The sequence below is a fragment of the Pseudoalteromonas sp. T1lg76 genome, assembly GCF_002964725.1.
Taxonomy (GTDB): domain Bacteria; phylum Pseudomonadota; class Gammaproteobacteria; order Enterobacterales; family Alteromonadaceae; genus Pseudoalteromonas.
In genome coordinates, this window is sequence record NZ_PQCE01000012.1 from 57370 (window position 1) to 112977 (window position 55608).

The window sequence follows — 55608 nt, forward strand, 5'->3', positions numbered from 1 at the left end:
ATGACCGAGCTCACCCATTGGCGCATGGCCGCTTCACATTTATGCATTAATTTGCTCCTCGATTAGCGCCAGGGTTTTATTAATTGCACCCTGATTGTGCTGTACCACCTTAAGGCCACAGGCACCCATGTCGGCACGCTTTTGTGGCTCGCTAAACAGACTGTTTAGGGTCTCGACCAGGTTGTGCTCATCAACCCAGAGGGCGCCGCCTTGGTCTATCAAGGCCGGATACACATGGTCAAAATTAAAGGTGTGTTGGCCGCTTAACACAGGTATGCCATGGGCGCAGGCCTCGAGCGGATTATGGCCACCGCGCTCAATCAGGCTGCCGCCAATAAAGGCGACATCGGCGGCGCCGTAGAGCATGCCGAGCTCACCTAGGGTGTCGGCCAGCAGTACGGCCTCACCTTGATGTTCATCCTGACTGCGACGGGAAAAGCTTATGCCTTGAGCACTGAGTTGCTCGGCGACCTTGTCGAATTGCTCTGGATGACGCGGGGCGATAATCAGTAAGGCATCGGGGTAACTTTTTCTCACTTGCTCATGGGCAAAAAGTAACAACTCCGGCTCGCCCGGGTGCGTAGAGCCCGCTATCCAGATTGGCGCTTGTCCCAAGCTGGCCTTAAGTTGCTTGGCCTGCTCTGCTTGTTGTTCGCTGACGCCGATATCGAACTTAATTGAACCGGTAGTCTCAAGCTTATTTTTATCCAAACCTAGGCTAATAAAGCGCTCACCATCGGCCTGATGGTGGCAGGCAAGCCTGTCTATATCGCTCAAAATACTGCGCGTGAGCGGGGCAACCCGGGCATAGCCCTTGGCCGATTTGGCCGAGAGTCGGGCGTTGATAATCAGGGTGTTGAGTCCGTTTCGTTTTGCCTGATGCAACATATTTGGCCACAGCTCGGTTTCAATCACTGCCAGCAGGCGCGCCCCGGAGCGGCGAATAAAGCGGCGCTGAGACAGGGGTAAATCAAAGGGCAGGTAACAGACCTGCACTCGGGCGGCGGCAATGTCCTTGGCCAGCAATTGGTTTATTTGCTCGCGTCCCGTGGGGGTGTTGGTGGTCAGCACCAAGCGGTATTGATGTTTGTCGGCCAGCAACGCCTTGATTAATGGCAATGTGGCCAGTACTTCGCCCACCGAGGCGCAATGCAAGATGATGTCGCCGCTGGCCTTGGTAAAGCCAAAGCGTTCGCTAAAGTCTTGCCTGTAGCCCGGGTTTTTACGCCCGCGTAATACATACAGATAAAAGCAGGCCAAGGGCATAAGAATTAGCAGGATAAGGGAATATAAAAAGCGCGCAAACAAAAGAATAACTGGCCTGAAATTGCAAAGCCTTAGTGTAACCCGAGTTCTCCCCAGTGCCAAAACTTTACAATTTAACAGCTGAGTAATGGCCATGAATTTGATAGTATTTTCGCCATTATTTTAAGGCGCTAGGAAATCGCATGAAAGGACATAAGTTCGCCACCTCTGTGGCTGGTGCAGCTCTGCTATTGGCATTCAGTGGTGCGGCCGCGGCCAAACCTACGGCATATTTGCCAATCGGCTACGACGTAAATTTAGAGCAACAATTGGATCGCATGTTTGTGCAAACCACGGGCACGCCCATGAGTAAGCCGTATCGCTTTAGCGATATAGATAAGGCCTTAGCTCAGCTAAAAGAGCAAAACCCGGCTCTATTTAGTTCCATCAATGCCAAGCTTATCCGTTATCGCGGCGAAGACAATATCACCCGTGCCGGTGTGACCTTGCGTTACGAGCACGACCAGACCACGCCTTTGGCCAATCAAAGGGGCTTAACCACGGACGAGTGGGGCCAGGTGATGTTCGAGGGCATTTGGCGCCCGAACGACTTGATGTTGATGCAAGTGGGCCTAGAGTTCCGCGCCGAAGCGGGCGACCTGGTGCCTTATAACACCTTTGTGGCTATTGCCGGTGAAGATCTGCAGCTTAATATTGGTTACAAGGAGCATTGGTTCTCACCATTTAAAACCAGTGCCCAGATGATCTCGACCAATGCCAAGGCCTCGCCTTCGATTTCCTTGGGCATGGTAGCGCCGGCACATAACTGGTGGAATTTTGATTTTGAGCTCTTTTACACCGAGCTGGAAGAGGTTAAAGAGGGTATCCGCTATCAGGGCGAGTGGCACGATGGTAAACCGCGTGTTGCCGGTACCCACATCAGTCTTGAGCCGGTAAGCGGTTGGAAACTGGGTTTTAACCGTATTATGCAATTCGGTGGTGGCCCTCGTGAGGTGGACTTTGGCGATGTGCTTGATGCCTTTTTCGACCCCGCAGGCAGCGATAACAGCTACAGCGAAGAAGAAAGAGAAACTGAGCTGGGCGACCAATTGGCCTCGGTAACCTCGACCTTCTATTTCGATTGGGGCATGCCCACGGAAATCTATTTTGAGTATGGCGGTGAAGACACGCAAGGCGGCAGTAACTTTAGCCTGGGCAATCAGGTCACCTCCTTTGGTGCCTACCTGCCTCAGTTAACCTCGGATGTGGCCCTGCGTTACGAATACAACAAGTGGAAAACATCTTGGTATACCAATGGCTTGTATAAGTTTGGTAACACCAACGATGGCTTCGTGTTCGGTCATTATGCCGGCGACAGACGTATCTTTGGTGATGGTGTTCCTGCCGAAGTGCATGCCCTGGTGCTGGATTATCAGCAGGATATGGACTCTTTGTGGCAGCTTAAGCTGACCCTGCAGGATAATGATTCTGCCCAGTACAGCGGTGCTCAGGAGCTGCAGTTACTCAATAGCAGCATGATTGATGGGTATAGAGTGGAAACTCAGGTGACCTATGGCAACGACGTGTTTGACGAGAGCTACGGTCACGCCTCTGTCTCCCTGTACTGGTAAAAAACAGTACAGGTAAGCAGACCTTAGGCCTTGGCGAGTAGCGCCAGGGCCTTATCGGTTACGGTTTGCGCGCTGATGCTGTCGACGCGCTTACCGCCCACCAAAATTTCTCCCGGCCCTAAGGGGCGCCATTGGTGTGCTTTGGCACGGATCAACGCCAGCGCCGGCACGTTTAAGCTGGCGGCCAGGTGCATGATCGCCGTTTCCACACTGATCACCAGACGAGCGCGGCTGATCATCGCCGGCAATTCATAAAAATGCTGTTTAGCGCTAAAGGTACTGATGTCGATGCCTTTAAGTTGCTCGTTGTCTTGCACTTCTTGCTGCAACTGCGCCAATTGCTCATTGGGGGCGTTGATCACAAAGCGCAATGTAGGCTGTTTTTGGTGCAAGTTGGTTATGCATTCAAACACTTGGGCCAATTGCCAATCGCGCTTTTCAGTGGTCGACAGATGATTGATAAACACGAAATTATTTAGCTCATCGCTTTGTTGCAACGCATCCAGATAAGGCTTGGGCACCTGCAGGTGTTGAAATGCCTGGTTTGGGGCGTCCATGGCAACTAGGGCGTGAAAGTGATGGCGGTAAAAATCGCTAATATGATCGAAACGGGTGCTTTTTCTGACCTTGATACCGGCATCGAGAGCAGCAATGGTCTCTTTGTGTTGCCAGCGTTGCAGGGCGCTCAGGGCGTAGGCGCCAACGGCACAGCGGTCACCGGCAATCAGGCGGGCATAATGGCAGAAACGTTCGCTGCGTGTGGTGGCGATAAAAAATACCAGATCATAATTGCGCTGCTGTGCATCTTGTATTTGCTGTTGACGCTGCTGCTCTGAGTCCGGATTGGGGTAGATATGGCCGATATGGGACTCGCTCTCTAACCATTGGCCGAGAATTTGATTGCGCCCGCCATGCCAGCTTTTTTGTTGCTCGCGGCAGTCATCAAACCAAATATCAATTTTTAAATGCGGATAGGTGGCGGCCAGCTGTTGTAAAAACACCCCTTGATAGACGTAATCACCCAGTGCCAAATGGCTCATATAGAGTATGCGCTTGGCATTTTTTAATTGGGTTGCGCCGATTAAGGGATTACTTCCGTGCTTAGTCACCTAATATTGCCTGATTTAGTTTAATGCCGGCTAATAATAACAAAGCCTAGGTGGCAATGGCAGTGCCCAATTGTGGCATTTAAGTTAACAGTTAAGCTTTATTAACTAAATTCCGCGTGTAGGCTCTGCCGAGTATGCTTGTCTATTACAGGCTGCAGCCGCCAATCTCAGACAAAAACGTGCAATTCTAAATACTCTTTGGAATAATGCCGTTAAAACTCATGAATGAGGATCGAAAATGGTCAATACCGACACCCTAGCGGCTACCTACCTGGATAGCCTTGCCCGCCATCGCGCACTTTTTGATGTTATGGATACCTATCAACAGCAAGCAACCGAATTACTGGCAGCCTGTCATCAGGCATTGCAAGCCGGTGGTAAGGTGGTTTGGTTTGGTAATGGTGGCAGCGCCGCCGATGCCCAGCATCTGGCCGCTGAATTTGTGGTGCGCTATAAAAAAGAGCGCGGCCCCTTGGCGTCGATAGCCCTGACCACGGATACCTCGATCCTCACCGCTCACTCTAACGACTATCATTTCGATACCGTTTTTGAACGTCAGGTGCAGGCTCTGTGTAAGCCAGAAGACTTGGTGATCGGCCTGACGACTTCGGGCACCAGTGCCAATATCAATCTGGCACTCAAAGCCGCCAATGAAATCGGTGCTTATACCGTGGCTTTAACCGGTCGTGACGGTGGTGAGGTAAAAAACATCGCCAAGCTGCCCATCATCATAGCCAACGATGAAACCGCCCGCATTCAAGAGGCGCATATGTTTATCGGCCACTGGCTTTGTGAAGCGCTTGATTTGCTGGTAGCGGAGTAAGCATGGATCTGGGATTACTTAAAAATCTAAATAAAGCCAAGGTGTTGGTGGTTGGCGATGTCATGCTTGACCGCTACTGGCACGGTGACTCCGGACGCATCTCACCTGAGGCGCCGGTACCTGTTGTTAAGATAAACCGCCTTGAAGACAAGGCCGGTGGTGCAGCCAACGTCGCCAAAAACATTGCCCGACTCGATGGCCAGGTGGCCTTACTGGGTCTGATCGGTGATGACGAAAGCGGACAAACCCTGCAGCGCATTTTGGCTCAGGAACATATCGACTCGCAGCTGGTGCAGGTAGTGGAGCTGCCGACCATAGCGAAAATGCGGGTGATCAGCCGTCATCAGCAGGTGGTGCGTCTGGATCAGGAAGAGCAATTTAATAAAGAACATTCACAATTGTTGCTACAGCGTCTTGAGCGCGTAGTGGACGACTACGACTTTGTCCTTTTCTCCGACTACAACAAGGGTTCACTGACCCTGATTGAGGCGATGATCCGCGTTGCTAAGGATGCTGGCAAAACCGTGTTGGTTGACCCTAAATCGCCACAGCTAAGCCTGTATCGTGGTGCCGATTATATCACCCCAAACCTCAATGAATTTAGGCTAGCCGGCGGTGACAGCAGCGATGAGCAGGCATTGACCGCCAGTGCCCGTGCACTTATTCGCGAGGCCGGCATAGGTGCCATGTTGTTGACCCGCTCCGAGCAGGGCATGTCGCTGATCAGCGCCACCGAAAAGCACGACTTTGCCGCCCAGGTGCGTGAGGTCAGTGATGTTACCGGTGCCGGTGATACTGTGATCGCTACCCTGACCGTGATGCTAGGTGCCGGCATGGCCCCAGCGGATGCGGTGGAGCTGGCTAATATTGCCGCCGGTATTGCGGTAAGCAAACTCGGTGCCGCTACCGTTTCGCCGGAAGAGCTCAGCCGTAAGCTGGGACAATATCTGCGCGAAAACGGCGAGCATTATCAGGCGCCTTTTGAGTCCGTGTTGCAGCATATTGAATTTGCCAAGCAAAATGGTGAGAAAATCGTTTTCACTAACGGTTGTTTCGATATTCTTCATGCCGGCCATGTGCGTTATCTGGCTCAGGCCAAGGCCATGGGCGACCGCTTGGTAGTCGGGTTAAATACCGATGACTCCATTGCCCGCTTAAAGGGCCCGGAGCGTCCTATCAATCCGCTTGAAGAGCGTGCCATGGTGCTGAGTGCGTTAGCCTCGGTGGACTGGGTGATCCCCTTCGGAAAAGTGGAAGAAAATGATACCCCGGCCAAGCTGATTGAGCAGGTGAGCCCGGATATTCTCGTTAAAGGCGGGGATTACAAGGTGGAAGAGATAGCAGGTGCCGAGCATGTACTGCGTCACGGCGGTCAGGTTGAGGTGCTGGAGTTTCTAAACGGCTGCTCAACGTCCAACGTGATCAGCAAAATCCGCACTTAATTCGCCGTTTATCCTATCAGCAGGCCCTATCAGTAGGTAAGTGCTTGCTGATAGGCAGCCATTAAACACAGCCAGTCTTTTTCCTGCCAGTGAAAGGTGCTTTGTCGACCGGCTTCTTTGGCAAAACTGCGCGCTAATCTGGCCATATTCTGCTGCTGCCATTGTTCATCTGGCTGGCGTACCTCACCCCTGTCAAAATCAATGACATACACATTATCTTCGCCATCAAAGAGAATATTATTGATATTCAAATCGGCGTGATAGACCCCGGCGTTATGGAAGCGAGCCAAGGTTTGGCCTGTGCGCTCTAAGGTGTGCTCGTTTAAGGAGCCGGCCTGCAGGCGCTCACACAGACTTTGTGCCCCTTCTAAGGCGCGGGTAATGATGTCGCCGCGGTAAATCAGACCGGAGCGCTTAACCAGGGCGGCAATGGGCTCAACCACGGGCAGGCCCTGCTGATACAGGTCGCACATCAGGTCAAATTCGCGGTACACCCGGGTGTTCTTTATGCCGGTATAGAGGTACTGATCCTGCAAAACCTTGCCTATCAGACCACCGCGCCAATAATGACGGAGCACGGCGCGTAAATCGCCCTCGGCAAAAAAGTAGGCGGTGGCACGTCCGGTTTTTTGTGCGTACACCTTATCCTCGGCCAACCAGTGTTCAGGAGAAAACCATAGTTCGGTGATCTCGCCAACATTGGCATTTGCGGTAAACAGGGTTTTGTTCGGGGCTAGGGGAGTCAGTTGCATAATAAACACATTGGCTGCAGGTGCTTGCCAGTGTAGCTTTTTTTGCCGCAACGATAAACTCACTATTGAACTTGCAATGCGCTGGCGTTGCTTTAACATTTGCTCAGACTTTTGCTTTAGGACGCTCGTTTTGCAACTCAATTCCGTGCAATCTATCTGTATTCTTCGTTTATCTGCCATCGGTGATGTTTGTCACGCGGTGGCCGCCGTACAAGCCATTCAACGGGTGCATCCCGAAGCCAAAATCACCTGGGTAATAGGTAAGGTCGAGGCCATGTTGCTCGACGGTTTACCCGGCGTTGAGTTTGTGGTGTTTGATAAAAAGCAGGGGCGCCAGGCGTTTAAAACCTTGCGTGAGCAGCTTAACGGGCGACAATTCGATGTGCTGCTGAATATGCAGGTGGCCTTTCGCGCCGGGCTGGCGAGCCGCTGTATTCGCGCCAAGGTCAAAATCGGCTTCGATAAGGCGCGCTCAAAAGAATTGCATAGCTGGTTTATCAACCGTCGTATTGCCGCCAAAGAGCAGCCCCATGTATTAGAAGGCTTTATGCAGTTTGCCGAGCAACTGGGTGTGACCGACTTTACCCCTCATTGGCAAATGCCGCTCAGCGACACCGACAAGCAAAACGCCATGAAGCTGGTGGGCGACGATGGTGAGCCCCTGCTGGTGATAAGCCCAGCAGCGAGTAAGGCCGAGCGCAACTGGTTGCCGGAGCGTTATGCCGCGGTGGCCGAGCATGCTATGGCACAGGGATTCCGTGTCGCCATTAGCGGCGGGCCCACGGCCATGGAGCAGCAGCTTGCCGAGCAGATCATTGCCCATTGTCAGCAGCCGGTGCTCAACCTGGTGGGTAAAACCAGCCTAAAAGAATTAACCTGTGTGTTGGGCTTGGCGACCCTGGTGTTGGCACCGGATACCGGCCCGGCACACATGGCCGTGACTCAGGGTACGCCGGTGATCGGTCTTTACGCCCATTCCAACCCCAAACGCACCGGACCCTATTTGTATCAGGATTATGTGGTTGAGGTGTACAACCAGGCGGTGCAAGAGCAATACGGTAAGCCGGCCAGTGAGCTGCCCTGGGGCGTACGCGCCAAGGGTGAGCTGATGGACCGCATTGCCGTGGATGATGTGATTGCCATGTTCATAAGTTAGTACGAGAGCACCGACTATGAGTAATAAAGCGGTATTTTTAGATAGGGATGGGGTGATCAATGTCGATCATGCCTATGTCCATAAGGCCGAAGACTTTGAATTTATCGATGGCGTGTTTGGCGCCTGCCTCGCATTTCAGAATATGGGCTATCGTTTAATCGTGGTCACTAATCAGTCGGGCATTGGTCGGGGTTATTACAGCGAGACACAATTTGCCGAGCTGAGCGACTGGATGAAGGCACAATTCGCCGAGCATGGTGTACAGCTGGATGCCATTTATTATTGCCCCCACCACCCAACCAAGGGTCAAGGCGACTACGGCGTTGACTGCGACTGTCGTAAACCCGAGCCCGGCATGTTGCAACAGGGCATAGAAGCCTTTGATTTAGACCCAGGCCAATGCATCATGGTTGGTGACAAACATGGTGATATGTTGGCGGCTAAAAGCTGTGGTATAGGTACTAAAATTCTGGTGCGCAGCGGCCAAGAATTTGCCGAGCAGGCGCTGGCGGATGCCGATCTGGTCTGTGATTCCCTTGCCGAAGTACCCGCTCTGATAAAAGCTTAGATACAGCCTGGGTATTTATTCTCGTTCCATGCATGATTATAGGCGCCGTGATGAACGACAAACGATGCAATTGTGCCGCAAACCTTTTACAATACCCGCAAATATTTATTAACCGCTGAACCGACCTAGCCAAGGGAGTCGGTTCAAGTATTGGAGAAATTTATGAGAGCTTCTGCGTTTTATAGCCAGCTGCAAGCACAAATCGAGCAAGTGAAAGCCGATGGTCTGTACAAAAGTGAGCGTATTATCACCTCACAACAGCAAGCCGAAATTCAAGTAGCCAGTGGCGACAAGGTTATTAACTTCTGTGCTAACAACTACTTAGGTTTAGCTAACCACCCAGAACTAATTAAGGCAGCGCAGCAAGGTTTAAGCGACCACGGTTTTGGTGTGGCTTCTGTGCGCTTTATCTGTGGTACGCAGGACATTCATAAAACTCTTGAAGCGAAAATCAGCGAGTTTTTACAAACCGAAGACACGATTTTGTACTCTTCGTGTTTTGACGCCAATGCCGGCCTATTCGAAACCATTCTTGGTGCCGACGACGCGATTATCTCGGATTCATTAAACCACGCTTCTATCATCGACGGTGTGCGTCTGTGTAAAGCCAAGCGTTTCCGTTATGCCAACAATGACATGGCGGACCTTGAGCAGCAATTGATCGCTGCCGACGAAGCGGGTGCTAAAACCAAGCTGATCGCCACCGATGGCGTGTTCTCAATGGACGGCGTGATCTGTAATCTTAAAGCCGTTTGTGACCTGGCCGACAAGTACGATGCCCTGGTGATGGTGGATGATTCTCACGCCGTTGGTTTTGTGGGTGAAAACGGTCGTGGTACGCCGGAATACTGTGGCGTCATGGACCGTGTCGACATTATTACGGGGACACTAGGTAAAGCTCTGGGTGGCGCCTCGGGCGGCTATACTTCGGGTAAGAAAGAGATTGTTGAGTGGTTGCGTCAGCGTTCGCGTCCGTATTTGTTCTCTAACTCGCTTGCGCCGTCAATCGTGACCGCCTCTATCAAGGTATTAGAGATGCTGGCCGACGGCAAAGAGCTGCGCGATACTCTGTGGTCAAATGCCGCTTACTTCCGCGAGCAAATGGAAGCCGCCGGCTTTACCTGTGCCGGTAAAGACCACGCCATTATTCCTGTGATGCTGGGCGATGCCAAGCTAGCCGGCGCCATGGCGGATAAACTATTGGCCGAAGGCATTTATGTCACAGGCTTCTCTTTCCCTGTGGTACCTAAAGGTCAGGCGCGTATTCGTACGCAGATTTCCGCTGCCCACACCAAAGAGCAGCTTGATAAAGCGATTGCAGCCTTTACCCGTATCGGTAAAGAGTTGGGCGTTATTTAAGGAGCGCATCGATGAAAGCATTATCAAAACTTAAGGCAGAAAAAGGCATCTGGATGACGGATGCCCCAAAACCCGAAGTGGGTCATAACGATCTACTGATCAAAATTCGTAAAACCCGCCATCTGTGGTACTGATGTGCATATCTACAACTGGGATGAATGGGCGCAAAATACCATTCCTGTGCCCATGGTTGTGGGTCATGAATATGTGGGCGAAGTGGTGGATATGGGCCAGGAAGTGCGCGGTTTTAATATTGGCGACCGTGTATCGGGTGAAGGCCATATTACCTGCGGCCACTGCCGTAACTGTCGCGCCGGTCGTGTGCACCTGTGTCGCAACACTATCGGTGTGGGCGTAAACCGCGAGGGCAGCTTCGCGGAATACCTGGTTATCCCGGCATTCAATGCGTTTAAAATTCCAGACAATATCTCAGATGAGCTGGCGTCTATCTTCGACCCGTTCGGTAATGCGGTGCACACGGCGCTGTCATTCGACCTGGTTGGTGAAGACGTGTTGATCACAGGTGCTGGCCCTATCGGTATTATGGCCGCTGCGGTTGCTAAGCACGTGGGTGCCCGCAATGTAGTTATTACCGATATCAATGAATATCGTCTTGATCTGGCTAAAAAAATGGGTGCTACCCGCACAGTTAACGTAAGCCAGGAAAAACTTGAAGACGTGATGAAAGAGCTGGGCATGACCGAAGGCTTCGACGTGGGCCTGGAAATGTCGGGTGTGCCTGTGGCATTCAACTCCATGCTTAATAACATGAACCATGGCGGTAAAATTGCCATGCTGGGTATTCCACCTTCGGATATGGCCGTTGATTGGAACCAGGTTATTTTCAAGGGCTTGATCATCAAGGGTATTTACGGTCGAGAAATGTTCGAAACCTGGTACAAGATGGCCAGCCTGATCCAATCGGGTCTGGATATCTCACCCATTATCACCCATGAGTTTAGTATCGATGACTTCCAGGAAGGCTTTGATACCATGCTTGGCGGCCAGTCTGGTAAAGTCATCCTAGACTGGGCATAATGCACAGAAATAAGGCGGCTTAGGCCGCCTTTTGTTTTAGAAGAGTATTTATAGCACTATGGCGTATAAACATATTTCAGTGGCGCAGACCCAAGCCCTGTTAAATGATGAAAATGTGGTGATTGCGGATATTCGCGATCCTAACTCGTTCGCGGCCGGACATATTCCTAAGGCCGAACACCTAAGCAATAGTAATATTGGGGAGTTTATGCTCCACAAAGAGTATGACCAGCCCATTATTGTTGTTTGCTATCACGGTATTAGCTCACAAGGTGCGGCTGGTTATCTGGCCGAGCAGGGCTTTGATGATGTATACACTATGGACGGCGGTTTCTCGGCCTGGGCTACTCAATTCCCGGAACTGGTTGAAAAATGATTGAACTAGGCAGCACCAATAATGTGCGCGCGGCACAAGGCTTTGTCGATTATATCGGCACTAAGGGCTTTGTGGGTGCACTACGACAAGGCGAGCAGGGCCATGTGATCATTGGCGTTGCCCCAGAGCATTTCCATCAGGTTCAGCCGTTATGGCAAGAATTTCAGGCACAGCCAGAGCATCCCCGTTATGCGGATGCGGCCTGGCAAAGTGGCCGTACCGACTCGGGCCTGGTTTATGGCGGCACTAAGCTGAACCTGCTACAGCGTTTTAACCAGTTAAGCCTGCTGGTTAAAGGCGTGAGTATTCTTAGCATACTCATCTATGCCTTATTTTTGTTGGGTCAGTTTACCGAGATTTTCCCGCTGCTGCAGTTTAACCCGGTGCAGCCCTTGTCCTGGTTGACGCCCTCTATCGTCCACTTTTCCGCGCTTCACATTATTTTCAATGTGTTATGGTGGCTGACTTTGGGGCCCGCTATTGAGCGACAAACCTCAAAACTGACGCTGGTAAGTGTGTTTATTCTTGGCTCCTTGGTGAGCAGCTGGGCGCAGTATTTAATGGTGGGGCCTAATTTTGGCGGCCTCTCCGGTGTGGTGTATGCCCAGGTCGGCTTTTGCTGGATTTACCCCTTGTTGGCGAAGACCAAGCCGATGATGACCAAGGGTATGATAGGCTTTTTATTGCTGTGGCTGGCCTTTGGTTTTACCGATACCTTCTTTATGCCCATGGCCAATTGGGCGCACTTGGGAGGCCTGCTTAGCGGCATGCTGATAGCTGTGTTTATGGCATTCAGTGGTAATAGTAAAAAAGCGACCTAGGTCGCTTTTTTACTTGTTGGAGCAGAACCTTAACGCACTCTAAGCATTTTTTAGGCTCTCTTAGTACCCGCCAATGTGAATAATTAATCCTGCTAAAACACCTTGTTAATTGTAAAATGCATAAGGCGCGCTCGCTATAATTAACTCCTCTAGCGCTACCTTAGGTGCTCGTAGTTTTGCGGACAAGCAAAATGTAACAGCACAGCGGCAAACACATCTCTTTAGCCCTTGCCTCAGCGGTGGTATGATCCTGCGGTGTTTTTTTGATTTATTCGAGTGGTCCTTTGCCTACTTATCCCCTTTCGCTGCAGGCGCAATGGCAAGATGTTGAGCGCGTCTCCTTATCGGCGCAATTGCTTGACTGGTTGGTTGAGCCAAATTCACTTACCCGGCGGCTGAAATCATTTTCCGAGCAGTTTGCCGTTGAGGTGCTGAGCGAGCGTCTTGTGGATGCTGCTGCTTACCAAGGCGATATATTTACCTGCGATACCCAGCAGGTGCGTGTGCGTGAAGTTATCTTGTTTTGTGATAATCGCCCTATGGTGTATGCCCAAAGCTGGATCCCCTGCTATGAGCACGCAGAGCAGGGTGTGGATCTGACTCATCTGGGCGCTACGCCCTTGGGTGAGGTGATTTTTCAGGACCCTCAATTGTCCCGTCAACAATTACAGGTCGCTGACTTTAGCGCTAATGCCGATCTTCTGGCGCTGACCCAATCCTTTAATTTGCCAAACCAGCCGTTATGGGGGCGTCGCAGCCGCTTTAACCTAACCGGGCAGCAGATTATGGTGTGTGAGGTATTTTTACCTGGAGCTTATGCCTACCTATGAAGTTAGCAGCATTGCAGTGGGCGCACTGGCCTTACTATAAGCAGCTTATGCGCACCGACAAACCCATAGGCACCTTGTTGTTGCTATGGCCAACGCTCTGGGCTTTGTGGTTGGCAGCCGGTGATGCGACCTGGCCGGCCATTGAGCTGATAGTGATTTTTTCCGCCGGAGTGTTTGTGATGCGCAGCGCTGGCTGTGTGATCAATGACTTTGCCGATCGCAAGGTAGACGGCGCCGTAGCACGTACGCAGGCTCGACCACTGGCCGCAGGCAAGGTCAGTGCTGGTGAGGCGCTAAGTTTATTCGTCTTGCTTATCCTGCTGGCTTTTGTCTTGGTTTTATTGCTCAATTGGCAGACCCTAGTCCTGTCTTTTGCAGCCTTGGCTCTGGCAGCCTGCTATCCCTTTATGAAGCGCTATACCCATTTGCCTCAGGTGGTGTTGGGCGCGGCCTTTAGCTGGGCGATTCCTATGGCCTATATGGCAACGATGGAAACCGTGCCTATGCAGGCCTGGCTGTTGTTTATTGCCAATCTAGTATGGACAGTTGCCTACGATACCCTGTACGCCATGGTGGATAGGGACGATGATGTAAAAATTGGCATTAAGTCCACGGCGGTTCTTTTTGGCCGCTTTGATTTAGCCATGGTGGCGCTTCTTAATACCCTGTTTATGGCCATACTTGTGTATATAGGTAGCTCGGCCGAGTTGACTTGGCCTTATTGGCTTGGGCTTTTGGTTGCGGCGTTACTGTTAATGCGTCAGCTGTATTTAAGTCGCCAACGTGACCGCGATGCCTGCTTTGCAGCGTTTTTAAATAATCATTATGTGGGCATGGCCATCTTTATCGGCCTGGTGGCGAGTTTGTACTAGCCATGCGCCCTATGATGGGCGCATCTCGTGCTATTTTTGGCTTAGCGCGGCGGGTCGATCACCCCGGCAATGGAGTTATTTTTCCTAAACCAGCCAGCGATGGAAAAGCGTGGTTGTTGCGCTGGCAAAACCTCATGCATAAAGCGTTCGCTTTCAAATACTACCAAGGTGCCGGCCTTAGGCGCCACTCGCTCCGCTATTTCCTTGGAGCGGGGTTTATAAATCACCAGCTCGCCGCCCTGAGCTGGGGTATTCAGATAGAAAACCGTAGTTAACACCCGGTTTGAACGTCCCTTAAAAGCATCATAGTGTTTTTTATAGAAATCCCCAGCTTGGTAATAGGCAAAGTGACATTCATAGTCGAATAAACCTAAATAGAAGTGCCTGTTTACGGTTAAACGCAACGCCTCCATGACAGCCAAATAATCGCGTTCTGCAGCGCAGCTGCCGCTAAACCACAAGGTCTTGTCCTTTCTCACCTCAGAATTTAGTTGCTGCTCGTCCTGGCGGCCTATAGCGGCTGGAGAAAATGCTGACAGCTGGGCTTGTGCGGTTGCGTAAAGTTGTGCGGTGAGATCTGGGCACAGGGCTTGCTCAATAATGGCGTAGCCTTGCTGATGGACATCATCAAGGACACGTTCAAACAACAATTCTGTATTCACATGTGGGACAGGGTAATTAATGGTGGCTAAGTATACCGCTGAAAAAGAAAAGCAGTGAGAACTTTATCAACGGTATTACTTTTAAGCTTCTAACCCCAACGCATTGGCCGTTTGTGTAATGACTGTTAGCAGCTCATCAAGATGGCTATGGGGCTGCGATGCCTGCTGGGTTTTGACCACAAAGCGAGCCGCAGTGGAGTTGCTGTTGGAGCGAAGTTGTATCAGTTCTGGGTGAGCGCTTAGGGTCTTTGCATGCTCAATGGCGGCAATAGCTATGTTGCGGTTGTTGTTTACGCAGCTAATGATTTCGCCCAGGCTACCAAGACGAATATCATCGCCCTTGTTCAGCAGCTGTGCCGCTTCGGCTATCATGCTTTGCACATGCAGGCTCTGTGAAAAACAACCGAACAATGGATAGGGAGCCAGGTCGTCCAGAGTAATACATTCCTGGTTGGCCAGAGGGTGATCCTGACGGGCAAAGAGCAGCAGTTGATCGGGCAGGTGGAGATCTATGGTGTTGTTGTCTTGATCTTCTTCGCTGACATAAATATCTATTTCGCCGCGCTTGAGCATGGAGTAAAGCGCATCGCTTTCTTGCAGCTGCATCTCAATTTTGATCTCTGGATGCCTGGCCATAAATTGACCGCAGGAAACGGGCACTATGGTGCTGGCGGAGTTGGTGTAACCTACCACTAAGAGGTTATCGCGTTTCCCCTGGCTATGATCTAAGCGTTGAATTACTTGACTGTATTCGTCCAAAGTGCGTCTGCAAAAATGCAGGAACACTTCCCCTTGCTCGGTCAATATTACCGAACGGGTAGAACGTTTAACCAGTTGATGGCCCACTTCTTGTTCGAGTGTTTGAATACTGCGGGTTAATGCTGAAGTACTGATGTTGGTTTGTTCTGCGGCCTGACGAAAATGGCGTAACGAGCCGAGTGCTAAAAACTGCTTTAATTGTTCAAATCTCACTTTTAAATCCCTTAAAGTAAGTATATTAGGTCTTTGCTTTGTAGCCGAATCCAATATTAGTACATTGTACCCCAAATAAATAGGGGGGCCGCTAAAAAGTCGTTTTTTCGCTTGTATTAGAAACCTGAATAAGCGCTCCTAAAAATATAATTTTATACTCTGTTTTGGCCTATATTTACCTGATGTTGTACGCCTTTTCTGCTGGCTAAAGTAATGACTGGTTTTAATGATAAAGGATTATTTTTTTTGTCCTATAGATTCGAGCTCAATGGCAATGGCATCACAGGAAATATGTATTTCATACAAGGAAGTTAGCAGGGAAATCATCAAGGCTACTAAACTGATACCAAATAAAATAGTGCCGACCAAATTAACCTGTACAAATAGCGCAAACATTGCCAAAGTACATAATAAAAAAGAAACAACACCCCACACCTGCATGGTACGGATAAGGCGAATTCGCTTCTTTAAATTATCGATTTGCTGAACCACAAAAGGGCGGATGTTTTCACCCTCACGAGCATTAAGTTCACGGATCAATTGAGCCAGCACTAAAAAGCGGTTTGTGTAAGCTAAAAGTAGTAGGGAAATAGCAGGAAAAAGTAGTGCTGGCGTGGTTAATGTCATCTTTTTTCCATTATTGGAGTTTATAATAGTGGAATGTTAACTATAGGCTAGACTTTTTTACAAATAACAGGCTTAATATTAACAATTTTGCTGTCGGTCTTAGAAACTAAGGCATTAGACAAGTTTAATCAAGCATATATATGCGAATAGATGTTCGGTTTAAGTGATAAAAACAATACCTGCATCTAGTTAAGGGGGAAACATGGCTATCAACAATGGTAAGCCTCAACAAAAAGAGGCGCCAGATAAATTGGCACAGGAGTTCACACTGCGCTGTGCAGATTTATTTAACGTTGAGCCGGAGCAATTAAATAACGCCCTGGCTGACTCATCAGACAATCAACCACTGCACCAATTCGCCGCACAACTAAGTCAACAGCTGAGTATAGCTTTGGTTGCCGCGCAATTGGGTAATAACACCGATGCCGGTGATGCCGAGCAACTCGAAGAAGCACGCGGTGAGCTTGCAGCTTTAAAAGAGCGTTATGCAACGCAGAATCGTCAATTACTAGAAGCGCAACAAGAAAACGCTCAGTATGCCGATGAGCATGTGCAGCTAAAACAAAAACAACATGAGCTGGCGGCGCTTAAGCATAAATTAACCGAGCTTGAAAGCGATAACTATAATTCTCAAGGTGAGCGTGAAGAGTTACTTAACGCGGTAGCCACCTTAAGAGAGCAAAAAGCAGCTTTTGAAAAAGATAATCAAACATTAAAACAAGCGTTAGAAAGCCAGCGCCAAAGCAATATCGCTTGGCAAGAAAAGCTCAAGGAAATGGCCGAGCAACAACAGGGCAGTGAGGAAGCGGCACAGCAGCTTATTGAATTGCAAAAAGAAAACGAAGCCATTTCAGAACAGCTTGCTCATTACGAACAACTGGTTAGCCGTCAAAACCAACAGCTTTCGGATCTATCGGAGCAGTTGAATGAATCAACCGAAGAAGGTGAAAACCAGCAGGTGATGGTGCAGCGCTTAAAGAACCTGGGCGAAGAGCTACGCAATGAGCTTAATGCCGAACAGGAGCAATTGGCTGAGCAAAGAGCGGCTAATGAGCAGCTGACTCAGCAGCTGGCCGAGTTCCAAGCGCAGCAGCAAGAATCTGAGCAGCAATATGAGCAAGCACAGCAAGAAATTGCCAGCCTTAGTGAGCAGCTAGCCGCCATCGAAGATTTACAGCAGCAACTGCAAGAGCAAGAGCAGCTGCATGAGCAAGCGCTAAAAGAGCAAGCTAAGCAACAGCACAGCTTACTGAAACAGGAGCAAGAGCAGTGGCAGCAACAGCATGCCGAACTGCAGCAGCGCTTAGCCGAGCTTGAAGAGCAAAATCAGGCACTTGATGAAGAGAAAAACGCCATTAGTGCTGAGCTCGAACAGATGCAAGATCGCAGTGCTCAGGAAAACCAGGAAATTGAGCAGCTAAAAATTCAGGTAGAAAACCTGGGTTCGCGTCATCGCGATGAGCAACAGCGCAATGAAAGTCTGCGCTCGCGTATCGACAATGATTCGAAACAAGCGCGTCAGGCATTTGACAGCCTGCGCTCTGAGCATCTTGAATTAAAAGATGAGCTTGAGCAGGCGCAAGAAAAAATGATGGAATATAAACTTAAGTTCGATTACGCCCAGAAGCAGCTGCAAAGCGATGCCTAAATCGGCTCGCACTAATGAGCTTTAAATGGGTACTGGCCTTTGACGCTGAACACAGCGTCGAGGCCAATATTGTCAAAGGCATGCTAGAGCATGCCGGCATTCAATGCCTGCTTAAAGGTGAAGCCCTGCAAGGGGCGCTCGGCGAGATCCCCTTCGCCGAAACCACCGTCAGTGTCTGGGTATACGATATAAAACTGCCCGCAGCTCAAGAAATCTTGCTAGAATACCGCCAATCAAAAACATCAGCAGCGAAATGGCAGTGCCAGTTCTGTCGGCAGTGGAATCCCGCTAGTTTCGATTTGTGCTGGTCCTGTATGAAAGATAAAAATGAAGAAGCCTAATAACTTTCAGCGTATTCGTGAGTTGAATACGGTGCAAAAGGCGGCCCTAGCGGCGGCCTTGTTAGAACGCATGTTGCCAAATTATACGCTCTTTAGTGAGGCCCTTGAGTTTGGTGAGCCCGAGGTATTGCGCAATGCTCTGGCCTTATGCTGGGAAAAGATCCTGCTGCCTAAGAGTAAGATCAGCATAGAAAAACTGATTGAAAAGGTAGAGCCAAATGTGCCCGAGGTAAATGATTTCGATGTGTTTGGCGTATACCCGGCCATAGATGCCGCCACCGCCTTGCTGACCTTGTTGCAGGGCTTGCAAAGTAAGGACGAGCACGAGTATGTGAGCGTGTGTAAAATAGCGCAGGGAACCGTTGCCCGCCTTATCGAATATCAATTTGAACTCGATGAGCAGCCTTACAGTGCACAGGATGTGAATCAGCATCCGTTGATGGAATATGAAATCGAGGTGCTAGGCGAGTTAATCGACTTTGTTGCCGCCATGGTGCGACTCGATAAAGACAGCGCCAAGGCGCTGCGCCAATTGGCCGTTGCCGATGGCCAGACCAATATTGGCGTAGAGATATAAGGCTATTTTGCAGGCTCGGCCCTTGCTAGGCCTGCGTTACTCTTTGATAAAGCCGGCACCAAACCTGTCCGGCCTGCTTTTCCTTTAGCAACTGCCAGTTGGCAGGAGCGCAAAAGTCCTGATTATCACTTTCCACTTCGACATAAATAAGTGCCTGATCGCTTAGCCAATTTTGTTGTTCCAGGGCAGCGCAACATGGGGTACTTAGATTGCAGTGAAAGGGCGGGTCGACAAATACAAGATCGAACTGGCGGCTGGCTGGGCACTGTAAAAATGCCATGGCATCGCCGCGTATTATCTCGGCATTGGTCAGTTTCAGCAGTTGCGCATTTTCTTCCAGTTGTTTTGCCGCTTTGGCGTCGAGTTCAAGCAAGGTCGCATTGCTGGCAAAGCGTGAAAGGGCTTCAAAGCTCAGGCTTCCGGCCCCGGCAAAGCAGTCCAATACACTAGCATCACGTACATCCATCATTAACCAGTTAAAAATGGTTTCTTTGAGGCGATCCGTTGTTGGTCTTAAGCCGAGAACGTCATGAACCGGTAGCTTTCGCCCTCTATGCTGACCACCAATAATGCGGATTTGTCCGGCACCAGAGTGGTTTTTAGGGCTGTTTTTTACCGTTTTTCGTCGGCCGATCATGCTTTTACTCACTTATGCTTTTTCCATATGCTGGGAAAATGATAATATAACGCGCAATTATAAATAATATTTGTCGCTAGCAACAGCGGCCCGAGTTTGGGCGGTCGATATCAGCGGAGAATACCTGCGTTTTCAGACCCATGGCCCACCTTAATATTGAGTATACGGTTTCAGATTATGGCTAAAAAAAGTAAGTTTCTGTCTTGGTTCGGTTTAGGCAAAAAAGATAAGCAAGAACAACAGGAACAGGAGCTAGAGCAACAGCGTCTAGCCGAAGAGCAAGCCGAACAGCTTGCCGAGGAAGCCCGTGAAAAGGCCGAGCATCTAGCCGAGCAGCTAGCCGAGCAGGAACGTCTGGCTGCTGAGCAAGCGGCTCAAGAGCAAGCAGAGCAAGAACGTCTGGCTGCCGAACAAGCGGCTCAAAAGCAAGCAGAGCAGGAGCGTCTGGCTGCCGAACAAGCGGCTCAAGAGCAAGCAGAGCAAGAACGTCTGGCTGCCGAACAAGCGGCTCAAGAGCAAGCAGAGCAAGAGCGTCTGGCTGCTGAACAAGCGGCTCAAGATAAAGCGGAGCAAGAGCGTCTAGCTGCCGAACAAGCTGCCCGCGAGCAAGCAGAGCAGGAACGCCTGGCTGCCGAACAGGCGGCTCAAGAAAAAGCAGAGCAAGAGCGTCTGGCTGCCGAACAAGCGGCTCAAGAGAAAGCAGAGCAGGAGCGTCTGGCTGCCGAGCAAGCGGCTCAAGAAAAAGCAGAGCAAGAACGTTTGGCTGCTGAACAAGCGGCTCAAGAGCAAGCAGAACAGGAACGTCTCGCTGCGGAAGAAGTTGCCCGCGCACAAGCCGAGCAACTAGCCGAGCAGCTAGCCGAGCAGGAACGATTAGCAGAAGAGGCTCGTTTAGCCCAAGAGCGTGAAGAGGAAGTCCGCTTAGCAGAGGAAGCCCAACTAGCTCAAGAGCAAGAAGAACAAGAACGCCTTGCCAAAGAGCAAACGGAAAAAGAAGCCGCAGAGCAAGAAGCTGAAGAGCCGAAAAAGACGGGCTTTTTCTCTCGTCTGAAAAAAGGCCTATTAAAAACCAAGTCGAATATCGGCTCTGGCTTTGCGTCCTTATTCGCCGGTAAGAAAATCGATGACGAGCTGTTTGAAGAGCTGGAAACCCAGCTGCTTACTGCGGATGTGGGTGTGGATACCACGGTTAAACTGATTGATAACCTGACCGATGCCGCTGACCGTAAACAGCTTAAAGACGGTGACGCCCTGTATGAATTATTGAAGCAGGAAATGGCCGATATGCTGGCCAGCGCCGAACAACCTCTAGATCTAGATAAGAAAGACGGCCCCTTTGTGATCCTTATGGTGGGTGTCAATGGCGTGGGTAAAACTACCACCATAGGCAAGCTGGCAAAACAGTATCAGCAGCAGGGTAAATCCGTGATGCTGGCCGCCGGTGATACCTTCCGTGCCGCCGCCGTTGAGCAGTTGCAGGTGTGGGGTGAGCGCAATGAAATTCCAGTGATTGCCCAGCACACGGGAGCCGACAGTGCCTCTGTGGTCTTCGATGCCTTCCAGGCCGCTAAGGCCCGTAATATTGATGTGCTTATCGCCGATACCGCCGGACGCTTGCAGAATAAAGATAACCTGATGCAAGAGCTGGAAAAAATTGCTCGTGTAATGAAGAAAATCGATGCCGATGCACCTCATGAAGTGATGTTGACCATAGATGCGGGTACGGGCCAAAATGCCATCAGTCAGGTGAAGCTATTTGACCAGGCGGTAGGCCTAACCGGTATTACGCTGACCAAGCTTGACGGCACCGCCAAGGGTGGGGTGATCTTCGCTATTGCCGATCAGTTTAAAACACCGATTCGTTATATAGGTGTGGGCGAGGGCATTGACGACCTTCGTACCTTTAACAGCAATGACTTTATTGAGGCACTCTTTAGCGGTGAGCAATAACAGCTAGCGATCGCTGCTAGTACAAATTGGGACATAATAATAATGATAAAATTCCAAGATGTGAGTAAAACCTATCCCGGCGGCCACTTAGCCCTTGAGAAGGTGAGCTTTCATATAAAGAAGGGAGAGCTTGCCTTTTTAACCGGTCACAGTGGTGCCGGCAAAAGCACCTTGTTAAAGCTGATCAGCCTGATGGAGCGCCCCTCAGTGGGCAGCGTGGCCATTAACGGCGTTGATCTTGGTGCCATTAAGCAAAGCCAAGTCCCTTATGTGCGCCGGGATATCGGCATTATTTTCCAGAATCACCGTTTATTAGACAGATATTCAGTGTTTGATAACGTCGCCTTGCCATTGGTGATTGAAGGTGCACATCGCAAACAAATTGAAAAGCGGGTGTCGGCGGCACTGGAAAAAGTAGGGTTAGGGGATAAGGCCCGTTGTAACCCTCTGACCTTATCAGGTGGTGAGCAGCAGCGAGTGGGTATTGCCCGTGCAATAGTGAATTCACCGCCCATCTTGCTGGCCGATGAGCCGACCGGTAACCTGGATCCGGAACTCTCCATGGAAATCCTTAAACTCTTTGAAGACTTTAATAAGCATGGCACCTCGGTGCTGATAGCCACCCATGATCTCGGTCTTATCGCGCGCATGAAGTACCGCAGCCTAACGTTGAAAAACGGTCGCCTGCTGAACGATCCCTTAGCGCCGGAGGCGGCATTATGAGTTTATTGTTTAAAGGTCGCAAAACCGAGTATCAGCGCAAGGGCCATTCCTTTTTTACCCGTTGGTATTTTGGCCTCTTTAATACCATTCGCCAGGGCGTACAAAGCCTGGGCGAAATGTGGCGGACACCGGCGGCATCCATGATGACCATCTTGGTGCTGGGTCTAAGTCTGACCTTGCCCTCCACCTTATACCTGGTGGTAAAAAATGTGCAAAAAGTTAGCAGTGGCTTTGAGAATGCCGCGGAAATATCCTTGTTTGTGAAGCAGGATATGTCGGCGCAACAGGTGCAAACCCTGGTAAAGCGCCTGGCGTTATTCAGTGAAGTGGAAGAAGTACGCTATATCAGCAAGACCCAGGCTCTGGATGAGTTTAAACAGGTATCGGGTTTTGCCAATGCCCTGGATTATCTCGATGCCAATCCGCTTCCCGATGTGGTCCTGGTTACCCCCACAGAACGACATCGCCAGCCGCAGGCGGCAAAAGCTCTGCTAAATAAGTTGCAACAGGAACGCGAGGTCGACTTTGGTAAGCTGGACATAGAGTGGTTGGAAAGACTCAATTCCATTTTAAATCTGCTCAAGGAAAGCGTGATCACCATAGCCATGTTATTGCTGACCTCGGTGATCTTGATCATAGGCAACACCATTCGCCTGTCTATTATGGATAAACGCAGCGAAATTCAGGTAATGAAGCTGGTCGGTGCAACGAATGGCTTTATCCAGGCACCCTTTTTATGGACCGGTATCTGGTATGGGGTCATAGGTGGTTTTGTGGCGCTGATCTGTAACCTGTTAATGATGTGGTGGTTGGAGTCGGCAGTGGCGCAGGTGACCGGCATCTATCAATCCAGCTTTATATTGCAAGGACTCAGCGCCGATGAGTTTATTACCCTTATTGGCCTAGCCGTGGTCCTTGGCTTTAGCGGCTCTTACCTGTCGGTACGCCGCTATATTAAAGAAATCGAACCGGATAAGGTTTAATCACTCCTGTAGTCGTTAGCCATGGTTGTTAAGCCGGCTAACGACTGCTAAAGTTCACTCAATGTTCACTGCCAGCACGCTAGATTTTTCTCGTTAGAACTTAAGCTGTTATCAAATTGTCATATTTCAAAGTCGCTAAATTATCGGTTTTTATTAATAAAAACAGTGTGTTATCTTGTGATTTCTGATCTTTGAGAACTTCTTGATAAGCGCGCGGTCAAAGGTTACAATGCTTTAGCACTCTCGCTAAAAGAGTGCTAAATTTAGATGAAGATTTATCATCCGAGGTGAATAATGAGCACAAATTTAAATGCACTTGCATTACCGGTAAGCCAACAAAGCGCGAGCATCGAAGGATATTTGCAGGCTGTTAGCACCATTCCCATGCTCGAGGCCGAGGAAGAACGCCGTTTGGCAACCAGGCTTCAGGATGAGGGTGACCTAAGTGCTGCTAAGCAGTTGATCATGTCGCATCTGCGTTTTGTGGCTCATATTGCTAAAAGTTACAGTGGCTACGGTTTGCCGCAGGCGGATCTGATTCAAGAAGGCAATATTGGTCTGATGAAGGCGGTAAAACGTTTCGACCCAACGGTTGGCGTACGCTTGGTATCATTTGCTGTGCATTGGATTAAGGCCGAAATTCACGAATATGTATTAAAGAACTGGCGTATCGTTAAGGTGGCTACCACTAAAGCACAGCGCAAATTGTTCTTTAACCTGCGTAAGAATAAAAAACGCCTTGGTTGGTTCAACCAAGAAGAAGTGACCACAGTGGCTAATGAGCTGGGCGTGAGTGAAAAAGAAGTCCGTGAGATGGAGTCGCGTATGAGCGGCCAGGATATGGGCTTTGACTTGACCAACGATGAAGACGATAACAGCGTTGGCCAAACCTACTCGCCGGTTCAGTACCTGACCGACAACAGCTCAGATTTAGCCGAGTCGGTGGAGCAGGAGCAGTGGCAAGAGCAGTCACATACACGACTCTTCTCGGCGTTGAAAACTCTGGATGAGCGTTCACAAGATATAGTGTCGTCGCGTTGGTTAGCGGATGAAAAGGCGACTTTGCAAGAGCTGGCTGAAAAGTATCAGGTTTCTGCAGAGCGTGTTCGTCAGCTTGAGAAAAGCGCGATGAAGAAGCTACAAAATGCCATGGCATAATGTGCTCAAGACAGTAACGAAAAAGGCCAGCAAATGCTGGCCTTTTTTGTGCGTTCTGTTCACCGCTATTTATATTTAGTGATCCCGTTTAACCGCGATATTAGCGAGTGCCACCAGGGCGTCTTTAAAGGCGCTGGCGGGTAAAAACTCGAGTGCGGCAATGGCCTTATCCGCTTCTTGCTGGGCGCGCTCCATGGTGAATTCCAGGGCCTGAGTTTGTGCCAGGGTGGCAAGAATGTCGTCAAGGTACTCCAGACCGTTGCCTTGCTCTATGGCGGTACGAATTTGCTCAACCTGAGCTGGCTCGGCTTTGGACATGGCATAGATAAGCGGGAGTGTCGGCTTACCTTCGGCAAGGTCGTCACCTATGTTTTTACCTAGAGTTTCGGCATCGGCGCTGTAATCCAGCACATCGTCTACTAATTGGAAAGCCGTGCCCAGGTGCATACCATACAGGCGCATGGCTTCTTCAACCTGAGAGTCTTGCTCTGTGATCACCGCGGCTAACTGAGTCGCAGCCTCGAACAGCTTGGCTGTTTTTGAGTAGATCACCTGCATATAGCTCTTTTCTGTGGTATCCGGATCGTTGCAGTTCATCAACTGCAGTACTTCCCCTTCGGCGATGACATTGGTGGCATCGGCGAGGATATCCATGATCCGCATTTGACCTAGGCCAACCATCAACTGGAATGAGCGGGTATAGATAAAGTCGCCCACTAAGACGCTGGCGGCATTGCCAAACTCGGCATTGGCCGTCGGTTCGCCGCGGCGTAGCGCCGATTCGTCGACCACGTCGTCATGCAATAGGGTTGCGGTGTGAATAAACTCCACTATGGTTGCTAAGGTGATGTGTTTATCACCCTGATAGCCCAGTGCGCGTGCCGCCAACAAAGCCAGCATAGGTCTGACTCGCTTGCCACCGCTGTTGACTATATAGAGGCCAAGTTGATTGACCAGAGCAACATCTGATTGCATCTGCGCATATATTAACTGGTTGACGCTGTTCATATCGTCAGCGATAAGCGTCTGGATAGCCTTTATATCCATTTAACTCCGTGCCACATCGTTTGTCCGGGGAAATGCGCCGAGAATTGTACATTAATTTTAGCTTCAGCTCGACACTTTCCCCATAAAGGGAAGTTTTTCTTGGCCCAGTAGCAAAAAAATCAATAAAGGCAAATTAATTGCTTAAAAAGTGCCTAATACGCTTGGCAAGCGAGTAAAAAAAGATAGAATAGGGAAAATTTTTTTCATGTCCTCATCGGCGCCATTTTTTCAAATAATTTATTGAAAAAGACGCTTGTCAAGAAGGGTGTTTTAGCGTAGACTTCGCGCCCTATTGAAGAATATTTAGTTGCGTCGATTTGAGGGCGCACAGACGGAGTTAATTATGTACGCGGTTTTCCAAAGTGGTGGTAAACAGCACCGTGTGACTGAAGGTCAAACGATTCGTCTAGAGAAGCTAGACGTTGAAACTGGTGCAGCAGTTGAATTTGACACAGTACTTTTAGTTGCTAATGGTGAGAAAATCGAGATCGGTACCCCGTTCGTAAACGGTGGTAAAGTTACAGCTGAGGTTGTTTCTCACGGTCGTGGCGAGAAAGTGAAGATTGTTAAATTTAGACGTCGTAAGCATTCTCGTAAGCAGATGGGCCACCGTCAGTGGTTCACTGAAGTTAAAATCACTGGCATTAGCGCTTAATTTAGAGGTACAGAAAGATGGCACATAAGAAGGCAGCTGGTAGTACTCGTAACGGTCGTGATTCAGAAAGCAAACGCCTAGGTGTTAAGCGTTTCGGTGGTGAATCTGTACTAGCGGGTAACATCATTGTTCGTCAACGTGGTACTAAGTTCCACGCTGGCTCAAACGTAGGCATGGGTAAAGACCACACTCTATTTGCAACTGCAAATGGTAAAGTTCAGTTTGAACAAAAAGGTCCACTAGGCCGTAAATACGTGAGCATCGTAGCTGAATAATCAGCTTACAGACTTACTGAAAAACCCCGCTCTTGCGGGGTTTTTTGTTTTCAATTGCAAATAAGGCCAGGTTCTCTTATCTAAGCCTATTGTTAATGAGCATTAATCAAAAGCAATTGATATAATAGAAACATTCAATCGCAGATCCGCTAAGTGAAAAATCATGAAATTTGTTGATGAAGTCGAAATCCGCGCAGAAGCTGGCGACGGCGGCAGTGGCGTAGTCTCCTTTCGCCGCGAAAAATACGTACCCGATGGCGGCCCGGATGGCGGCGATGGCGGTGACGGCGGCAGTGTCTACCTTGAGGCCGATGAGAACCTCAATACCCTGATCGACTACCAATTCGAGCGCTTCCATCGCGCCGAACGCGGTACCAATGGTCAAAGCCGTAACTGTACCGGTAAGAAGGGCACAGATCTTATCTTAAAGGTGCCAGTTGGTACCCGAGTAACCGACGTTGATACCGAAGAATCCCTGGGCGACCTAACCAAGCATGGGCAGAAGTTGATCGTTGCTAAGGGCGGTTTCCACGGCTTAGGTAATACCCGCTTTAAGTCCAGTACCAACCGTGCGCCTCGTCAGAAGACCTTAGGCACACCGGGAGAGGTGCGTAACCTTAAGCTGGAGCTTATGCTGCTTGCCGATGTGGGCTTGTTAGGCCTACCCAATGCCGGTAAGTCGACCTTTATTCGCAGCGTATCGGCGGCTAAACCTAAGGTTGCCGATTATCCGTTTACTACCTTGGTGCCAAACCTGGGTGTGGTGCGTCCGGCTTCGGGTCAATCATTTGTAATTGCCGATATCCCGGGTCTTATCGAAGGTGCATCCGATGGTGCCGGCTTGGGTATTCGCTTCTTAAAGCACCTAGAGCGTTGTCGTGTGTTGTTACATGTTATCGATGTGCTGCCGATCGATGGTTCTGATCCGGTTGATAATGCCTTTGCCATTATCAATGAACTGCATCAGTACAGCCCTAAACTGGCCGATAAACCACGTTGGTTGGTCTTCAATAAGATCGATCTGCTACCGGAAGATGAAGTTGAAGAAACTTGCGCCCGTATCGCCGAAGAGATGGGTGTTGAGCAGGATATCTATAAAATCAGTGCCGCGAGTAAACTGAATACGCAGGAACTGTGTCAGGATATCATGCAGTTGCTTGAGTCTATGCCGAAAGATAAGTTCGAGCAGCAGCAACAAGAGACAGAAGAAGTCGAGTTTAAGTGGGACACTTATCACCGTCATGCAACCAAAAATAAAGTGAACGATAATGACGATGATGATTGGGACGATTGGGATGACGACGACTATGATGTCGAAGTTATCTACGAACGTTAATTGATTACCTAAAGGGCGCTTGCGCCCTTTTTTATGAGTGAAGTAAAGGAATCAGCAGTGAAAATCTCCATGATAGCGGCGATGGCCCATAATAGGGTGATAGGCAAAGACAATGACATGCCCTGGCATTTACCCGCCGATTTAAAGCATTTTAAACAAGTGACTCTAGGCAAACCCGTGATTATGGGCCGCAAAACCCTGGAGTCCATCGGTCGAGCCCTGCCCGGACGCCGAAATATAGTGATCAGCCGCAATGGCGACTATCAATTTGCCGGCGCCGAAACGGCAACTTCGGTTGAACAGGCGCTAAGCCTGGTAGAAGGGGTTGAAGAGGTGATGATTATCGGCGGCGGTAATATCTACAGCCAATGTTTACCACTGTGCCATACCCTGTATTTAACTTTTATTGATTTGGATGTGGCCGGCGACACCTGCTTTCCGGACTACGAAGCTGTGGGCCCTTGGCGCTGTATCGCCCGCGAGCAACATGTTAAGGATAAGGCGAATCCACACGATTACGAGTTTGTCACACTGCGTAAAGCAGAGTGAGCCGTTTGCTAAAACAGGCCTCGATTGGTAAACTATTTGTCTTATTTGTGATAGAAAAGTGTTAATAATGCAGCAAATTAAACTTTTATCTGGGGCTATCGCAATGGTTATATTGGCCACTCCGTTGTTCTATAGTGCGCCCGTTAGTGCCAACGATAGTCTCGCCGTGAGCATCTGTGAATACATAGCCGCCAATGATAAACATCGCCTGCGTAAAACCTTGCTCAGCGCGCGTGTTAAGCTGCGCGATATCAGTGAACGCGTGCAATGTGGCGGCAATAACCTGGTGCGTCATGCGGTGGCCAGTCAGGCAGTAGATACGGGTGAATACATTATCAAGAGCTTGCCTAAAAGCGTTCTTGAAGATGGTGCCGATCTTAACTGGGCAACAAGCAATGGCTATGGTGACTCGCCACTTATCGCCGTGCTAAAAGAACACGCAGGTCTATAACACCCATTGCCTTCGTGTTAGTGATGTAAAAATCGCTAAAAAGCTCAAAAACCACGATTATTATCGTGGTTTTTTTGTTTTTGATTTTAAATCTAATTCAGTTCAGGCCCTATACTGGTTAAAATAGCGCAAATTTTTCCAACTAGGTCTTTCTATGGCAATTCACGTAATTGATCACCCTTTAGTACAACACAAACTTGGTTTAATGCGTCAGCAAGGCATCAGCACCAAGAGCTTTCGCGAGCTGGCTTCGGAAGTAGGTACGCTACTTACCTATGAAGCAACGAAAACACTTGAGCTGGCGGATACCACAATCACAGGTTGGCAGGGAAATGAGCTAACCGTAAAAAGTATTAAAGGGAAGAAGATTACCGTAGTGCCAATTTTACGTGCCGGCCTAGGGATGCTTGACGGTGTTATGCACTTGATCCCGGGCGCCAAGGTCAGCGTTGTTGGCCTTGAGCGTAACGAAGAAACGCTGGAGCCAGTTCCTTACTTTGAAAAGCTGGTAGGTAATATTGATGAGCGTTTAAGCCTGGTTATCGATCCTATGCTGGCCACCGGTGGTTCTATGATAGCGACCCTGGATATGCTAAAAAAAGCAGGTTGTACCCAGATCAAGGTGATCGTATTGGTAGCCGCGCCGGAAGGCATAGATAAAACCTTGGCAGCGCATCCGGATGTGGATATTTACACCGCGTCACTGGATAGCCACCTAAATGAAAAAGGATACATAGTGCCAGGATTGGGCGATGCCGGCGATAAGATCTTCGGTACCGTTTAATGAGCGCATTTCTATCTCCTAAAACCATGCTAACCGGCGCGCAAATGCTGTTTGTCGCCTTTGGAGCCCTGGTTTTAGTGCCCTTGTTAACCGGGCTGGATGCCAATGTTGCGCTCTTTACCGCTGGCCTTGGCACCTTGGCATTTCAATGGATCACTCGTGGCCAGGTGCCTGTGTTCCTGGCTTCATCCTTTGCTTTTATCGCTCCTATTATTGCCTGTAATCAGCTTTATGGCAGTGCGGCTACCATGGGCGCGCTGATGGCCGCCGGTGGCGCTTATATGCTGTTGGCCTTGATGGTGCGCTTAAAAGGCACGGATATGCTGCATAAGGTGTTGCCGCCTGTGGTGGTGGGCCCTGTGATCATGGTGATAGGTCTGGCCTTGGCGCCGGTGGCGGTAAATATGGCCATGGGTAAAAGCGGCGATGGCACGGCACAGCTGGTCGCCTACCATGATGCGGTGTGGATCTCCATGTCGGCACTCGTTGCTACCTTGGTCGTTTCCGTATTCGGCGGTGGTATTTGGCGTTTGGTGCCTATTTTGGCTGGGGTTTTGACCGGGTATCTGTGTGCCCTGGCATTTGGCGTGGTCGACTTTAGCGCGGTACAACAAGCCAGCTGGCTTGCAGCACCTGCGTTTAGTGCACCGGAATTTAAGTGGCAGGCTATTGCCTTTATGATCCCGGTCGCCGTGGCGCCGGCCATTGAGCATATTGGTGACATGATGGCGATCAGCAATGTCACCGGTAAGGACTTTTTGAAAAAGCCTGGTTTACATCGCACCTTAATGGGTGATGGCGTAGCCACCACCTTGGCAGCCAGTGTTGGTGGACCACCGAATACAACCTATTCGGAAGTGACAGGTGCTGTGATGCTGACGAAAAACTTTAATCCAAGGGTGATGACCTGGACCGCCATAATCGCCGTGGTATTGGCTTTTATCGGCAAGATGGGCGCCGGTTTACAGACCATTCCCGTGCCCGTAATGGGCGGCATTATGATCTTGCTGTTCGGCTCCATTGCCGTGGTGGGTCTCAAAACCCTGCTGAAGGCGGATTTGGATGTGAGCGCACCACGCAACCTGGTGATCATCGCCTTGATCTTGGTGTTTGGTATCGGCGGCATGCAGATCGGCGGCAACGAATTTGCCCTGCAAGGGGTAAGCCTCTGTGCCATCTTTGGCATAGTGCTTAATCTGTTGTTACCTGAGCATCAGCCCGATACGGAACAAAATGAAGGCCAAGGGTAATCCCCTAGAGCATTTGTTCCATAAATACGTTAGAATCTGCCGCCTTTAGTCTTTCAAGATCATGGCGGCAGAGTGCAATATGCTGGCACTATCGCCATTTAATTATTAGGGGCACTCCTATGTCAGATAAGCGTTATATTACCGCGCAACAGTTGCTGGAAGATTCGTTCCGCGTTGCAGCACAAGTCTATGAAGATGGCTTTCGACCCGATTTCATCATTGGTATTTGGCGTGGCGGCGCACCTATAGGTATCGCCGTGCAAGAGTACTATGACTACAAGGGCATAGACACAGATCATATCTCAGTACGTACTTCGTCATACTATGGTATCGGCAAGCAGTCGAAAGAGATCAAGGTACACGGCTTGCATTACATTATCGAAAATGCCAATGCCGATAACTCCTTGTTGATCGTTGATGATGTATTCGACTCGGGCCGCAGCATCTATGCGCTAAAAGAAAAGCTGGCTGAACTCATGCGTTTAAACCTGCCTCAAGATATTCGCGTTGCTTGTCCTTATTACAAGCCGAAGAATACCAAGGTGCCGATGAAGCCGGATTATTACATCCATGACTCGGACGAGTGGTTGGTGTTCCCGCACGAGTTGTCGGGATTGACGCCAGAAGAGTTGCAAGAAGGTAAATCCGACCTTGCCAACATTAAAGACCTGTTTGTGTAATAGACAGTGAAATAAAAAGCAGCCTAGGCTGCTTTTTTTATGCTTATACCAATTCTGTTAAGTATGTGAGCATGATATTTAGCCCGCTAGAATGATTAGCTATTTAAGTGAATTGGTATTAGATAAAGCTATCGACAAAGGCCGAGAGAGCCGGAATATCGATGGCCTGTAAGCCTTCCTTTGAACGTACTATCAGGCCCTTATCGACCAGCTCGGTTACCACCCGGCGATAGGCACGCTCTGTGGTGGCGAAACGCTCCGCCTCGGCGCTCACCGTCGGGTAGGCACGCAGCAGCGTGGGATTGGTATTCTGAGCCCGCATCAGGCAATCCTTGGCGATATTATAACTTAGGGGCAGCAACAGCTTATCCAGGTTAACCTTTTGGTTTTCCTGAAATTTGGCTGCAATGGTTTGCGCCGTATAGAGGCTGAGTTGCGGGTTGGCCAAAAGCACCTGGCGCCAGTGCTTTAGTTCAATCAGGTTGTAACTGACATCGCTAAAGCAGGTAACGGTATAAATGCAGGGCTGGTTATTCAAGGCTTCGATTTCGCCGATCAAGGTGTTGTTACAATCAAGCTGGCCTAGCAACAAGCGGCGGCCATTGCCCACATCATAACTAAAAGACACAGTACCACTGCGCACCAAGACTAGCTTTTGTAGCGGTTGGTCCTGATGCAGTAAGACTTCTTTTTTCTCCTGCTGGTAATAAGTACCGGCATAATTTAGAAGTTGCTCAACGAGATCCGTCGAAAAATGATACTGAAACATTCTTAAAGCCTGCTGGGACAATTGTCCTTTTTGTTACAACCGTATGACGCTAGCATTAAGGTCTAGCTACTTTTATGTCAATTTGCACGTTTAAATCGGGTTGTTCCTTAGCATAACGGTTCCCGTGTTAACTGTCGGTTTATTACCCGTGTGCAAATTGACCTTTTTATCCTTTGTAATCGCCCTGTGGTGCATGCGAATCCTTGCTCTCACAGCGATTTCTAATGCTAACGTAAAGCGAAGAAGAGGACAAATGGCGTGAGAATATTTAGGCTAATTTGCCTCTAGGCTACTTGTCACTTCTTCCACTATCAGCGATGTTTAAAACCCTGTTGCTTTAATCTTGTCGGTTGTATCGCTTTTCACCGCCAAGCCAGGTTTCTAATACCTGAGTCTGCCAAATGTCCTGCACCGGGGCGGTCATAATATCTGTGTCGATCAGTATAAAGTCGGCCCATTTACCTTTTTCCAAACTACCCAGTTTAAATTCCTGTTGGGCACTATAGGCTGCATCCAAGGTGAAGGCGCGCAGTGCCTGCTCTCGGGTTAATAGTTCCTGTGGGCGCCAGCCTTCTTGCGGTTGGCCGTTATGATCCTGACGAGTAATAGCGCTGTACAGACCATGGAAGGGGTTTGCCAGCTCCACCGGGAAATCCGAACCAGCGGCGACCTTAGAGCCCTGGGCTAAAAACGTTTGCCAGGCATAGGCGCCACTTAGTTGCTGCTCGTTTAGGCGCAATTCGGCCATATGCATATCCGAGGTGGCATGTACTGGCTGCATAGAGGGAATGATTGCCAGCTCCTTAAAGCGAGGGATGTCGCTTGGCGCAACAATTTGCGCATGCTCGATGCGATTGCGTAGTAATTTGCCGCCAGTGCTTTTAAACACGTTTTCATAGGCATTGAGCACATCGCGGTTGGCGCGATCGCCTATGGCATGGGTGTGCGCCGCAAAACCATGGGTAAAACAGGTTTTAAAGATTTCTTCTAACTGCGCCTGGCTTTCCAGCATCAGGCCGTGATGCCCCTTGCGATCCGCATATTCATCAAGCAGGGCGGCACCGCGGGAGCCTAAAGCGCCATCGGCGTAGACCTTAACACTGCGAATGGAGAGCATGTCGTTGGCATCGTCGATTTTGCCAGCCTTAAGCATGCTTAACAGCTGAGGGTCGGCGGCACTGAGCATGGCATAGATGCGCAGCGGCAGGTTCTTTTGTTCGGCGCGCTGGTGATAAAGCTGCCAGGTGTCTTTGCTTATGCCGGCGTCATGGGTGCTGGTAATACCCAGGCTGAGTAAATGAGCACCAGCCTTATCCAGGGCGGTGGAGAGAGCCTGGAAATCGGCCTTGGGAATATGGGCATTGATCAGGTTTTCCGCCTTATCAATAAACACCCCGGTTGCTTGTCCCTGGCTGTTACGTATGATTTCACCACCTTCCGGATTTTGCTCCGAGCCCTTAAAGCCCGCAAGCTCCATGGCCTTGGTATTAACCCAGATGGCATGACCGTCGATGCGCGTCAGTACCACAGGGCGGTCGCTGACATATTTATCCAAGTCTGCCGCCGTGGCAAAGCGTTTTGTTGGCCAGTTCTCCTGGTTCCAGCCACGGCCGATAATCCACTCTTGCTTTGATTGCGCCGCAAAGGCTTTTAGCTTCTCACCAATGTGTTCCACCGACTGGGTATCGCGTAAATCCAAGCGCATCAGGTTTTGGCCCAGGCCAATAACATGGCCATGGGCATCGATTAACCCAGGCAGCAGCACCTTGCCTTGGGCGTCTATGCGCTTGGCATCGGGATAGCTTTTGGTGAGCTGCTGATCGCCGTGATTAAGTACACGTCCATCTTCAATTACCAGGGTACTAAAGCGGGTGAGCTCACCATCCTGAGTTGGGGTATAACCCTTGGCGTTGTACAGCACTGTAGTGCTGGCCAGAGTACTTAGGGGAGCCAGCGTCATCATTAACGCAATAAGCTTGTTTTTCATGGATATTTTCCTCCTTGGCAGAGAAATGACTGTAGCAAATAAATATCCAATGCGACAACAAAGGCGATGTGTGGAAAAAAGTAGCACAGAGCCTGACAGGCTGTGTTTCAAAGTTGTGCGGGGATAGATACTTTGTTTTTAGTTTTCAGATTCATAGCCGTCATGCTGCCACCCCAGACACAGCCAGTGTCCAAGGCGTGAATATGGTCTATGCCGGTATGGCCTTCGAGCGCCGCCCAGTGACCAAAGACAATATCAAAGTCCTCCTGGCCGCGATTAGGGTGGTTAAACCAAGGAATAAGCGAGCCATTTTGATTCGGTGCACCCTTGTCGCTGAGATTCAGCGCGCCTTGCTTGTCAACGAAACGCATGCGGGTAAAGGCATTGATGGTGTAGATAAACTTCTCCACCTTGCTTTGTGCCTCATGCCATTGGCTTGGTGCATTTTGATACATGCGCGCAAAATAGTAGGCGGCGTCTTCACCTTGGTAGCATTGCTCGGCAATACGGGCTTGTTGAAGCGCCTGGCTCAGCGACCACTGCGGCGACAGGCCAGCATGGCTTATCAGCATACGGCGCTTTTCCAGCCAGATGGCCAAAGGTTGGCGCTGTAAGAAGGCAAGCAGCTGAGGACAATCCGGTGCCGTTAACAGGGCTGCAAGCTTATCCTTTGGGTTGGCTTCTTTTCCCAAGGCTAGGGTGGCAAGCAGGTGCAGGTCGTGATTACCCAAGGTAATACTAACGGCATGCTCCATAGTGTGCAGGCGTCGCAGACAGGCGAGGGAGTCCGGGCCTCGAGCGACTATATCGCCAACGCAATAGAGGTGATCTTTACTGGGGTTGAAGTCGATGCGCTTAAGCAGCGCATCTAATTCCTGATAGCAACCCTGGATGTCGCCAACTGCATACTGAGCCATGGCTTAGTGCAGAATATTCGGGCAACTAAGACGGAACACATCGATAGGCGCCTGGAATTCGTTGCCGAACTCACTGCGCATCACATAATAGCCCTGCATGGTGCCCACCGGCGTGTCTAATACGGCGCCGCTGGTGTAGCTATAGCTTTCGCCCGGACCTATGGTCGGTTGCTCGCCGACTACGCCATCGCCTTCGACCTCAACTTCCTTGCCATTGGCATCGGTGATCAGCCAGTAGCGACTAAGCAGCTGGGCGCTGCTCAGGCTGTGGTTTTTGATGGTGATATTGTAGGCAAACACATATTTGTCATGCTCAGGCTCGGATTGACCCTCGACATAGAAGGTCTCCACCATGACTTTAATGGCCGACTCTGAGTTACTGCTGGTTGTCATATAGCCAATTCGCGATATCGATAAACTGCTGTAGCGTTAAACTTTCCGCGCGCACAGTCGGGTCTACGCCCAAGGCTTCTAGCTGCTCGGCATCAAGCAGGTTAGCCAGGCTGTTGCGTAAGGTTTTACGACGCTGATTAAAGGCTTCCAAACACACGGTATTAAGCAACTTGGTGCTTTTTGCAGTGCGTTGTTCTGGATTTTTTGGCACCAGTCTTACTACCGCAGAGTCAACTTTAGGAGCTGGCTTAAAGCAGGTTGGTGGCACCTCAATCACTGGAATCGCATGGCAGTAGTATTGAGTCATCACACTTAAGCGACCAAATGCTTTGCTGCCCGGTGATGCAACCATGCGGTTAACTACTTCTTTTTGCAGCATAAAGTGCATGTGTTCAACGTCATCCACGTATTCAAATAAGTGGAATAACAAAGGGGTAGATACATTGTATGGCAGGTTGCCGAAAATCTTGAGCTTCTTGTCACCTTTAAGCAAGCTCGAAAAATCGAACTTCATTGCATCACCCTGATGCACTGTCAATTTCGGTGCCATAAAGGGGTGATGAATAAGGCGCTCGGCCAGGTCTTTATCAAGTTCAACTACCGTAAGGTGGTCGGTCAGCTCGGTGACCGGCTCGGTGATCGCGCCCAGACCAGGGCCTATCTCCACCAGATTATCGCCCACACGAGGGTCGATAGCGGTTACGATTTTATCAATAATGGTGTCATCATTGAGGAAGTTTTGCCCGAAGCGTTTTCTCGCTCGGTGCCCTAAGTGTACTTTATCTGTCATTGTCTCTGCGCTTTTTTGCTCGCCAGTTTTATTGCTTCGCTCAAGGCGACGCGGAAACTGCCGGCATCTGCTTGGCCGCTGGCCGCCAGATCAAGGGCTGTACCATGATCGACGGAGGTCCGAATAAAGGGAAGGCCAAGGGTGATATTTACTGAATTTCCAAAACCCTTATATTTTAACACAGGTAGCCCCTGATCGTGATACATAGCCAGTACTGCATCCGCTTCATTGAGATATTTATCCTGAAACAGGGTATCTGCGGGCAGTGGGCCAATCAGGTGCATGCCTTGGTTATTAAGGGCCTCAAGGGTAGGGGTCATGACCTCGATTTCTTCGCGCCCCAAATGTCCGCCTTCACCGGCGTGCGGGTTTAAACCACAAACTAAAATACGCGGCTGTTCGATGGCGAACTTGGTGCGCAAATCGTGATCTAAAATGCCAATGACCTTGGTCAGACGCTCGGGGGTAATGGCTTTGGACACATAGGCCAGGGGAATATGTGTGGTCACTAAGGCCACTCGTAGACCTTCAGTGGCCAGCATCATCACCACATCCGGGGTGTTGGATTGCTGGGCGAAGTATTCGGTATGACCGCTAAAGGAAATGCCAGCCTTATTGATAATGCCCTTATGCACCGGGCCTGTGACCACGGCATCGAAGGTGCCATCCATATTTTTTTCACAGGCAATGCGCAGGGTGTCGAGCACATACTCGCCATTTTGCTCATCCAACTGACCAGGGATGGCTTCCACCGGTAAGTCCACCTGATGATAAAACAGAGTGCCGGCGGCGGTTGGCTGCGCCTGTGCCTGTTCGTCAAAGGGGATCAGGGTCAGCGGCAGGCCCAAGGTAGCGGCCCGCTGTTGTAGCAATTGCGCATCGGCAATGGCAACCAATTGCGCGTCCCACTCCTGTTGCACTAAGGCAATCAGTAAGTCAGGACCCACGCCGGCCGGTTCACCTGGGGTGATAGCGATACGCAATGTCATGGCCCTTATTCCTCTACGAAAATATCAATATGTGCTTGTTCGCGAATTTCCTGTTGGAAAGCAAAGCTTTCTTCTTTGAATTTGCGGTTGTACAGCAATTGTTGGGCGCGGTTTTTCTTGGCCAGGTCGGTTTTATCGGCAACGCGCTTATCTAGCAGTTGCACTATATGCCAGCCGAAAGTAGAGCGGAATGGTTCACTGATTTCGTTCTTATCCAATGCCATCAGGGTGTCGCGGAAGGCCGGAACATAGGTGGTTGGATCGGTCCAGTCGTACTCACCGCCCTTAAGTGCTGAGCCTGGATCTTCCGAGTATTCTTTGGCTAGTGCAGCAAAGTCAGCCTCACCGGCGCGCAGGTCTTCAACAAAACCGGCCAGCATAGAGCGGGCTTTTTCTTCGCTCAGGATAATCGATGGCTTTAACAGGATGTGACGCGAGCGAACCTCAACGGTTTCCACAACCTGGCGGCCGCGTACGTCTTGTACCTTGATGATATGGAAACCGGCGCCACTGCGCAGTGGACCTATGATATCGTCTTTCTTCTTGCCCTTCACCGCTTCTGCAAACAGTGATGGCATTTCGTTGGTGCCCATCCAACCTAACTGACCACCTTCAAGAGCTTTTGAGCCGCTTGATGAGGCGATGGCGATGCGCTTGAATTCCTGGCCATCGTTAAGCATATCGATAACCTTGGTAGCACGCTCCTGGGCGCTGGCAATGTCTTCGGCGGTGGCGCCGCTGGGAATGTCGATCAGGATATGGCCGATGTCGTACTCTTCCGCATTACCGCCTTGTTGATCCATTATTTTCAACAAGTTGTCAATTTCTTGCAAGCTGATATAAATACGGCGGTCAACATTGGCACGCATCACCTGTTGCGTGGTGATTTCTTTACGCATATCTTCACGGAACTGTTGGAAGCTCTCTCCTGAGGCTTCGATAGAAGCGCGCATATCGGCTATGGTGCCGCCTTGCTCGCGAGCCATATTGGCTAAGGTTTGATCAAGCTGACCGTCGGAAATTTCCATACCCATGCGCTCGCCAAGTTGCAGCAGCAGAGTTTGGTCAATCAAACGTTCAATGGCTTGTACGCGCAGCGCATCGTCGCTTGGCAGCTCCTGGCCACTGGTTTTAGCCTGGCTTTTAACACGGTTGATAATGGCGTCAACTTCACTTTGTAAAATGACCCCTTCATTGACTGTGCCGACCACCTGATCGATCAGCTGTGGTTTGGCAATAGCACCTTGACTGAGGCCGAGGGCGAGAATACTGGTTGCTAAAAAACTTCTAAAATTCATAGTTGTTATTGCTTTATTTAGTAAGGAAGTAGGGGCGACGGTAGCCAAAAATGCCTTCTTTAAGTATTTCTTGCGCATCATAACTGCTTTTGCCTCCGAGTCCCTTAAGGACAAATTTGATGCCGATCCCCGAGTCGAAGACCGCTTGCTCTTGGTTAATACTTTGATTCAAGTCTGTTTCGATTTGTCTGTGTCCGGTAACCTGCACCGCCCAACAACAGGACTCGTACTGTACTCCAGTGTATACCTCGATGCTACGTCCGGCGTCGAGATCGCGGTGGTAGCTGGCAACGAATTGCCAATTATCGTCGATGGGCACACTGGTAAACATGCCGACTTGCTCAATTGTATTCCCTGAGACATCGTTTGCATAGCGATGGTTCAATTGCATCAGTTCATTGTCGTCACCCTTATAGTCTAAGGTCAGATGCGATTGAATCATTTGACTGCCATCAATGTCGTATTGGATGCCACCGGATAGATACCAACGGCGATGCCAGTGCCACATGGCTTCACTGGCAAACAGGGAGTCGTAGCTGGTGTCATCGGCAAAATCCTGAGCTGTGGGTTTGGCGGAGTCCGACAAATAGAAGATTTGACCGGCGCTTAAGTTAAACACCTCTTCATTTTTACCATCGAACACTCGGGTAGTGGCACCTAAGGTGATCTGGTTCGCAGCCGCAATGCGGTCAACGCCGGAAAAGCGACGGTCGCGGAACAGGCCGAAAAAGTCATCCTGCAGCTTGGTGGTGTCGAACAGGCCGATATTGTTCTGATCCTTGTTCGGAGTATAGAGATACTGAATTTGCGGCTCTAATGTCTGAATACCGTTATCAACGAACAAGCTGGTGTCGCGTTCAAAATTCAGCTGGCTATACAGGCGCACCTTGGGCAAGGTGCGATGCACGGTTTCCTCAAAGTCGGTGCCGGCCAATTCCCCTTGCTGATCATAATAGGTATGCAAGAGGCTGAATTCAGACAAGAAGGACCAGGCATAACGGTCTTCGCTAAAGCTCAGCTTGGGCTCTATATGCAGACGTGTTGCCTCGTCTATTATTCGGGTGCTGTTGCGAAAATGGCTGATCTCGCCATTGATGCTGGCGTCAAACCAACCCAATTGATAGGCCTGAGTCTGGCTAAAGCCAATGCGCGGCAGGGCGGTATAAGACTCTAAGTGATCGCCCAGTACTTCATAATCCTGAATCTGGATATCGGTGCGCCAGCGCTCTCCCAAATGAGTCAGAATACCGGAACGCGCCAGGTGAGTATCTGTTTTGCTGGCGTAGTTGGAGCCTAAGTCTGTGAGATAGTTATCGTCACTGACGTTAGTGATATCAACTCCGGCACGCCACTGGTCGTTGAAGTAGCTTTGCTGCTGCCAATGATAGATATAGCGATTACCCAGCTCGCGCTCGGTTTTATCCGAGTCCAGATATTCCAGACCAAGCATGCCCTGGCTGGTCTCGGTGAGATAACGAAATTCCGATTGCAGCTGCAAACCCTTTTTCGACATATAACGGGGCGTCAAAGTCAGGTCGTAATTCGGCGCCAGGTTAATGTAATAAGGGGTAATGGTTTCCACACCATAACGATTCGAGCTCGATAATCGCGGCGCTAGAAAGCCGGTTTTGCGCTGATCATTAATAGGGAAGGTGAAATAGGGTAAATACAAGACCGGGGTATTGTAGATTTTTAGCGTCGCCCCATGGGTTTCCCCCCAGCCCTTTTGCTGTGACAAAATAATTTTATCGGCATTGATTGACCAGGTTTCATCATCCACCGGGCAGGTGGTGAAGCTGGCATTGCTTAGGGTCAGCGCTTCTTGCGAAACCTCTAATTGTTCGGCGCCACCACGGCCTTGTTGTTCGGTCAACTGGTAGTCGGCTGCCAACAACTTGATATTAGAGTCATCCAAGCTGGCATTTAAGCCACGGCTGGTAATAATGGCGACACCATCGCGATAGGTGAGTGGCCCTTGCGCATTGAGAAGACCCTGCTGCTTATCAATTAACGCCGAGCGGGCGTTAAGGGTCATGGTGCTACTGCTGATATCTACGTCGCCATCAAACTGGGCGCTGGCCTGGCCTATTAATTCGACATCATCGGCAACGATTTCAATTACCCCAAAGGGTAAATCGGGCGCCTGCCAGGGCGCTGGACGAACCGCAGCAAAACAATGGGGTATTTCCCCAGGCTCTGGTGCTGGCGCGATAAAGGCTTCACCTTCGGGAGCGGGTACCTTGGCATCCGTCGCCTGTTCCACAGCTGCTAGTGCGACGCTGGCTTGGGTTCCATATAGGGCTATTGCTATCATGCCCCATAATTTATTCATTGACTCACCTTAGCTTAGTTGCCAAAAGTACTAGAAATAAGCATGACATAATAAAGCAATTTTTGGCTAATTACATCTGCCAAGTACCCACAAATACGTCATTTTTTGGCTTATATTCAGCTTAATAGATACGCCCTTGTGCTTGTTAGTTCGATGATTTTTCGTCACTATGTGGGGGCATTTTCAAATAACAAGGGTTAGCGCTAATGTGGGGTAAGGTGCTCGGTGCCTTTTTTGGCTTTATGTTTGGCCGTTTTTTTGGCTTATTTTTGGGTCTGTTTATTGGCCACCTGTTCGACAAAAGCCTGAAACAGAATTTCGATAATGCCGGCGGCGTTCGTGGTTTCTTTAATAACGACGAAGTGTCTGAGCGCCAGGCGTTGTTTTTCTCCAGTTGCTTTGCGGTGATGGGGCATATCGCCAAATCCAATGGTCGAGTAAATGAATTGCATATTCGTGCCGCCACCGCTTTTATGGAAGAAATGGGCCTGACCGGTGAGGACAAACGCGAAGCCCAATTGGCCTTTAACACTGGTAAAGCGGATGGTTTTGCCATGAACGCTACCTTGCGTGAGTTTCGTGAGCACTTTGCCGGGCGTTTCGATCTCATCCAATTGTTTTTAGAGATTCAGATTCAAATGGCCTTTAGCGATGGCCACCTGGCGGCACAGGAAAAAACCTTACTCGAGCAGGTCGCCAAGGGGCTTGGCGTTAGCAAAACCCATTTTAGTTTTATCCTTAAACGCTATCAGGCCGAATTTGCGTTTCGCCAGCAACAGCAAAAATTTCATCAGCAACATCAGCAGCAGCGCGCTTCCGGCGGCGCCAGTAGTGGCATGAGCCGCGCTCAGGCGCTGCATATCTTGGGCTTGGAAGAAGGCGCCGATCCCTCCACGGTCAAAAAGGCCTATCGCAAGCTGATGGCACAGCACCATCCGGATAAGCTGGTCTCTCAAGGTCTCCCTGAGCATATGATGCGCTTGGCACAAAAGAAGAGTCAGGATATTCAGGCGGCCTACGAATACCTAAAAAAGGCGGCTTAATAAACCGCCTATCCCCGAGCTTCAGCACTCAGGCAGTAAGGGTTAAATTATATTGGTGGCTCGTTAAAACGGGCAGGGCGCGGTAAAGGTCATGCTTTCGCCGCTGCTGGGATGATTTAGGGTCAGCCAGTGGGCATGTAATTGCAAACGCGGTGCACGGTCTTTGGCTTCAGGGTAGGCATAGAGACGGTCGCCCAAGATCACATGACCCAGGGACAGCATATGTACCCTCAGCTGGTGGCTGCGACCTGTGATCGGGGTCAGACGCACTCGGGTATTGTTATCGCCATGTTCAAGCACCTCATAATGGGTCAGCGACGGCTTGCCCTTTTCCATATCTACCATTTGCTTGGGACGATTCGGCCAATCGCAGATCAGCGGCAGGTCCACTGAGCCCGTAGCATCCTTAAGATGGCCATCGACTATGGCGATATATTCCTTAGCGGTTTGTCTGTCCTGAAACTGCATGCTGAGATTGCGGTGCGCTTCTTTGTTCAGTGCCAGACAGATCACGCCCGAAGTGGCCATATCCAATCTATGTACGATTTTAGCGGTTGGAAATACGATATTGGCGCGACGAATTAGGCTATCGGCATGTTTTGGGTCTTTTCCCGGCACCGTCAGCAGGCCGCTGGGCTTATCAAGGATCAGCAGGTCGTCATCTTGATAGATGATCTGCAGATAGGGAAAACGTGGGGGATTGTAGTTTAAAAGCATGACCGGCCTCATAGCGTAAGGCCGGTCATTTTAATGAAATGCCTAGTGGCTGACAACGATTAAGCGAATGGCGTCGAGTTTCACCTTGGCTTTATCTATGTAGTCGTCCATTTCGGCGCGGCTGCGCTGAAAATGTTTCAGCTCTTCATCACGGATATTGGGGTTGATCTCCTTGAGGCTGGTTAGGCGCTCCAGTTCGCTATCAACGGCCTGATGCATGGCGGTTTTCGCCGTCTCACGCAATTGCTCCATTTGCGTTTGCGCCAAGGTATTACCTTGCTCAATAAGCGGATGAATGGCGCTTTGCAGGGCATTCACCAGTTTCGAGGCGGTTTGGCGGCCAACCGCATTAAGCTGTTGGTTAAAGGCATCAAAGGCGACATTTTCCGCCAGGTTATTACCGCCTTTATCAAGCAGTACACGCACCGGAGTCGGTGGCAGGTAGCGCCCCAATTGCAGTGATTTAGGAGCCATGGCTTCGGCAATATAAATCAGCTCGACAAAATAGGTGCCCGCCGGCAGTTTCTTGTTTTTCAACAGGGCCACAGACGCGGTACCGAAATCATCGTCACAGATCATTTCCATTGCGCCTTCGACCATGGGGTGATCCCAGCTGATAAAGTGCAGATCTTCCTGCGCCAAAGCGGTATCCCGGTCAAAGGTGATGCTCATGCCTTCATCCCTGAGACTTGGGAAGTTGGCGCCCAGCATATGCTCCGAGGGTTTCAGCACTATGCTGTTTTCGCCCCTGTCTTCCTGGTTCACGCCCCAGGTATCGAACAGGTTGATCATATAGGTCGGTAGTTCAAAACTGTCATCAACCACCTTGATATCTTCTACCAGGTGCTCGGACTTACCCTGGCCGCTGGAATGCAGCTCCAACAGGCGATCGCGACCGGACTCCATTTGTGTCTTTAACTCACCGTAGCGCGAACTGACGCGTCCAACCAGCTCGCCCAGAACCTCGTCCTGATAGCTGTTATGAGCAAGCAATTGAAGTAACTCATCACCAAATTCCTGGTTAAGCATATGGCCTGTGGTGGAGGTGTGCTCAAAGGCGTTTAAGCCTTCGTGATACCAGCGCAGCAGGGTGTGCTGGGCGCTGTTTTCAAAGTAGGGCACATGAATTTTAATGTCCTGGGTTTGGCCGATACGATCCAGACGACCGATACGCTGCTCCAGCAAGTCCGGGTTTAGCGGCAGGTCGAACAGTGCCAAATGATGGGCAAACTGGAAGTTACGTCCCTCTGAGCCGATCTCAGAGCAGATCAACACCTGAGCACTGTCTTCGATATCGGCGAAGAAGGCCGCCGCGCGGTCGCGCTCGATAATGCTCATGCCTTCATGGAACACCGCCGCTTTAATGCCTTCGCGCTCGCGCAAAGCCTGCTCCAGGCTGAGTGCGGTTTCTGCCTTGGCACAGATCACCAGCATCTTTTGAGGCTTGTTGCTGTTGAGGGTGTCTATGAGCCATTGCACGCGCGGGTCAAACTGAGTCCAGCTGGCATTTTCGCCTTCGAATTCCTGGAAGATTTTTTCCGGGAACAGAGCGCGAATGGCGCTAAGCTCGATGGGGCCACCATTGCCAAGGCTGCCCATTACATTCATGGCCGTTTTATATTGGCTCGGCATGGCCATGGGATAGCTGTGCAGAAGGCGCTGCGGGTAACCACTGATGCCACTGCGGCTGTTGCGGAACAAGATGCGTCCGGTACCGTGTCTGTCCAGCAGCTGCTCTAGTATATGTTCCTTGGCCTGGGTGTCACCGGCACTAAATTGTGCCAGCAGGGCTTCCCCTTGGCTGCCAAGCAGGTTAACAAGTACTTGTTGTTGCTCGGCACTTAGTGCCTGCTCCTGCAAAATGCTGTTGGCGGCATCGGCTATCTCCTGATAATGGCGCTCCTGCTCAACAAAGGCGTCATAGTCATAGAAACGATCCGGGTCGAGTAATTTCAAACGGGCAAAGTGGCTTTGGTGGCCAAGTTGATCCGGGGTCGCGGTTAGCAAGATAAGACCGGCGATGTCCTGGCTAAGCTCTTCAATGCGCAGGTACTCTGTACTTGGCTTGTCCACCGACCAGCTGAGGTGGTGTGCTTCGTCAACCACCAGCAGATCCCAGTCGGCCAGGGTGGCTTGTTCGAACCAGCGTTTTTTCTTGGTTAGAAACTCCAGGCTGGTCAGTACCAGTTGCTCGGTTTCAAACACATTGGCGCTGTCGGCAAAGGCCTCGGCACAGCGCTCTTCGTCGAAAATGGCAAATTTCAGATTAAAGCGGCGCAGCATTTCCACTAACCACTGGTGTTGTAGGTTTTCTGGTACCACGATAAGCACGCGGGCGGCACGACCGGTTAGCAATTGCTGATGTAAGATCATCCCCGCTTCTATGGTTTTGCCCAGACCCACCTCATCGCTCAGTAAAACACGCGGGGCGAAACGCTGGCCGACTTCGCGGGCAATGTGCAACTGGTGTTCAATCAGACTGGCGCGCTGGCCGATAAGGCCCTTCAGTGGCGATTGGTCGCGGTGAAACCTGTGCTGCCAGGTGTTGTAACGCAGGGTATAACGGTCGAAACGGTCGATTTGGCCGGCAAAAAGGCGGTCCTGCGGCTTATTGAACTTAATAAAATGGTCGAGAAAGGTTTCCTTGAGCTCGGTCGGCTCTTCATTATCAAGGCGCGTGCCCTTATAGGTATACAGGCCATCTTGCTCTATCACTTCGCTGACCGTGAGCTCCCACTCATCGGCACTGCGGATCACATCGCCGGGATTAAATAGCACTCGGGTCACCGGCGCTTCGGCCTGGGCATATACTCGGCTTTCGCCGCTGGCGGGGAATAAGATGTTAACTTGGCGTCCTTCCAATGCAACTACGGTACCTAATCCTAAATCCGACTCGGTATCACTGATCCAACGTTGACCTAAGGAAAAATTCATTACGTGCTCAATCTCGACTTTGGGTTATCTAGGCTGGGGCCATGGCGGCCCAAGCAAAAAAAGGCGGCTATATTAGCGCGCAACTTGGTGATTATCACCTGAAAACTGATAAATATTTTGGTGCTTGTTTAGAATATGTACAGCAGCAAAAGAAGGCGCTTTTTGCAAATGTAAAACACCACTTTTTCTGTACTTTTTTGCCGTCATAAAAGCGTCTTTTTATAACCATAGACTAAACTTGAAGTATGCCCTTAAGGCATAACCACCTTGTTAGTGTAGCTGTAAAGGTGCAGATATAATAAAGACAAATTAGGAACGCGCTATGGACAAAGACCGCCTCGTAAAAAGCAGTAAAATGTATGTGCTCGACACCAACGTATTACTTCACGACCCCCTTGCATTCCTCTGTTTCCAAGAACACGACGTCGTCATTCCGATGACGGTACTCGAAGAGCTAGACCATATTAAGGACCGTAAACGGGATGTCAGTCGCGATGCCCGCGTTGCCATTCGAGCCCTCGATGAAGTGTTACGTGATGCCACTCCGGAGCAAATGCTTAAAGGGGTGTTATTGCCGGAAGATAAACGTTCGTCGGAGCTGCCGCGCGGCAAGCTGATCATAGTCAATGATCACCTGTTTGCTGACAGTATTTCCGGCTTGCCGGGCAATGAAAACGACCATCGCATTATCAACTGTGCCGTGTATCTGCAAAAACAATACAGCGATGCCAAGGTGGTGCTGGTCACCAAGGACATCAATATGCGCTTAAAGGCTAAGGGCGCCGGGCTGCATTATGTTGAGGACTATCGCACCGACCAGCTGATTGATGACGTGGCACTTTTAACCTCGGGTTATAAAAAAGTGCAAGGAGACTTTTGGCAGCAGGTTGGCGAGTGTGAAACCGAGCAGCAAGGACGTGATGCCCTGCATCATGTCGCGCGCGAGTTGGTGCCGGATGTGTTTGCCAATGAATATCTGCTTGACGAAACCGGTCACTTTGCCGCCCGGGTGGTGGAATACAACGATACCCATATCACCTTAAAGGATCTCGGCGTGGAGCGCCTGATGTCGCGCAATGCCTGGGGCGTAAAGCCGAAAAATATCTATCAGGGCATGGCCATGGATGCTTTGCTCGACCCGGACGTTGAGTTAGTGCTGCTGACCGGCCCGGCGGGTTGCGGTAAAACCATTCTAGCCTTGGCCTGCGCACTGGAAATGATCATAGAAAAAGGTGTGTACGATAAGCTGATTGTCACCCGAAACACTCCAGAAATTGCCGAGTCTATCGGTTTCCTACCGGGTACCGAAGAAGAAAAGATGGCGCCTTGGTTGGCGGCGATCACAGATTCTTTGGAGGTGTTACATAAGAGCGATGAAAACCCTATTTCCAGCCGTAACTATATTATGGAAAAGGCCAATATCCAGTTCAAGTCGGTCAACTTTATGCGCGGACGCAGTATTCAAAATGCCGTGGTGCTCTTGGATGAAAGTCAGAACTTAACGGCTTCTCAGCTCAAAACCATTATCACCCGCTGTGGTGCGGGTACTAAGCTGATTTGCTCTGGTAACCTGGCGCAAATCGACAGCAGCTATTTAACGCCGCTGACCTCGGGCTTAACCTATATAGTAGAGCGCTTTAAACACTTTGAGGGCAGCGCTACTATCAACCTTAATGGCGTGGTGCGTAGTCGCTTAGCTTCCTTTGCGGAAGAAAATCTATAGCGAACAATGCAGTACAGCGTTTATTATAGGCGCTGTACGCATTGCTTTTGCCGGCTGATCAGGTATGGTTAGCTCCAGAGCAGAGCCATGCCTGATGACCTGTGGCATGCTAGATTAGGTAAAAGAAAACCACCTTGGTAACAAAAACTACCGTAAAAATACCAAGTAAAGCTCGCTAACCGGGTCTAAACTGGTAACAAAGGTGCGCTAAATAAATAACAAATATAGCTCAGCGACAGGCCTGTAAGGGACGGATTGCTGGGCAAGGTGAAGCAAACAGGAAGGCTCATGAAGTCAGCAAAAATTCTCATTGTCGACGGTGATGAATTAAACCAAGCGATTTTAACCAAAACCCTCACCCCTCAATACCAGGTGCATTGTGTCAATGATGCCGAGGCCATGTTTGCTTGGCTTGAGGACAACAGTGCCGATTTGATCTTACTTGATATCATGCTCCCGGGTATGGATGGTTACGAGGCGCTAAAACAGCTCAAACATGATGATAAAACTCAGCCCATTCCCGTCATTATTATCTCCGCCAGTGACTCCAGTGGCGATGAAGCCAAGGGCCTTGAGCTTGGCGCCATGGACTATATTAGCAAGCCTTTTGGCAGCGCCATTGTTCGTGCCCGAGTGAAGAATCAGCTGACCATTAAACAAAAAAATGATCTGTTGGAAATGCTGGCGAGCATAGATGGCTTAACGGAAATTCCCAATCGTCGTTATTTCGACGAACATTTTGCTCGTGAATGGCGCCGCAGTGTGCGCGCCGGATTGCCTTTGTCTGTGCTATTGATAGATATCGATTACTTTAAGCGTTACAACGACTGCTACGGGCATCAGCAGGGTGATGAATGTTTGAAAAAAGTGGCTTCGGCCCTGGTCAATAATTGTCAACGCGGCAGCGATTTTATCGCCCGTTATGGTGGTGAAGAGTTTGTTGCGGTTTTGCCCGGCAGTGAAGAAGACACAGCCATGGCTTTGGCCAATAAGCTATGCAGGGTGATCCGCGAGCTTAATATTCCCCATATAGACTCACCCATTGCTGAGCACATCACCATCAGCATTGGCGCCACCACCTTTAATGGCGACAACGACGACAACTGTGAAATGGCCTTGATTGAAAATGCCGACAGGGGCATGTATCAGGCCAAGCAAGACGGGCGTAATAGCGCTGCTTTCTACGGCTAAAAAAAAGCCGCGTGGGCTTTAATCCACGCGGCTTTTTTTATCTTTATAGTTTACCGACCAGTGCCTGATAGGCGCTATCACCAATACTCACCAAACGACCAGCCTTAAATACCAAGGGTGTACATTCATTTTTGCTGATTTTGCCATCGGACTTAACGCTTTGCGTGGCATAAAACAGTACCTGATACTCTTCACCCTTATGAGCAAAGGACTCACTGAAATCCGGTGTGCCCAGGGTTTCTTTGATCACAGCAGCGCTGTTCCCTAGCTCAAGGTGGGCAATATAGTCGCGATTTTGGCGCTGTTGTTTTTGCCAGTCGCTTGATGACCAATGGGCGTCAGCTTCACCGTCATTCACCGAAACGATACAACCACCAAGTAGAGGCAGGGCGACAAGGGCGCAAAGAAGTGCTTTTTTCATTGTTTTATCCAATTTTTGTTATCTAGTTGGCATTGAATAATCAAGTTCAATGCCAAAAATTTTACTTTATATTTTTCAATTGGTTACACATTATTCTTTTAAGCGGGTTGGTGTTATTTCAAAAGAGTTGGCGAATTTAGCCAACCCGATTGCGAACTTCACCATTGGCATAGGCGCGAATATTTAAGGCCAGCTGGTGGATCAGCCTGTCTCTGGCCTGTTTTGATGCCCAGGCTATATGCGGTGTGAGCAGCAGGTTGTCACCCTGATAGCGAACCAAAGGATTTTCAGGGTTGGCTGGCTCTTCACTGAGCACATCTAAGGCTGCGCCGCCTAGGGTACCATCGGCCAGGGCTGTGGCCAGATCTGCTTCGTTGATAATGGGGCCGCGGGCGGTGTTGACTAAGACGGCTGTCGGTTGCATTAAGGCCAGGGTATCGCGATTTATTAACTGCTCTGTCTCGGCGTTAAGTGGGCAGTGAATGCTGACGATATCCGCCTGCGCCAGCGCTTGTTCAAAAGCGATGCGCCCGGGGCGCGGGGCTTGGCCGCGACGCTCGGCAATAAGCACCTGCATATCAAAGGCATGGGCTACCTTGGCCAGGGCCTGGCCGAGCTCACCATGGCCGATAATGGCAAGTTTTTTACCCGCCAGCTCGGCGATCTCATAATCAAGGCGGCAAAACATCTCGCTTTGTTGCCAGGCGCCTTGGCGACAGTCATCTATATACCTATGCAGGTTATTAAGCAGTAAGGAGATCAGGGTAAAGGTATGCTGCACTACGCTGGCGGTGGAATAGCCGGCAACATTACACACAGCAATGCCATGCTCCTTAGCGGCAGCGATATCTATGTTATTGGTGCCGGTGGCGGCAACACAGATAAGTTTCAGCTTAGGCAAGGCCTTAAGCTGCTCGGCGCCAAGTTGCACCTTGTTGGTGATCACTACCTCGGCGTCGGCGCAGCGCGTCACTACATCTTCTGCTGATGTCAGGGGGTGGCGATGAAATTCTCCTAAGGCGGCAATTGGTGCCAGTGAGTTTGCTCCTAAGGTGTCGGCGTCTAACATGACGATGTTCATTTGTGCTCTCCAAATAGGCTATTGGCGCTAGTCTTTCATGGACCAACGTTTAGCGCAAAATTAATCCTTGACCTTAGTGTTAACTCTAAGGTTTATAATGCCTGCTAAGCAAAGAGTTTGAGGGGGGAGGAGTGCAGATGCGTATAGGTGAATTGGCCAAACAGGTGGACATGAGTACGGATGCACTGCGTTATTACGAGCAGCAAGGACTATTGAGCGCGCCTCAGCGCAGCGCCAGTGGCTATCGTCAATATGGGGGTAAGCACATGGCACAATTGCGTTTTATTCGTCGTGCCAAGGATGTCGGCTTTAGCCTGGAAGAAATTGCCGAGCTGTTAAAGATAAACTTTGAAAAGGCCGAGCACAGCTGTCAGGAAGTGAAAGATCTGACCCTGAAAAAGCGTGATTTGGTGGCACAGCGGATCGCCGAGTTACAGCGCTTTCATGCTTCGCTGTCGCAACTGGCCGAGCAATGCTGCGGCAGTAGCGCCCCGGCGCAACATTGTTCGATTCTGACCGCACTGGAGGACATAGATGGACTTAATCAGTAATTTTTGGCAATTGTTTGTGTTGTCGGCACCTTGGCTGATGCTAGGGTTGTTGATTGCCGGAATCATCAATGTGTATTTGCCGACGCACTTTCTCAATCGTCATCTGGGTAAAGAAGGCCTCTGGACCACGGTGAAGGCGGCGCTAATCGGCGCGCCCATGCCTTTGTGCTCCTGCGGCGTGATCCCGGCGGCGGTCGGCTTAAGACGAGCGGGCGCGTCAAAAAGTGCGACAACGTCATTTTTAGTGTCGACACCGGAAACCGGAATTGATTCCGTCTCCGTGTCCTATGCCTTATTGGGTCCCTTTATGGCGGTGATAAGACCCATAGCCGCCGTTTGCAGCGCCATTACCGCCGGTTTGCTGGTGGGGCGCGAGGGCAGTTTGGAGCCAAGCGTCACTGCAAGCTCTACACCCAAGCAAGGTGCGTGCTGCGGCTCTAATGATAAGGTGCCTGCAGTTGAGGGTCCATCGAGTTGTTGTGCCTCCGAGGTTCAGCTCGATAAGCAAAGCGGCGGTTGTTGCACCCCACAAACTCAGGTCACACAGGCAACATCCAGTTGCTGTAATACCGATAAAAAGGCGTCGCAGTCAACACCGCAAGCTCAGCCATCCGCTCTTAGCAAGTTACAGCAAGCGCTGCACTTTAGTGCCACTAAGCTTTTAAGCGATACCGCCTTATGGTTGATGATAGGTCTGTTTTTTGCGGCTGTGGTGCAAACCTATGTACCTACCTCCTATTTAAGCCAATGGGGCAGTGGTATTTTGGCCATGACTGTGATGGTGCTGGTCAGCATCCCCATGTATATCTGTGCCACGGCCTCTACCCCCATTGCCGCCGGCTTGTTGTTGGCCGGAGTGTCACCCGGGGCTGTACTGGTCTTTATGCTGGCGGGACCAGCGACCAATATTGCTACCCTAGGTGTAGTGGGCAAGGAGCTGGGGCGCCGCGCGGTTGCTGCCTATCTAACCGGGGTAATAGGTGTGGCCTTGCTGTTTGGCGTGCTCACCGATTACCTGGTTGGTGAATTCGGATTTAATGTCACGCCGCTCGGTGGCCAGCATCAAGAGGTGTTACCGCCTTGGTTGGAGCAAGGCTCTGCTGTTATTCTGGCGCTGTTGCTAATACGCTTGCTGTGGCTAAAATTCAGCCGTAGGTAGGCTATCTCTCACTGGTAAGAGTTGATAAACTTAGCGAATAAATAAAGGGCGCGATACAATGAGCGCCGTTTTTTTGCCTGCAGTTAAAAGGTGAGCACCGTGGATAAGTATGCAGATATAAGACCTTACAACGATGATGAAGTGGCGGCATCCGTGGCTCGGCTGGTGGCCGATAATGCCTTTGTCGACCTTATTGCTAAGCATAATTTGCCTGCTTGGTTGGCATCAATACGTCTTATTTCGCGGCCTCTGGTGCGCCAGCAGCTACAGCGTAAATGGGGACAGGTTAACTCGGTGCAGCAAGTGCAGCTTGAAGTGGTGCACTATCTTGAGCAGATAGTAAATAACACCACGTCCAAGGTGACCTTCTCCGGCCTTGATAAGTTGGATAAAAATCAGGCCTATTTGTTTATCTCCAATCACCGCGATATTGTTCTTGATCCAGCCTTGGTGAACTTTGGCTTGCACCAGCACGATATGAATACGGTGCGTATCGCCATTGGCGATAACCTGCTGCAAATTCCTTATATCACTGAGCTAATGCGCTTGAACAAGAGCTTTATCGTTAAGCGTTCGGCCAAGGCACCGAAAGAAATGCTTAAGGCGCTGACTCAGCTGTCGGCCTATATTTACGACTCCTTGACCGAGGGGCACAGCATTTGGATTGCCCAGCGTGAAGGGCGCACCAAAGACGGTTTCGACCAAACCGATCCAGCACTGTTGAAAATGCTGCAGCTTAATGGCCGCAAGCAAAAGAAAGATTTTGCCGAATATGTGCGCGAGCTAAAAATCGTGCCGGTTTCTATCTCGTATCAGTACGAACCCTGCGCCCTGTCGAAGGCCAAGGAGCTGTATCATAAAAAGCACCATGGTGAGTATGTAAAGTCGGCAGGTGAAGACATCGAAAGCATAGTCGAGGGCTTTACCAGCGATAAGGGTCATGTACATCTGGCCTTTGGTCAGCCCATTAGCAACGACTGCAGCACTCCGGAAGATTTGGCGAAAACCATAGATAAGCAGATTGTCGAGTCTTTCTATTTGCATCCGGGCAACTACATTGCCGCCAAGCATGCCAATGCCGTGGTTGACTCAGAATCCGAAGATGTGAAGGCCTTTGCCCAGCGTATGGAAGCCATCCCAGAGCATTTGCGCGACCTGGTTACCGCCATTTACGCCAAGCCGGTTTTACGCAAAGAAGAAATGGATAACCTTGGCTAACTTTCACTGGTAATTAGACGCCTCAGGCATTAACGTTAGAAATAGGGTTTATGCTTTGAAGTGCCTATGCAACAGCTTGAAATATTCTCCATCGATAGCCCCTGTAAGGGGATCTGCCAGGTCAATAGTCGCGGCTATTGTCTTGGTTGTTATCGGTCGCGAGAAGAGCGGTTTCATTGGAATCAGCTCAGCGATGAGCAAAAGCGTCATGTCAATTTGCTGTGTCAACAGCGTTATAAGCGTTTCTTAGCGCGCCAACAGGAACAAGGCCAGCAACCGCCATCCATGGAGCAGGGCGAGCTCGACTTATAAGCCGTGCTTTTTGCGCAGCTGCGCCACCACCCCACTTGCCTCTAACTCCTGCAATACCGCTAAAAGCTTGGGAATTTTATCCTCATGGCGCTTATGCAGGTAATGATAACTGTAGTAGTTTTGCAGATGATGGCGGGTAAAGGGTTGCTCGGCGCGATTTCGGTAGCCTTGCTTGAGGTGGAAATCAAGCAGCACCACGGCTTCAACCTGGCGCTGAGCCAAGAGGTTCAGCTGCGCCGCCACGCTTTCCAATTTAATAATTTGGCCATTGAAATTATTGCTATGCAGGTATTGCTCGGTGACCGGGTAACCATTGCGGATGGCAACCCGAGCGAGCTCCTGTAGGCTGCAGTAATGACAACGGGTGAGCATAAAAAGCTCAAACTTAAACAAGGGGAAGTTTACCCGCACCAGGTTCTCATAGCGGGTTTCTATATTGGCGATGCGTCCTAGCTGACCGTCTAGCTCCCCCTCATCTGCAGCGGCCAAGGCCTGAGGGTGATCGAAGTCAATGATCTCCAGCTCATAGCCGAGCTGACTATAAGCCTGTGACATCAGTTCGATGACAAAGCGCGCCTGGGCGGTGTCCATCGGTCTGTTAAAGGTCATCTTAGTGCTGTTGTTTGCCCCATGGGCATTGCCTAGGGCGCAAAATAGAGCCACTAGCAGCAATCGCGGCAGCACCAAGGCAAAGATGTTTTGCATAAATACCTGCTGGCGTAACACTACGACCTTGAAGAAAAAATTAGCGGGATCAGGAAGCAGTGAGTATCATTATTTTATTAATCACATTGTTAAATTTATGTGATGATTTTTTCTATTTTAGGTAACCTGGAGTAGAAATACTAGCCCTAGCTTAGCGGCCGCCCCATACACCCTGGGTGCTATCTGTTATAGTATAGGCTCCGTCAGTTATTAAATAGTGTTGCAGCGATGAGTGTCAATCTTTGCCGTCTTCCGCGAGAAGAGAAGTACCGAATTCAATTGGACTATGAAGCCTCGTTTTGGGCGTATCAAATTATCCGTGGCAAAAATGCCCGGGATAAGGTTTATGAAGCCATCAATATGCGTCCGATTTCGGAGCAAGGCTACTTAAAGCAGCAGTTTGAACATTTCTTAGCGATGATGAGCGCATCGCGATGACCCCCCCAGTGGCGCAACGCGTACCCGCCCTCGCCACCCCCTTGGTGAACAAATTTTATGATAGGGTCGGCGCCCGAGGTCGTGCCAATAAGCAAGACCAAATTTGGGTGGTGCGTTGCGACAATGACATAGTGGCGGCAGCCAGAGTCAGTCTTGTTGAACAACAACATTTTTTATGTGGCGTGTTTGTAGAGGCAGATTATCGTCGTCAAGGTTTGGCCGCCACTTTAATACGTCAGGTCTGTGCCGAATTACCAGGCCCCATCTATAGTTTTATTTATCAGCATCTGCGCCCCTTTTATGAACAGCTGGGTTTCGCCACGGTTGCTACTTTGCCCGAACACCTGGCGTCGCGCTTGCAAAGTTATCGTAATCAGGGTCGTGATGTGTTGGCCTATTGGTATCAGGGAGTGGCAGATGCGTAATTGCTGGTTGGTATTATTGAGCTTGTTTTTGGTCGTCACCGCGAGCGTCAGCGCCAAGGTGCAGCGTTTGTCGCCCAGTGAGGGGCTGTCGCAAAGCTATGTCGGTAATATGCTTATCGACCATCAGGGCTACCTGTGGCTGGCCACCGAAAGCGGTTTAAATAAATACGACGGCTATCAAGTAAAAATTATCAGCGATGAAAAGGGCGAGCTTGACGACGCCATGATTGATGCCCTGCATATGGATAAACAAGGGCAAATTTGGACTTCATCCATTCTTAATGGCCTTTATCGTTATCATAACGGCAAAGGGGTGCTGGAAAGGGTAGTGGCACCGCCGAAGGAATTAGACCCCGACTTTGCCACCGCAGTGTTTTCCATGCATTCCCTCGACGATAATAAGATGCTGCTTGGCCGTGGCGGCGATGTTGCCATGCTCGACCCGCAAAGCGGTGCCATTACCAGCTTATTTAAGGTGGGCAGCGGCGAAAACAACGCTCTGGTGCGGGTGTTTTTTCAATACCAGCACTATGTGTTTATCGGCACCACGCACGGTGCCTTTGTTTATGATCTCAAGAGCCAGCAGGTGCGCCCGCTGCAACATTTGCCGCCGGGCAGCAGTGGTATACACAGAGACAATGTAAAATCATTCGCCCTGGTCGAGCAGAGCAAGTTATTGATAGGCACGGTAAAGGGCTTGTATGTCACCGATATCAGCGATTTAGATGCCCTGTTTGCCCAGCCGCAGCGGCCATTTCAAAGTACGACGCTTTTGTCGGAGTTGAATATCTGGCAAATAAAACCCCTTGGCGGGGGGATGCTGATGTTGGCCACGGATAAGGGCTTGTTTGAGTATGAGTGGCAGGCTAACCGCTTGCGCAAGCACCA

58 protein-coding genes and 1 pseudogene (2 of these 59 cut by a window edge) are annotated in these 55608 nt (G+C 50.1%); 37 read left to right on the top strand and 22 right to left on the bottom strand.

Annotated elements, in window-relative coordinates; genetic code table 11:
• Both C2M35_RS05270 and waaA read right to left on the bottom strand, forming a co-directional pair.
• Positions 1-47: the 5' portion of a DUF1415 domain-containing protein gene (locus tag C2M35_RS05270; RefSeq protein ID WP_105264774.1), read on the bottom strand. 502 nt of this gene lie to the left of the window's left edge; the window shows 47 of its 549 coding nt (coding positions 1-47); its start codon is at positions 45-47; its stop codon lies off the left edge, out of view.
• A complete protein-coding gene (waaA, locus tag C2M35_RS05275; protein ID WP_442792748.1) occupies positions 40-1314 on the bottom strand; it encodes a lipid IV(A) 3-deoxy-D-manno-octulosonic acid transferase in 1275 nt (424 codons plus the stop codon). Before waaA ends, C2M35_RS05270 begins: the two co-directional genes overlap by 8 nt.
• Positions 1315-1448: 134 nt before the next feature.
• Here waaA and C2M35_RS05280 point away from each other — a divergent pair, with 134 nt between their 5' ends.
• A complete protein-coding gene (locus C2M35_RS05280; protein WP_105199548.1) occupies positions 1449-2876 on the top strand; it encodes a capsule assembly Wzi family protein in 1428 nt (475 codons plus the stop codon).
• 23 nt (positions 2877-2899) lie between these two features.
• On the opposite strand, the gene C2M35_RS05285 is transcribed toward C2M35_RS05280, so the two are convergent.
• Entirely contained in the window at positions 2900-3985 is a 1086-nt protein-coding gene (locus C2M35_RS05285; protein ID WP_105264776.1) for a glycosyltransferase family 9 protein, read from the bottom strand.
• A 238-nt stretch (positions 3986-4223) separates the two neighbouring features.
• Between C2M35_RS05285 and C2M35_RS05290 the strand changes: the two genes are divergently transcribed.
• Together C2M35_RS05290 and hldE are read left to right on the top strand one after the other, a co-directional pair.
• The gene (locus C2M35_RS05290) at positions 4224-4808 is read left to right on the top strand and encodes a D-sedoheptulose-7-phosphate isomerase (RefSeq protein WP_105199550.1); all 585 of its coding nucleotides are present in this window, start codon (positions 4224-4226) and stop codon (positions 4806-4808) included.
• 2 nt (positions 4809-4810) lie between these two features.
• Complete coding sequence (hldE, locus tag C2M35_RS05295; protein ID WP_105199551.1) at positions 4811-6250, top strand: bifunctional D-glycero-beta-D-manno-heptose-7-phosphate kinase/D-glycero-beta-D-manno-heptose 1-phosphate adenylyltransferase HldE; 1440 nt, start codon at positions 4811-4813, stop codon at positions 6248-6250.
• A gap of 29 nt (positions 6251-6279) precedes the next feature.
• Here hldE and C2M35_RS05300 read toward each other — a convergent pair whose 3' ends face one another.
• The gene (locus C2M35_RS05300; RefSeq protein ID WP_105264812.1) at positions 6280-7002 is read right to left on the bottom strand and encodes a 3-deoxy-D-manno-octulosonic acid kinase; all 723 of its coding nucleotides are present in this window, start codon (positions 7000-7002) and stop codon (positions 6280-6282) included.
• A 76-nt stretch (positions 7003-7078) separates the two neighbouring features.
• On the opposite strand from C2M35_RS05300, the gene C2M35_RS05305 reads away from it, so the two are divergent.
• The 8 genes and pseudogenes from C2M35_RS05305 (at position 7079) to ubiA (ending at position 14022) form a co-directional block, all read left to right on the top strand.
• Positions 7079-8158: a glycosyltransferase family 9 protein gene (locus C2M35_RS05305; RefSeq protein WP_105264777.1), complete on the top strand. Its 1080-nt coding sequence runs from the start codon at positions 7079-7081 to the stop codon at positions 8156-8158.
• 16 nt (positions 8159-8174) lie between these two features.
• Entirely contained in the window at positions 8175-8726 is a 552-nt protein-coding gene (gmhB, locus tag C2M35_RS05310; protein WP_105264778.1) for a D-glycero-beta-D-manno-heptose 1,7-bisphosphate 7-phosphatase, read from the top strand.
• Positions 8727-8888: 162 nt separating this feature from the next.
• Entirely contained in the window at positions 8889-10085 is a 1197-nt protein-coding gene (locus C2M35_RS05315; RefSeq protein WP_105264779.1) for a glycine C-acetyltransferase, read from the top strand.
• Positions 10086-10096: 11 nt separating this feature from the next.
• Positions 10097-11123 (top strand): annotated as a pseudogene (gene tdh, locus C2M35_RS05320) (L-threonine 3-dehydrogenase).
• Between the two features lie 58 nt (positions 11124-11181).
• Complete coding sequence (glpE, locus tag C2M35_RS05325) at positions 11182-11499, top strand: thiosulfate sulfurtransferase GlpE (RefSeq protein ID WP_105188307.1); 318 nt, start codon at positions 11182-11184, stop codon at positions 11497-11499.
• Entirely contained in the window at positions 11496-12320 is an 825-nt protein-coding gene (gene glpG / locus C2M35_RS05330; RefSeq protein ID WP_105199556.1) for a rhomboid family intramembrane serine protease GlpG, read from the top strand. Before glpE ends, glpG begins: the two co-directional genes overlap by 4 nt.
• A 263-nt stretch (positions 12321-12583) precedes the next feature.
• Positions 12584-13150 carry a chorismate--pyruvate lyase family protein gene (locus C2M35_RS05335; protein WP_105199557.1) on the top strand — a complete coding sequence of 189 codons (567 nt, stop codon included), beginning with the start codon at positions 12584-12586 and terminating at the stop codon, positions 13148-13150.
• Entirely contained in the window at positions 13147-14022 is an 876-nt protein-coding gene (ubiA, locus tag C2M35_RS05340; RefSeq protein ID WP_105199558.1) for a 4-hydroxybenzoate octaprenyltransferase, read from the top strand. The genes C2M35_RS05335 and ubiA overlap by 4 nt, the downstream gene beginning before the upstream one ends.
• A gap of 41 nt (positions 14023-14063) precedes the next feature.
• Here the strand turns inward: ubiA and C2M35_RS05345 are convergent, their stop codons facing one another.
• The 3 genes from C2M35_RS05345 to C2M35_RS05355 all read right to left on the bottom strand — a co-directional run bounded on the left by C2M35_RS05345 (position 14064) and on the right by C2M35_RS05355 (position 16283).
• Positions 14064-14684, bottom strand: coding sequence for a 2OG-Fe(II) oxygenase (locus tag C2M35_RS05345; protein WP_105213307.1), 621 nt, complete (start codon positions 14682-14684; stop codon positions 14064-14066).
• A gap of 81 nt (positions 14685-14765) precedes the next feature.
• A complete protein-coding gene (locus C2M35_RS05350; RefSeq protein ID WP_105257954.1) occupies positions 14766-15656 on the bottom strand; it encodes a LysR family transcriptional regulator in 891 nt (296 codons plus the stop codon).
• A gap of 237 nt (positions 15657-15893) precedes the next feature.
• On the bottom strand, positions 15894-16283 hold the full coding sequence (locus tag C2M35_RS05355; RefSeq protein WP_105199561.1) for a DUF2721 domain-containing protein: 390 nt from the start codon (positions 16281-16283) through the stop codon (positions 15894-15896).
• 202 nt (positions 16284-16485) lie between these two features.
• On the opposite strand from C2M35_RS05355, the gene C2M35_RS05360 reads away from it, so the two are divergent.
• The 3 genes from C2M35_RS05360 to C2M35_RS05370 are packed head-to-tail and all read left to right on the top strand — an operon-like array spanning position 16486 to position 18849.
• Positions 16486-17931: a hypothetical protein gene (locus C2M35_RS05360; protein ID WP_105264780.1), complete on the top strand. Its 1446-nt coding sequence runs from the start codon at positions 16486-16488 to the stop codon at positions 17929-17931.
• Between the two features lie 14 nt (positions 17932-17945).
• Positions 17946-18272, top strand: a complete 327-nt coding sequence (locus tag C2M35_RS05365) for a putative signal transducing protein (RefSeq protein ID WP_105199563.1) — start codon at positions 17946-17948, stop codon at positions 18270-18272.
• A complete protein-coding gene (locus C2M35_RS05370) occupies positions 18259-18849 on the top strand; it encodes a YjaG family protein (protein WP_105199564.1) in 591 nt (196 codons plus the stop codon). The genes C2M35_RS05365 and C2M35_RS05370 overlap by 14 nt, the downstream gene beginning before the upstream one ends.
• 25 nt (positions 18850-18874) lie before the next feature.
• Here the strand turns inward: C2M35_RS05370 and rsmD are convergent, their stop codons facing one another.
• Positions 18875-19486, bottom strand: coding sequence for a 16S rRNA (guanine(966)-N(2))-methyltransferase RsmD (gene rsmD / locus C2M35_RS05375; protein WP_105264781.1), 612 nt, complete (start codon positions 19484-19486; stop codon positions 18875-18877).
• Positions 19487-19663: 177 nt separating this feature from the next.
• Between rsmD and ftsY the strand changes: the two genes are divergently transcribed.
• The 4 genes from ftsY (at position 19664) to rpoH (ending at position 24300) form a co-directional block, all read left to right on the top strand.
• Positions 19664-21436, top strand: coding sequence for a signal recognition particle-docking protein FtsY (gene ftsY / locus C2M35_RS05380; protein ID WP_105264782.1), 1773 nt, complete (start codon positions 19664-19666; stop codon positions 21434-21436).
• 42 nt (positions 21437-21478) lie between these two features.
• Entirely contained in the window at positions 21479-22159 is a 681-nt protein-coding gene (gene ftsE / locus C2M35_RS05385) for a cell division ATP-binding protein FtsE (RefSeq protein WP_105199567.1), read from the top strand.
• Positions 22156-23142 carry a permease-like cell division protein FtsX gene (gene ftsX / locus C2M35_RS05390; RefSeq protein ID WP_105199568.1) on the top strand — a complete coding sequence of 329 codons (987 nt, stop codon included), beginning with the start codon at positions 22156-22158 and terminating at the stop codon, positions 23140-23142. The genes ftsE and ftsX overlap by 4 nt, the downstream gene beginning before the upstream one ends.
• A 294-nt stretch (positions 23143-23436) precedes the next feature.
• Positions 23437-24300 carry an RNA polymerase sigma factor RpoH gene (rpoH, locus tag C2M35_RS05395; protein WP_105199569.1) on the top strand — a complete coding sequence of 288 codons (864 nt, stop codon included), beginning with the start codon at positions 23437-23439 and terminating at the stop codon, positions 24298-24300.
• A 75-nt stretch (positions 24301-24375) separates the two neighbouring features.
• Here rpoH and ispB read toward each other — a convergent pair whose 3' ends face one another.
• A complete protein-coding gene (ispB, locus tag C2M35_RS05400) occupies positions 24376-25347 on the bottom strand; it encodes an octaprenyl diphosphate synthase (RefSeq protein WP_105199570.1) in 972 nt (323 codons plus the stop codon).
• A 343-nt stretch (positions 25348-25690) separates the two neighbouring features.
• On the opposite strand from ispB, the gene rplU reads away from it, so the two are divergent.
• The 8 genes from rplU (at position 25691) to C2M35_RS05440 (ending at position 31327) form a co-directional block, all read left to right on the top strand.
• A complete protein-coding gene (gene rplU, locus C2M35_RS05405) occupies positions 25691-26002 on the top strand; it encodes a 50S ribosomal protein L21 (RefSeq protein ID WP_105199571.1) in 312 nt (103 codons plus the stop codon).
• A 17-nt stretch (positions 26003-26019) separates the two neighbouring features.
• The gene (gene rpmA / locus C2M35_RS05410) at positions 26020-26277 is read left to right on the top strand and encodes a 50S ribosomal protein L27 (protein ID WP_105199572.1); all 258 of its coding nucleotides are present in this window, start codon (positions 26020-26022) and stop codon (positions 26275-26277) included.
• A 163-nt stretch (positions 26278-26440) separates the two neighbouring features.
• Positions 26441-27613, top strand: coding sequence for an Obg family GTPase CgtA (gene cgtA / locus C2M35_RS05415; RefSeq protein WP_105199573.1), 1173 nt, complete (start codon positions 26441-26443; stop codon positions 27611-27613).
• A 57-nt stretch (positions 27614-27670) separates the two neighbouring features.
• Complete coding sequence (gene folA, locus C2M35_RS05420; RefSeq protein WP_442792747.1) at positions 27671-28162, top strand: type 3 dihydrofolate reductase; 492 nt, start codon at positions 27671-27673, stop codon at positions 28160-28162.
• Between the two features lie 103 nt (positions 28163-28265).
• On the top strand, positions 28266-28613 hold the full coding sequence (locus tag C2M35_RS05425) for a DUF3718 domain-containing protein (RefSeq protein ID WP_105213503.1): 348 nt from the start codon (positions 28266-28268) through the stop codon (positions 28611-28613).
• Between the two features lie 154 nt (positions 28614-28767).
• On the top strand, positions 28768-29397 hold the full coding sequence (gene upp, locus C2M35_RS05430) for a uracil phosphoribosyltransferase (RefSeq protein ID WP_105199574.1): 630 nt from the start codon (positions 28768-28770) through the stop codon (positions 29395-29397).
• Positions 29397-30647, top strand: coding sequence for a uracil-xanthine permease family protein (locus C2M35_RS05435; RefSeq protein WP_105264783.1), 1251 nt, complete (start codon positions 29397-29399; stop codon positions 30645-30647). Before upp ends, C2M35_RS05435 begins: the two co-directional genes overlap by 1 nt.
• Positions 30648-30766: 119 nt before the next feature.
• On the top strand, positions 30767-31327 hold the full coding sequence (locus C2M35_RS05440) for a phosphoribosyltransferase (RefSeq protein ID WP_105213299.1): 561 nt from the start codon (positions 30767-30769) through the stop codon (positions 31325-31327).
• Between the two features lie 118 nt (positions 31328-31445).
• Here the strand turns inward: C2M35_RS05440 and C2M35_RS05445 are convergent, their stop codons facing one another.
• From C2M35_RS05445 to lptD, 8 genes are all read right to left on the bottom strand, one after another.
• The gene (locus C2M35_RS05445) at positions 31446-32096 is read right to left on the bottom strand and encodes a Crp/Fnr family transcriptional regulator (protein ID WP_105199576.1); all 651 of its coding nucleotides are present in this window, start codon (positions 32094-32096) and stop codon (positions 31446-31448) included.
• A 337-nt stretch (positions 32097-32433) separates the two neighbouring features.
• Positions 32434-34083, bottom strand: coding sequence for an amidohydrolase (locus C2M35_RS05450; RefSeq protein WP_105264784.1), 1650 nt, complete (start codon positions 34081-34083; stop codon positions 32434-32436).
• Between the two features lie 107 nt (positions 34084-34190).
• A complete protein-coding gene (locus C2M35_RS05455) occupies positions 34191-35000 on the bottom strand; it encodes a symmetrical bis(5'-nucleosyl)-tetraphosphatase (RefSeq protein ID WP_105264785.1) in 810 nt (269 codons plus the stop codon).
• Between the two features lie 3 nt (positions 35001-35003).
• Entirely contained in the window at positions 35004-35393 is a 390-nt protein-coding gene (apaG, locus tag C2M35_RS05460; RefSeq protein ID WP_105199579.1) for a Co2+/Mg2+ efflux protein ApaG, read from the bottom strand.
• On the bottom strand, positions 35377-36183 hold the full coding sequence (gene rsmA / locus C2M35_RS05465) for a 16S rRNA (adenine(1518)-N(6)/adenine(1519)-N(6))-dimethyltransferase RsmA (RefSeq protein WP_105199580.1): 807 nt from the start codon (positions 36181-36183) through the stop codon (positions 35377-35379). The genes apaG and rsmA overlap by 17 nt, the downstream gene beginning before the upstream one ends.
• On the bottom strand, positions 36180-37172 hold the full coding sequence (gene pdxA, locus C2M35_RS05470) for a 4-hydroxythreonine-4-phosphate dehydrogenase PdxA (RefSeq protein ID WP_105264786.1): 993 nt from the start codon (positions 37170-37172) through the stop codon (positions 36180-36182). The genes rsmA and pdxA overlap by 4 nt, the downstream gene beginning before the upstream one ends.
• Before the next feature lie 5 nt (positions 37173-37177).
• A complete protein-coding gene (surA, locus tag C2M35_RS05475; protein WP_105257947.1) occupies positions 37178-38470 on the bottom strand; it encodes a peptidylprolyl isomerase SurA in 1293 nt (430 codons plus the stop codon).
• 13 nt (positions 38471-38483) lie between these two features.
• Positions 38484-40802, bottom strand: coding sequence for an LPS assembly protein LptD (gene lptD, locus C2M35_RS05480; protein WP_234000027.1), 2319 nt, complete (start codon positions 40800-40802; stop codon positions 38484-38486).
• A 206-nt stretch (positions 40803-41008) separates the two neighbouring features.
• Here lptD and djlA point away from each other — a divergent pair, with 206 nt between their 5' ends.
• Positions 41009-41845: a co-chaperone DjlA gene (gene djlA / locus C2M35_RS05485; RefSeq protein ID WP_105264787.1), complete on the top strand. Its 837-nt coding sequence runs from the start codon at positions 41009-41011 to the stop codon at positions 41843-41845.
• Between the two features lie 63 nt (positions 41846-41908).
• On the opposite strand, the gene rluA is transcribed toward djlA, so the two are convergent.
• Both rluA and rapA read right to left on the bottom strand, forming a co-directional pair.
• A complete protein-coding gene (rluA, locus tag C2M35_RS05490; RefSeq protein ID WP_105199764.1) occupies positions 41909-42562 on the bottom strand; it encodes a bifunctional tRNA pseudouridine(32) synthase/23S rRNA pseudouridine(746) synthase RluA in 654 nt (217 codons plus the stop codon).
• 42 nt (positions 42563-42604) lie between these two features.
• Entirely contained in the window at positions 42605-45496 is a 2892-nt protein-coding gene (rapA, locus tag C2M35_RS05495; RefSeq protein WP_105257946.1) for an RNA polymerase-associated protein RapA, read from the bottom strand.
• Positions 45497-45537: 41 nt separating this feature from the next.
• Between rapA and C2M35_RS15650 the strand changes: the two genes are divergently transcribed.
• The 3 genes from C2M35_RS15650 (at position 45538) to C2M35_RS05505 (ending at position 48410) form a co-directional block, all read left to right on the top strand.
• A complete protein-coding gene (locus tag C2M35_RS15650) occupies positions 45538-45705 on the top strand; it encodes a hypothetical protein (protein WP_158677920.1) in 168 nt (55 codons plus the stop codon).
• Positions 45706-45818: 113 nt separating this feature from the next.
• Positions 45819-47219, top strand: coding sequence for a PhoH family protein (locus C2M35_RS05500; RefSeq protein WP_105199585.1), 1401 nt, complete (start codon positions 45819-45821; stop codon positions 47217-47219).
• 288 nt (positions 47220-47507) lie between these two features.
• Positions 47508-48410 carry a diguanylate cyclase gene (locus tag C2M35_RS05505; protein ID WP_105199586.1) on the top strand — a complete coding sequence of 301 codons (903 nt, stop codon included), beginning with the start codon at positions 47508-47510 and terminating at the stop codon, positions 48408-48410.
• Positions 48411-48453: 43 nt separating this feature from the next.
• On the opposite strand, the gene C2M35_RS05510 is transcribed toward C2M35_RS05505, so the two are convergent.
• The gene (locus C2M35_RS05510) at positions 48454-48831 is read right to left on the bottom strand and encodes a DUF3192 domain-containing protein (RefSeq protein WP_105264788.1); all 378 of its coding nucleotides are present in this window, start codon (positions 48829-48831) and stop codon (positions 48454-48456) included.
• A 136-nt stretch (positions 48832-48967) separates the two neighbouring features.
• A complete protein-coding gene (locus C2M35_RS05515) occupies positions 48968-49912 on the bottom strand; it encodes a D-2-hydroxyacid dehydrogenase (RefSeq protein ID WP_105264789.1) in 945 nt (314 codons plus the stop codon).
• 137 nt (positions 49913-50049) lie between these two features.
• Here C2M35_RS05515 and zntR point away from each other — a divergent pair, with 137 nt between their 5' ends.
• The 4 genes from zntR (at position 50050) to C2M35_RS05535 (ending at position 53152) form a co-directional block, all read left to right on the top strand.
• Positions 50050-50463: a Zn(2+)-responsive transcriptional regulator gene (zntR, locus tag C2M35_RS05520; protein ID WP_105257944.1), complete on the top strand. Its 414-nt coding sequence runs from the start codon at positions 50050-50052 to the stop codon at positions 50461-50463.
• A complete protein-coding gene (locus tag C2M35_RS05525) occupies positions 50447-51622 on the top strand; it encodes an SO_0444 family Cu/Zn efflux transporter (RefSeq protein ID WP_105264790.1) in 1176 nt (391 codons plus the stop codon). Before zntR ends, C2M35_RS05525 begins: the two co-directional genes overlap by 17 nt.
• Positions 51623-51721: 99 nt before the next feature.
• On the top strand, positions 51722-52840 hold the full coding sequence (locus tag C2M35_RS05530; protein ID WP_105199591.1) for a 1-acyl-sn-glycerol-3-phosphate acyltransferase: 1119 nt from the start codon (positions 51722-51724) through the stop codon (positions 52838-52840).
• Between the two features lie 66 nt (positions 52841-52906).
• On the top strand, positions 52907-53152 hold the full coding sequence (locus C2M35_RS05535; RefSeq protein WP_105199592.1) for a DUF1289 domain-containing protein: 246 nt from the start codon (positions 52907-52909) through the stop codon (positions 53150-53152).
• Here the strand turns inward: C2M35_RS05535 and C2M35_RS05540 are convergent.
• Entirely contained in the window at positions 53147-53857 is a 711-nt protein-coding gene (locus tag C2M35_RS05540) for a substrate-binding periplasmic protein (protein WP_105199593.1), read from the bottom strand. The two genes, C2M35_RS05535 and C2M35_RS05540, sit on opposite strands and share 6 nt — an antisense overlap.
• 228 nt (positions 53858-54085) lie before the next feature.
• On the opposite strand from C2M35_RS05540, the gene C2M35_RS05545 reads away from it, so the two are divergent.
• The 3 genes in view from C2M35_RS05545 to C2M35_RS05555 are tightly spaced (each overlapping or abutting the next) and all read left to right on the top strand, a layout consistent with a single transcriptional unit that may run on beyond the window.
• Positions 54086-54295: a DUF3283 family protein gene (locus C2M35_RS05545; protein ID WP_105199594.1), complete on the top strand. Its 210-nt coding sequence runs from the start codon at positions 54086-54088 to the stop codon at positions 54293-54295.
• Positions 54292-54720 carry a GNAT family N-acetyltransferase gene (locus C2M35_RS05550; RefSeq protein WP_105264791.1) on the top strand — a complete coding sequence of 143 codons (429 nt, stop codon included), beginning with the start codon at positions 54292-54294 and terminating at the stop codon, positions 54718-54720. Before C2M35_RS05545 ends, C2M35_RS05550 begins: the two co-directional genes overlap by 4 nt.
• Positions 54713-55608, top strand: partial view of an EAL domain-containing protein gene (locus tag C2M35_RS05555; RefSeq protein WP_158677921.1) — the 5' portion only. The gene runs 3613 nt beyond the window's last position; 896 of the gene's 4509 nt are visible here — the first part of the coding sequence; its start codon is at positions 54713-54715; its stop codon lies off the right edge, out of view. The genes C2M35_RS05550 and C2M35_RS05555 overlap by 8 nt, the downstream gene beginning before the upstream one ends.

What these genes read in the sequence shown, in the direction of transcription:
- C2M35_RS05280 (WP_105199548.1), top strand. Translation starts at nt 1,449, where the DNA reads ATGAAAGGACATAAGTTCGCCACCTCTGTGGCTGGTGCAGCTCTGCTA.
- C2M35_RS05290 (WP_105199550.1), top strand. Translation starts at nt 4,224, where the DNA reads ATGGTCAATACCGACACCCTAGCGGCTACCTACCTGGATAGCCTTGCC.
- hldE (WP_105199551.1), top strand. Translation starts at nt 4,811, where the DNA reads ATGGATCTGGGATTACTTAAAAATCTAAATAAAGCCAAGGTGTTGGTG.
- C2M35_RS05300 (WP_105264812.1), bottom strand. Translation starts at nt 7,002, where the DNA reads ATGCAACTGACTCCCCTAGCCCCGAACAAAACCCTGTTTACCGCAAAT.
- C2M35_RS05305 (WP_105264777.1), top strand. Translation starts at nt 7,079, where the DNA reads ATGCGCTGGCGTTGCTTTAACATTTGCTCAGACTTTTGCTTTAGGACG.
- gmhB (WP_105264778.1), top strand. Translation starts at nt 8,175, where the DNA reads ATGAGTAATAAAGCGGTATTTTTAGATAGGGATGGGGTGATCAATGTC.
- C2M35_RS05315 (WP_105264779.1), top strand. Translation starts at nt 8,889, where the DNA reads ATGAGAGCTTCTGCGTTTTATAGCCAGCTGCAAGCACAAATCGAGCAA.
- glpE (WP_105188307.1), top strand. Translation starts at nt 11,182, where the DNA reads ATGGCGTATAAACATATTTCAGTGGCGCAGACCCAAGCCCTGTTAAAT.
- glpG (WP_105199556.1), top strand. Translation starts at nt 11,496, where the DNA reads ATGATTGAACTAGGCAGCACCAATAATGTGCGCGCGGCACAAGGCTTT.
- ubiA (WP_105199558.1), top strand. Translation starts at nt 13,147, where the DNA reads ATGAAGTTAGCAGCATTGCAGTGGGCGCACTGGCCTTACTATAAGCAG.
- C2M35_RS05355 (WP_105199561.1), bottom strand. Translation starts at nt 16,283, where the DNA reads ATGACATTAACCACGCCAGCACTACTTTTTCCTGCTATTTCCCTACTA.
- C2M35_RS05360 (WP_105264780.1), top strand. Translation starts at nt 16,486, where the DNA reads ATGGCTATCAACAATGGTAAGCCTCAACAAAAAGAGGCGCCAGATAAA.
- C2M35_RS05365 (WP_105199563.1), top strand. Translation starts at nt 17,946, where the DNA reads ATGAGCTTTAAATGGGTACTGGCCTTTGACGCTGAACACAGCGTCGAG.
- C2M35_RS05370 (WP_105199564.1), top strand. Translation starts at nt 18,259, where the DNA reads ATGAAGAAGCCTAATAACTTTCAGCGTATTCGTGAGTTGAATACGGTG.
- rsmD (WP_105264781.1), bottom strand. Translation starts at nt 19,486, where the DNA reads ATGATCGGCCGACGAAAAACGGTAAAAAACAGCCCTAAAAACCACTCT.
- ftsY (WP_105264782.1), top strand. Translation starts at nt 19,664, where the DNA reads ATGGCTAAAAAAAGTAAGTTTCTGTCTTGGTTCGGTTTAGGCAAAAAA.
- ftsE (WP_105199567.1), top strand. Translation starts at nt 21,479, where the DNA reads ATGATAAAATTCCAAGATGTGAGTAAAACCTATCCCGGCGGCCACTTA.
- ftsX (WP_105199568.1), top strand. Translation starts at nt 22,156, where the DNA reads ATGAGTTTATTGTTTAAAGGTCGCAAAACCGAGTATCAGCGCAAGGGC.
- rpoH (WP_105199569.1), top strand. Translation starts at nt 23,437, where the DNA reads ATGAGCACAAATTTAAATGCACTTGCATTACCGGTAAGCCAACAAAGC.
- ispB (WP_105199570.1), bottom strand. Translation starts at nt 25,347, where the DNA reads ATGGATATAAAGGCTATCCAGACGCTTATCGCTGACGATATGAACAGC.
- rplU (WP_105199571.1), top strand. Translation starts at nt 25,691, where the DNA reads ATGTACGCGGTTTTCCAAAGTGGTGGTAAACAGCACCGTGTGACTGAA.
- rpmA (WP_105199572.1), top strand. Translation starts at nt 26,020, where the DNA reads ATGGCACATAAGAAGGCAGCTGGTAGTACTCGTAACGGTCGTGATTCA.
- cgtA (WP_105199573.1), top strand. Translation starts at nt 26,441, where the DNA reads ATGAAATTTGTTGATGAAGTCGAAATCCGCGCAGAAGCTGGCGACGGC.
- C2M35_RS05425 (WP_105213503.1), top strand. Translation starts at nt 28,266, where the DNA reads ATGGTTATATTGGCCACTCCGTTGTTCTATAGTGCGCCCGTTAGTGCC.
- upp (WP_105199574.1), top strand. Translation starts at nt 28,768, where the DNA reads ATGGCAATTCACGTAATTGATCACCCTTTAGTACAACACAAACTTGGT.
- C2M35_RS05435 (WP_105264783.1), top strand. Translation starts at nt 29,397, where the DNA reads ATGAGCGCATTTCTATCTCCTAAAACCATGCTAACCGGCGCGCAAATG.
- C2M35_RS05440 (WP_105213299.1), top strand. Translation starts at nt 30,767, where the DNA reads ATGTCAGATAAGCGTTATATTACCGCGCAACAGTTGCTGGAAGATTCG.
- C2M35_RS05445 (WP_105199576.1), bottom strand. Translation starts at nt 32,096, where the DNA reads ATGTTTCAGTATCATTTTTCGACGGATCTCGTTGAGCAACTTCTAAAT.
- C2M35_RS05450 (WP_105264784.1), bottom strand. Translation starts at nt 34,083, where the DNA reads ATGAAAAACAAGCTTATTGCGTTAATGATGACGCTGGCTCCCCTAAGT.
- C2M35_RS05455 (WP_105264785.1), bottom strand. Translation starts at nt 35,000, where the DNA reads ATGGCTCAGTATGCAGTTGGCGACATCCAGGGTTGCTATCAGGAATTA.
- apaG (WP_105199579.1), bottom strand. Translation starts at nt 35,393, where the DNA reads ATGACAACCAGCAGTAACTCAGAGTCGGCCATTAAAGTCATGGTGGAG.
- rsmA (WP_105199580.1), bottom strand. Translation starts at nt 36,183, where the DNA reads ATGACAGATAAAGTACACTTAGGGCACCGAGCGAGAAAACGCTTCGGG.
- pdxA (WP_105264786.1), bottom strand. Translation starts at nt 37,172, where the DNA reads ATGACATTGCGTATCGCTATCACCCCAGGTGAACCGGCCGGCGTGGGT.
- surA (WP_105257947.1), bottom strand. Translation starts at nt 38,470, where the DNA reads ATGAATTTTAGAAGTTTTTTAGCAACCAGTATTCTCGCCCTCGGCCTC.
- lptD (WP_234000027.1), bottom strand. Translation starts at nt 40,802, where the DNA reads ATGAATAAATTATGGGGCATGATAGCAATAGCCCTATATGGAACCCAA.
- djlA (WP_105264787.1), top strand. Translation starts at nt 41,009, where the DNA reads ATGTGGGGTAAGGTGCTCGGTGCCTTTTTTGGCTTTATGTTTGGCCGT.
- rluA (WP_105199764.1), bottom strand. Translation starts at nt 42,562, where the DNA reads ATGCTTTTAAACTACAATCCCCCACGTTTTCCCTATCTGCAGATCATC.
- rapA (WP_105257946.1), bottom strand. Translation starts at nt 45,496, where the DNA reads ATGAATTTTTCCTTAGGTCAACGTTGGATCAGTGATACCGAGTCGGAT.
- C2M35_RS15650 (WP_158677920.1), top strand. Translation starts at nt 45,538, where the DNA reads ATGGCGGCCCAAGCAAAAAAAGGCGGCTATATTAGCGCGCAACTTGGT.
- C2M35_RS05500 (WP_105199585.1), top strand. Translation starts at nt 45,819, where the DNA reads ATGGACAAAGACCGCCTCGTAAAAAGCAGTAAAATGTATGTGCTCGAC.
- C2M35_RS05505 (WP_105199586.1), top strand. Translation starts at nt 47,508, where the DNA reads ATGAAGTCAGCAAAAATTCTCATTGTCGACGGTGATGAATTAAACCAA.
- C2M35_RS05510 (WP_105264788.1), bottom strand. Translation starts at nt 48,831, where the DNA reads ATGAAAAAAGCACTTCTTTGCGCCCTTGTCGCCCTGCCTCTACTTGGT.
- C2M35_RS05515 (WP_105264789.1), bottom strand. Translation starts at nt 49,912, where the DNA reads ATGAACATCGTCATGTTAGACGCCGACACCTTAGGAGCAAACTCACTG.
- zntR (WP_105257944.1), top strand. Translation starts at nt 50,050, where the DNA reads ATGCGTATAGGTGAATTGGCCAAACAGGTGGACATGAGTACGGATGCA.
- C2M35_RS05525 (WP_105264790.1), top strand. Translation starts at nt 50,447, where the DNA reads ATGGACTTAATCAGTAATTTTTGGCAATTGTTTGTGTTGTCGGCACCT.
- C2M35_RS05535 (WP_105199592.1), top strand. Translation starts at nt 52,907, where the DNA reads ATGCAACAGCTTGAAATATTCTCCATCGATAGCCCCTGTAAGGGGATC.
- C2M35_RS05540 (WP_105199593.1), bottom strand. Translation starts at nt 53,857, where the DNA reads ATGCAAAACATCTTTGCCTTGGTGCTGCCGCGATTGCTGCTAGTGGCT.
- C2M35_RS05545 (WP_105199594.1), top strand. Translation starts at nt 54,086, where the DNA reads ATGAGTGTCAATCTTTGCCGTCTTCCGCGAGAAGAGAAGTACCGAATT.
- C2M35_RS05550 (WP_105264791.1), top strand. Translation starts at nt 54,292, where the DNA reads ATGACCCCCCCAGTGGCGCAACGCGTACCCGCCCTCGCCACCCCCTTG.